This is a genomic window from Pseudooceanicola sp. DL12, from assembly GCF_056270665.1.
This window is the reverse complement of the sequence record NZ_CM149884.1, coordinates 3521082-3576358: the sequence shown is the minus strand read 5'-3', so window position 1 is coordinate 3576358 and position 55277 is coordinate 3521082. Positions and strand designations below refer to the sequence as shown.

The 55277-nt window shown below is 63.0% G+C and carries 61 protein-coding genes (1 of these 61 only partly in view); 55 read left to right on the top strand and 6 right to left on the bottom strand.

Features of this window, described 5'->3' with window-relative positions; genetic code table 11:
* Position 1: 1 nt before the first annotated feature.
* On the bottom strand, positions 2-676 hold the full coding sequence (locus tag AC0WR5_RS16645) for a YkgJ family cysteine cluster protein (RefSeq protein WP_475864799.1): 675 nt from the start codon (positions 674-676) through the stop codon (positions 2-4).
* 566 nt (positions 677-1242) lie between these two features.
* On the opposite strand from AC0WR5_RS16645, the gene rplJ reads away from it, so the two are divergent.
* From rplJ to AC0WR5_RS16475, 34 genes are all read left to right on the top strand, one after another.
* The gene (gene rplJ, locus AC0WR5_RS16640) at positions 1243-1755 is read left to right on the top strand and encodes a 50S ribosomal protein L10 (RefSeq protein WP_475864798.1); all 513 of its coding nucleotides are present in this window, start codon (positions 1243-1245) and stop codon (positions 1753-1755) included.
* A gap of 72 nt (positions 1756-1827) precedes the next feature.
* The gene (gene rplL / locus AC0WR5_RS16635; protein ID WP_475864796.1) at positions 1828-2208 is read left to right on the top strand and encodes a 50S ribosomal protein L7/L12; all 381 of its coding nucleotides are present in this window, start codon (positions 1828-1830) and stop codon (positions 2206-2208) included.
* A 242-nt stretch (positions 2209-2450) separates the two neighbouring features.
* Complete coding sequence (rpoB, locus tag AC0WR5_RS16630; RefSeq protein ID WP_475864795.1) at positions 2451-6587, top strand: DNA-directed RNA polymerase subunit beta; 4137 nt, start codon at positions 2451-2453, stop codon at positions 6585-6587.
* 83 nt (positions 6588-6670) lie between these two features.
* Complete coding sequence (gene rpoC / locus AC0WR5_RS16625) at positions 6671-10885, top strand: DNA-directed RNA polymerase subunit beta' (RefSeq protein ID WP_475864794.1); 4215 nt, start codon at positions 6671-6673, stop codon at positions 10883-10885.
* A gap of 127 nt (positions 10886-11012) precedes the next feature.
* Positions 11013-11918, top strand: coding sequence for a DMT family transporter (locus AC0WR5_RS16620; protein WP_475864793.1), 906 nt, complete (start codon positions 11013-11015; stop codon positions 11916-11918).
* Between the two features lie 562 nt (positions 11919-12480).
* Positions 12481-12852: a 30S ribosomal protein S12 gene (gene rpsL / locus AC0WR5_RS16615; RefSeq protein WP_097145475.1), complete on the top strand. Its 372-nt coding sequence runs from the start codon at positions 12481-12483 to the stop codon at positions 12850-12852.
* A 12-nt stretch (positions 12853-12864) separates the two neighbouring features.
* Positions 12865-13335 carry a 30S ribosomal protein S7 gene (gene rpsG, locus AC0WR5_RS16610; RefSeq protein ID WP_475864792.1) on the top strand — a complete coding sequence of 157 codons (471 nt, stop codon included), beginning with the start codon at positions 12865-12867 and terminating at the stop codon, positions 13333-13335.
* Positions 13336-13359: 24 nt separating this feature from the next.
* Positions 13360-15483 carry an elongation factor G gene (gene fusA, locus AC0WR5_RS16605; RefSeq protein WP_475864790.1) on the top strand — a complete coding sequence of 708 codons (2124 nt, stop codon included), beginning with the start codon at positions 13360-13362 and terminating at the stop codon, positions 15481-15483.
* 90 nt (positions 15484-15573) lie between these two features.
* The gene (tuf, locus tag AC0WR5_RS16600) at positions 15574-16749 is read left to right on the top strand and encodes an elongation factor Tu (RefSeq protein WP_475864789.1); all 1176 of its coding nucleotides are present in this window, start codon (positions 15574-15576) and stop codon (positions 16747-16749) included.
* Between the two features lie 253 nt (positions 16750-17002).
* The gene (gene rpsJ / locus AC0WR5_RS16595; protein WP_010137465.1) at positions 17003-17308 is read left to right on the top strand and encodes a 30S ribosomal protein S10; all 306 of its coding nucleotides are present in this window, start codon (positions 17003-17005) and stop codon (positions 17306-17308) included.
* Between the two features lie 15 nt (positions 17309-17323).
* Positions 17324-18166 (top strand): 50S ribosomal protein L3, encoded by an 843-nt coding sequence (rplC, locus tag AC0WR5_RS16590; protein ID WP_475864787.1) that lies wholly within the window; start codon positions 17324-17326, stop codon positions 18164-18166.
* A complete protein-coding gene (gene rplD / locus AC0WR5_RS16585) occupies positions 18163-18780 on the top strand; it encodes a 50S ribosomal protein L4 (protein WP_475864785.1) in 618 nt (205 codons plus the stop codon). Before rplC ends, rplD begins: the two co-directional genes overlap by 4 nt.
* Complete coding sequence (locus AC0WR5_RS16580) at positions 18777-19073, top strand: 50S ribosomal protein L23 (protein WP_475864784.1); 297 nt, start codon at positions 18777-18779, stop codon at positions 19071-19073. Before rplD ends, AC0WR5_RS16580 begins: the two co-directional genes overlap by 4 nt.
* A 121-nt stretch (positions 19074-19194) precedes the next feature.
* Positions 19195-19875: a spermidine synthase gene (locus AC0WR5_RS16575; RefSeq protein ID WP_475864783.1), complete on the top strand. Its 681-nt coding sequence runs from the start codon at positions 19195-19197 to the stop codon at positions 19873-19875.
* Between the two features lie 344 nt (positions 19876-20219).
* A complete protein-coding gene (gene rplB, locus AC0WR5_RS16570) occupies positions 20220-21059 on the top strand; it encodes a 50S ribosomal protein L2 (RefSeq protein WP_475864781.1) in 840 nt (279 codons plus the stop codon).
* 3 nt (positions 21060-21062) lie between these two features.
* Positions 21063-21341: a 30S ribosomal protein S19 gene (gene rpsS, locus AC0WR5_RS16565; RefSeq protein ID WP_475864779.1), complete on the top strand. Its 279-nt coding sequence runs from the start codon at positions 21063-21065 to the stop codon at positions 21339-21341.
* A gap of 3 nt (positions 21342-21344) precedes the next feature.
* Positions 21345-21725 (top strand): 50S ribosomal protein L22, encoded by a 381-nt coding sequence (gene rplV / locus AC0WR5_RS16560; protein ID WP_475864778.1) that lies wholly within the window; start codon positions 21345-21347, stop codon positions 21723-21725.
* Positions 21725-22447: a 30S ribosomal protein S3 gene (gene rpsC, locus AC0WR5_RS16555; protein ID WP_475864776.1), complete on the top strand. Its 723-nt coding sequence runs from the start codon at positions 21725-21727 to the stop codon at positions 22445-22447. The genes rplV and rpsC overlap by 1 nt, the downstream gene beginning before the upstream one ends.
* A 12-nt stretch (positions 22448-22459) precedes the next feature.
* Positions 22460-22873, top strand: a complete 414-nt coding sequence (rplP, locus tag AC0WR5_RS16550) for a 50S ribosomal protein L16 (RefSeq protein ID WP_475864774.1) — start codon at positions 22460-22462, stop codon at positions 22871-22873.
* Between the two features lie 299 nt (positions 22874-23172).
* The gene (locus AC0WR5_RS16545; RefSeq protein ID WP_475864772.1) at positions 23173-23793 is read left to right on the top strand and encodes a 2OG-Fe(II) oxygenase family protein; all 621 of its coding nucleotides are present in this window, start codon (positions 23173-23175) and stop codon (positions 23791-23793) included.
* Positions 23794-24175: 382 nt separating this feature from the next.
* The gene (rpmC, locus tag AC0WR5_RS16540) at positions 24176-24382 is read left to right on the top strand and encodes a 50S ribosomal protein L29 (protein WP_475864771.1); all 207 of its coding nucleotides are present in this window, start codon (positions 24176-24178) and stop codon (positions 24380-24382) included.
* Between the two features lie 12 nt (positions 24383-24394).
* Positions 24395-24625, top strand: a complete 231-nt coding sequence (gene rpsQ, locus AC0WR5_RS16535) for a 30S ribosomal protein S17 (protein ID WP_475864769.1) — start codon at positions 24395-24397, stop codon at positions 24623-24625.
* Positions 24626-24746: 121 nt separating this feature from the next.
* The gene (rplN, locus tag AC0WR5_RS16530) at positions 24747-25115 is read left to right on the top strand and encodes a 50S ribosomal protein L14 (RefSeq protein ID WP_005621870.1); all 369 of its coding nucleotides are present in this window, start codon (positions 24747-24749) and stop codon (positions 25113-25115) included.
* Positions 25115-25426 (top strand): 50S ribosomal protein L24, encoded by a 312-nt coding sequence (rplX, locus tag AC0WR5_RS16525; protein WP_475864767.1) that lies wholly within the window; start codon positions 25115-25117, stop codon positions 25424-25426. The genes rplN and rplX overlap by 1 nt, the downstream gene beginning before the upstream one ends.
* Positions 25419-25982 carry a 50S ribosomal protein L5 gene (gene rplE / locus AC0WR5_RS16520; protein WP_475864765.1) on the top strand — a complete coding sequence of 188 codons (564 nt, stop codon included), beginning with the start codon at positions 25419-25421 and terminating at the stop codon, positions 25980-25982. Before rplX ends, rplE begins: the two co-directional genes overlap by 8 nt.
* A 21-nt stretch (positions 25983-26003) precedes the next feature.
* A complete protein-coding gene (gene rpsN, locus AC0WR5_RS16515) occupies positions 26004-26309 on the top strand; it encodes a 30S ribosomal protein S14 (RefSeq protein WP_475864763.1) in 306 nt (101 codons plus the stop codon).
* A gap of 14 nt (positions 26310-26323) precedes the next feature.
* Complete coding sequence (gene rpsH / locus AC0WR5_RS16510) at positions 26324-26716, top strand: 30S ribosomal protein S8 (protein ID WP_475864761.1); 393 nt, start codon at positions 26324-26326, stop codon at positions 26714-26716.
* 11 nt (positions 26717-26727) lie between these two features.
* Positions 26728-27261 carry a 50S ribosomal protein L6 gene (rplF, locus tag AC0WR5_RS16505; protein WP_475864759.1) on the top strand — a complete coding sequence of 178 codons (534 nt, stop codon included), beginning with the start codon at positions 26728-26730 and terminating at the stop codon, positions 27259-27261.
* An 11-nt stretch (positions 27262-27272) separates the two neighbouring features.
* On the top strand, positions 27273-27632 hold the full coding sequence (gene rplR / locus AC0WR5_RS16500; protein WP_475864757.1) for a 50S ribosomal protein L18: 360 nt from the start codon (positions 27273-27275) through the stop codon (positions 27630-27632).
* Positions 27633-27815: 183 nt separating this feature from the next.
* Positions 27816-28388 (top strand): 30S ribosomal protein S5, encoded by a 573-nt coding sequence (rpsE, locus tag AC0WR5_RS16495; protein ID WP_475864755.1) that lies wholly within the window; start codon positions 27816-27818, stop codon positions 28386-28388.
* Between the two features lie 9 nt (positions 28389-28397).
* Positions 28398-28586, top strand: coding sequence for a 50S ribosomal protein L30 (rpmD, locus tag AC0WR5_RS16490; protein ID WP_475869045.1), 189 nt, complete (start codon positions 28398-28400; stop codon positions 28584-28586).
* Positions 28587-28818: 232 nt separating this feature from the next.
* On the top strand, positions 28819-29337 hold the full coding sequence (locus AC0WR5_RS16485; protein ID WP_475864753.1) for an SRPBCC family protein: 519 nt from the start codon (positions 28819-28821) through the stop codon (positions 29335-29337).
* Positions 29338-29438: 101 nt separating this feature from the next.
* Positions 29439-30167, top strand: coding sequence for a gamma-glutamylcyclotransferase (locus tag AC0WR5_RS16480; RefSeq protein WP_475864751.1), 729 nt, complete (start codon positions 29439-29441; stop codon positions 30165-30167).
* Between the two features lie 118 nt (positions 30168-30285).
* A complete protein-coding gene (locus tag AC0WR5_RS16475) occupies positions 30286-31356 on the top strand; it encodes a cytochrome-c peroxidase (protein ID WP_475864749.1) in 1071 nt (356 codons plus the stop codon).
* An 88-nt stretch (positions 31357-31444) separates the two neighbouring features.
* Here AC0WR5_RS16475 and AC0WR5_RS16470 read toward each other — a convergent pair whose 3' ends face one another.
* Positions 31445-32758 (bottom strand): DEAD/DEAH box helicase, encoded by a 1314-nt coding sequence (locus tag AC0WR5_RS16470; RefSeq protein WP_475864747.1) that lies wholly within the window; start codon positions 32756-32758, stop codon positions 31445-31447.
* 900 nt (positions 32759-33658) lie between these two features.
* Here AC0WR5_RS16470 and AC0WR5_RS16465 point away from each other — a divergent pair.
* From AC0WR5_RS16465 to AC0WR5_RS16380, 18 genes are all read left to right on the top strand, one after another.
* A complete protein-coding gene (locus AC0WR5_RS16465) occupies positions 33659-33892 on the top strand; it encodes a hypothetical protein (RefSeq protein WP_475864745.1) in 234 nt (77 codons plus the stop codon).
* A gap of 230 nt (positions 33893-34122) precedes the next feature.
* Positions 34123-34593, top strand: a complete 471-nt coding sequence (gene rplO, locus AC0WR5_RS16460; RefSeq protein WP_475864743.1) for a 50S ribosomal protein L15 — start codon at positions 34123-34125, stop codon at positions 34591-34593.
* Between the two features lie 104 nt (positions 34594-34697).
* On the top strand, positions 34698-36065 hold the full coding sequence (gene secY / locus AC0WR5_RS16455; RefSeq protein ID WP_475864742.1) for a preprotein translocase subunit SecY: 1368 nt from the start codon (positions 34698-34700) through the stop codon (positions 36063-36065).
* Positions 36062-36706 (top strand): adenylate kinase, encoded by a 645-nt coding sequence (locus AC0WR5_RS16450; protein WP_475864741.1) that lies wholly within the window; start codon positions 36062-36064, stop codon positions 36704-36706. Before secY ends, AC0WR5_RS16450 begins: the two co-directional genes overlap by 4 nt.
* 350 nt (positions 36707-37056) lie before the next feature.
* The gene (gene rpsM, locus AC0WR5_RS16445) at positions 37057-37425 is read left to right on the top strand and encodes a 30S ribosomal protein S13 (protein WP_160892424.1); all 369 of its coding nucleotides are present in this window, start codon (positions 37057-37059) and stop codon (positions 37423-37425) included.
* A 15-nt stretch (positions 37426-37440) separates the two neighbouring features.
* A complete protein-coding gene (gene rpsK, locus AC0WR5_RS16440; RefSeq protein WP_475864740.1) occupies positions 37441-37833 on the top strand; it encodes a 30S ribosomal protein S11 in 393 nt (130 codons plus the stop codon).
* A 114-nt stretch (positions 37834-37947) separates the two neighbouring features.
* On the top strand, positions 37948-38964 hold the full coding sequence (locus AC0WR5_RS16435) for a DNA-directed RNA polymerase subunit alpha (protein WP_475864738.1): 1017 nt from the start codon (positions 37948-37950) through the stop codon (positions 38962-38964).
* Positions 38965-39261: 297 nt separating this feature from the next.
* The gene (gene rplQ, locus AC0WR5_RS16430) at positions 39262-39684 is read left to right on the top strand and encodes a 50S ribosomal protein L17 (protein WP_475864736.1); all 423 of its coding nucleotides are present in this window, start codon (positions 39262-39264) and stop codon (positions 39682-39684) included.
* A gap of 149 nt (positions 39685-39833) precedes the next feature.
* Positions 39834-41246, top strand: coding sequence for a trypsin-like peptidase domain-containing protein (locus AC0WR5_RS16425; RefSeq protein ID WP_475864735.1), 1413 nt, complete (start codon positions 39834-39836; stop codon positions 41244-41246).
* A complete protein-coding gene (locus AC0WR5_RS16420; protein WP_475864734.1) occupies positions 41247-42608 on the top strand; it encodes a replication-associated recombination protein A in 1362 nt (453 codons plus the stop codon).
* Positions 42609-42650: 42 nt separating this feature from the next.
* A complete protein-coding gene (crcB, locus tag AC0WR5_RS16415; RefSeq protein WP_475864733.1) occupies positions 42651-43031 on the top strand; it encodes a fluoride efflux transporter CrcB in 381 nt (126 codons plus the stop codon).
* The gene (locus AC0WR5_RS16410) at positions 43028-44080 is read left to right on the top strand and encodes an RluA family pseudouridine synthase (protein WP_475864731.1); all 1053 of its coding nucleotides are present in this window, start codon (positions 43028-43030) and stop codon (positions 44078-44080) included. The genes crcB and AC0WR5_RS16410 overlap by 4 nt, the downstream gene beginning before the upstream one ends.
* The gene (locus AC0WR5_RS16405) at positions 44077-44760 is read left to right on the top strand and encodes an HAD-IA family hydrolase (RefSeq protein ID WP_475864729.1); all 684 of its coding nucleotides are present in this window, start codon (positions 44077-44079) and stop codon (positions 44758-44760) included. Before AC0WR5_RS16410 ends, AC0WR5_RS16405 begins: the two co-directional genes overlap by 4 nt.
* Positions 44757-45476 (top strand): ATP12 family chaperone protein, encoded by a 720-nt coding sequence (locus tag AC0WR5_RS16400; protein ID WP_475864727.1) that lies wholly within the window; start codon positions 44757-44759, stop codon positions 45474-45476. Before AC0WR5_RS16405 ends, AC0WR5_RS16400 begins: the two co-directional genes overlap by 4 nt.
* A 230-nt stretch (positions 45477-45706) precedes the next feature.
* Positions 45707-46726 carry an amino acid ABC transporter substrate-binding protein gene (locus AC0WR5_RS16395; protein ID WP_475864725.1) on the top strand — a complete coding sequence of 340 codons (1020 nt, stop codon included), beginning with the start codon at positions 45707-45709 and terminating at the stop codon, positions 46724-46726.
* Positions 46727-46857: 131 nt separating this feature from the next.
* On the top strand, positions 46858-48114 hold the full coding sequence (locus AC0WR5_RS16390; RefSeq protein WP_475864723.1) for an amino acid ABC transporter permease: 1257 nt from the start codon (positions 46858-46860) through the stop codon (positions 48112-48114).
* Position 48115: 1 nt separating this feature from the next.
* Positions 48116-49429, top strand: coding sequence for an amino acid ABC transporter permease (locus AC0WR5_RS16385; RefSeq protein WP_475864722.1), 1314 nt, complete (start codon positions 48116-48118; stop codon positions 49427-49429).
* A 60-nt stretch (positions 49430-49489) separates the two neighbouring features.
* The gene (locus AC0WR5_RS16380; RefSeq protein WP_475869044.1) at positions 49490-50239 is read left to right on the top strand and encodes an amino acid ABC transporter ATP-binding protein; all 750 of its coding nucleotides are present in this window, start codon (positions 49490-49492) and stop codon (positions 50237-50239) included.
* A gap of 86 nt (positions 50240-50325) precedes the next feature.
* Here the strand turns inward: AC0WR5_RS16380 and AC0WR5_RS16375 are convergent, their stop codons facing one another.
* The 4 genes from AC0WR5_RS16375 to argB form a co-directional block, all read right to left on the bottom strand.
* Positions 50326-50757 carry a DoxX family protein gene (locus AC0WR5_RS16375; RefSeq protein ID WP_475864721.1) on the bottom strand — a complete coding sequence of 144 codons (432 nt, stop codon included), beginning with the start codon at positions 50755-50757 and terminating at the stop codon, positions 50326-50328.
* 115 nt (positions 50758-50872) lie between these two features.
* A complete protein-coding gene (locus AC0WR5_RS16370) occupies positions 50873-51367 on the bottom strand; it encodes a SixA phosphatase family protein (protein ID WP_475864719.1) in 495 nt (164 codons plus the stop codon).
* Entirely contained in the window at positions 51367-51909 is a 543-nt protein-coding gene (locus AC0WR5_RS16365) for a ferredoxin (protein ID WP_475864717.1), read from the bottom strand. The genes AC0WR5_RS16370 and AC0WR5_RS16365 overlap by 1 nt, the downstream gene beginning before the upstream one ends.
* A gap of 127 nt (positions 51910-52036) precedes the next feature.
* Positions 52037-52903: an acetylglutamate kinase gene (gene argB, locus AC0WR5_RS16360; protein WP_475864715.1), complete on the bottom strand. Its 867-nt coding sequence runs from the start codon at positions 52901-52903 to the stop codon at positions 52037-52039.
* A gap of 323 nt (positions 52904-53226) precedes the next feature.
* Here argB and AC0WR5_RS16355 point away from each other — a divergent pair, with 323 nt between their 5' ends.
* The 3 genes from AC0WR5_RS16355 to AC0WR5_RS16345 form a co-directional block, all read left to right on the top strand.
* Positions 53227-53811 (top strand): outer membrane protein, encoded by a 585-nt coding sequence (locus AC0WR5_RS16355; RefSeq protein WP_475864713.1) that lies wholly within the window; start codon positions 53227-53229, stop codon positions 53809-53811.
* 261 nt (positions 53812-54072) lie between these two features.
* The gene (locus tag AC0WR5_RS16350) at positions 54073-54627 is read left to right on the top strand and encodes an outer membrane protein (protein WP_475864711.1); all 555 of its coding nucleotides are present in this window, start codon (positions 54073-54075) and stop codon (positions 54625-54627) included.
* A gap of 166 nt (positions 54628-54793) precedes the next feature.
* On the top strand, positions 54794-55277 hold the 5' portion of the coding sequence (locus AC0WR5_RS16345) for an outer membrane protein (RefSeq protein ID WP_475864709.1). Its footprint extends 38 nt past the window's final position; only the first 484 of its 522 coding nucleotides appear in the window; its start codon is at positions 54794-54796; the stop codon falls past the right edge of the window.

Here is a 55277-nt window from a genome sequence, read left to right as displayed (position 1 = left end):
GTCAGGACGGCGAGTTGCCGATGTCCCAGCAGCTGTCTTCCAGTTCGGAGGAGGGGTGTCGGGCTGTCTTAAGGGCCGTCTCGAGATTCTGCCCGTCGACAGCCGCACTGGCCAGGTCCTGCAGCGCATAGGTCGAGACCCGGGCAGTGCCTTTCATCAGGTCCCGGCTGAGGGCCAGGATGGTCAGGTAATCGAGGTGGTTTCCCAGCATGCCGGAACCGTCGGCATCGCCGCCTTCGGCGTTGTCCCGACAGGCCTCGACATCGACCGAAATGAAGGAGCGGCACACGGTGGGCCGAACCTCGTAGGCGCGGCAGTTTCGGGTTTGCGGATCGAGAGCCGCACAGGCGTTTGCGTTCCAGTCTCGCCCGTCCGGGGCGCCTGCGAGTGGGGCGAGGGCCCCATGCAGCTGTACCGCCTCCGCCTCGGTGATCAGGCCGCCGTCTCCTTCGAGAAGGATACAGCAGAAAGCACAGCCCTCGCTGCAGGCGGCATTCACCAGTTCTTCCGGTTGGCCGGCGCGGATCTGCTCACCGGTCATCGCCGCCAGTTTCCGCGCGACTTCGCCGGAGGCAATCTCGCCGGTCACCGTCGCCATCGTCTGCCCCTCGGTCTCCGCTGCGGCAAGGTAGGCATCCAGGATGCGCCGGCCGCGTTCTTCCAGGGGCTTCGGCATGCCCCGGGCTCGAGCGCGCTCCAGCTTAAGACGTAGTGCCTGGATCGTTGCCGGGCGTTTGCCCCTGGCGCCGGCCGCCTGGCGTCTCGCTTTCCTGTCACTCATGGGCTCTCAACTCGCTGATACTTGTGGCTTGTTTTCGTGGCGTTCCCCGGGCCGGGCAATCCGCCTCTGGCGCGCCTCGACGGAAAGGAGTATAAGGGGCGGACGGTCGCGTCCAGCCGCTTGCGGAGCCGTGTCGCACCGAAGTCACCGGGCCGGCGCAAACGCGTGCGGCTTCGTTACTTGTTTTTTACTCTTCACATTGCGGCCCAAAGGGCCTAGAAGCCCCGCTGTTGGGGTTGGCGGGATTCGTCTGCCCTGACGATTCGTCCGAGACGGTGGGTGAAGGTCCCGACCTTCATAAATCCTGCCTGAGACGGGAAAAGACCAGATTTCTTCGGGTATCTGCGCAAGCGGCGCCCGGGGCGAGATTGGACGGACCCGTAAAAGGACCCGAATGCCGGGACTTTACGTGCCGGCGGAAATGAGCCGGAGGGTCAAACCTCCCTACTTGGAGTGAAACTGTGGATAGAGCCCAGAAAGAGAAAGTGGTCGACGAGCTCGGCCAGATCTTCGAAAGCTCTGGCGTTGTGGTGGTTGCCCACTACACCGGCCTCACGGTTGCCGAGATGCAAACTCTGCGCGCCAAAGCCCGTGAGGCTGGCGGTAGCGTGCGCGTCGCCAAGAACAGGCTCGCCAAGATCGCCCTGGAAGGCAAGCCCTGCGCAAGCATTGCTGATCTTCTGACGGGCATGACCGTTCTGACCTACTCCGAGGACCCCGTGGCGGCAGCCAAGGTGGCCGAGGACTTTGCCAAGGAGAACAAAAAGTTCGAAATCCTTGGCGGTGCGATGGGTGAGAACGCTCTGGACCGGGCCGGTGTGGAAACCGTGTCGAAAATGCCGTCGCGCGAGGAGCTCATCGCTTCCATCGTCGGCTGCATCGGCGCACCCGCTTCCAACATCGCCGGTGCCATTGGCGCGCCTGCTTCGAACATCGCCTCCATCCTGTCCACGATCGAGGACAAGGCGGCGTAAGCAACCGAGAGACCGGCGTGGGGTTGCATACCTTAACGTTGGAACACATCTAGAGATACGGAAAGAGTCACAATGGCTGATCTGAAAAAACTGGCTGAAGAGATCGTTGGTCTGACGCTTCTCGAAGCACAAGAACTGAAAACCATCCTGAAAGACGAATACGGCATCGAGCCCGCTGCTGGCGGCGCCGTCATGATGGCTGGCCCGGCAGGCGGCGACGCTGCTGCTGCTGAAGAAGAAAAAACCGAGTTCGACGTCATCCTGAAGTCGGCCGGCGCTTCGAAAATCAACGTCATCAAAGAAGTCCGCGGCATCACCGGCCTGGGCCTCAAAGAAGCCAAAGAGCTGGTGGAAGCCGGCGGCAAGGCTGTCAAAGAAGGCGTTTCGAAAGAAGAAGCCGAAGAGATCAAAGGCAAGCTGGAAGCAGCTGGCGCCGAGATCGAAGTCAAGTAATCCCTTCCGGGGTAACCCGGATGCGAGGATTTACAGGCTGGACGCGGGGATGCCCGCGTTCAGCCGAACCTGTCTCAGAGAGGGCTTTCGAGAAAGCCCTGCCTAAGGCGCGGTTCGAGGATCGGGAGGCCACCATTGGGACGGTGGCCAGGCATGGATCCGAACCCCCTGTCTCGATAGGGCGCAATACCGGGGCCCGACGGTATTCGCACCCGTAAGAGAAACGAAAGGTGACATCCGTCATGGCTCAGACCTTCCTCGGTCAGAAACGTCTTCGCAAATACTACGGCAAGATTCGCGAAGTTCTCGAAATGCCGAACCTCATCGAGGTTCAGAAAAGCTCTTACGAACTCTTCCTGAAATCCGGCGACGCACCGCAGCCTACCGATGGCGAAGGTATCATGGGCGTCTTCCAGTCGGTCTTCCCGATCAAGGATTTCAACGAGACCGCAGTTCTCGAGTTCGTCAAGTACGAGCTGGAAAAGCCCAAGTACGACGTCGACGAATGCATGCAGCGCGACATGACTTATAGCGCGCCGCTTAAGGTCACCCTGCGCCTCATCGTGTTCGATATCGACGAGGATACCGGCGCCAAGTCGGTCAAGGACATCAAGGAACAGGACGTCTTCATGGGCGACATGCCCCTGATGACCCCCAACGGTACGTTCATCGTGAACGGCACCGAACGTGTCATCGTGTCCCAGATGCACCGTTCGCCGGGCGTGTTCTTTGACCACGACAAGGGCAAGACGCACTCCTCGGGCAAGCTGCTCTTCGCCTGCCGCATCATTCCTTATCGCGGCTCCTGGCTCGACTTCGAATTCGACGCCAAGGATATCGTTTTCGCGCGTATCGACCGTCGCCGCAAACTGCCGGTCACGACCCTGCTCTATGCTCTCGGGCTGGACCAGGAAGCGATCATGGACGCCTACTACGAGACGGTGAACTACACCTATCGCAAGGGCCAGGGCTGGGTGACGAAGTTCTTCCCGGAACGCGTCCGCGGGACCCGTCCGACCTACGACCTCGTGGATGCCGACAGCGGCGAGATCATTGCCGAAGCCGGCAAGAAGGTCACTCCGCGCGCAGTCAAGAAGCTGATCGATGAAGGCACGGTGAAGAACCTGCTGGTGCCCTTCGACCGTATCGTCGGCAAGTTCGTGGCCAAGGACATCATCAACGAGGACAACGGCGCCATCTATGTCGAGGCCGGCGATGAGCTGACCCTCGAGTACGACAAGGAAGGCGAGATCACTGGCGGTACCCTGCAGGAGCTGCTGGAAGCCGGCATCACCGAGATCCCCGTTCTGGACATCGACAACATCAATGTCGGTCCCTACATGCGCAACACCATGGCGATGGACAAGAACATGGGCCGCGATACCGCGCTCATGGACATCTATCGCGTGATGCGCCCCGGCGAGCCGCCGACCGTCGAAGCCGCGTCCTCGCTCTTCGACACCCTGTTCTTCGACAGCGAGCGCTACGACCTCTCGGCCGTTGGTCGCGTCAAGATGAACATGCGTCTGGCCCTCGAAAAGCCCGACACCCAGCGGACCCTCGATCGCGAAGACATCGTCCAGTGCATCAAGGCCCTGGTCGAACTGCGCGACGGCAAGGGTGAAATCGATGACATCGACCACCTCGGCAACCGTCGTGTGCGGTCGGTCGGCGAACTGATGGAAAACCAGTACCGTGTCGGGCTGCTCCGCATGGAGCGCGCGATCAAGGAGCGCATGTCTTCCGTCGAGATCGACACGGTCATGCCGCAGGACCTGATCAACGCCAAGCCGGCTGCAGCTGCCGTGCGTGAATTCTTCGGCTCCTCGCAGCTGTCGCAGTTCATGGACCAGACCAATCCGCTGTCCGAAGTGACGCACAAGCGTCGCCTGTCGGCCCTCGGGCCGGGCGGTCTGACCCGCGAACGCGCAGGCTTCGAAGTGCGCGACGTTCACGCTACGCACTACGGCCGGATGTGCCCGATTGAAACGCCGGAAGGTCCGAACATCGGTCTGATCAACTCGCTGGCCACCTTTGCCCGCGTGAACAAGTACGGCTTCATCGAGACCCCCTATCGCACGGTCAAGGACAAGCAGGTCACCGACGAGGTGCACTACATGTCCGCAACCGAGGAACAGCGTCACGTGGTGGCTCAGGCCAACGCATCGCTGGACGAGGAAGGCCGTTTCACCAACGAAATGGTCAACACCCGTCAGGCCGGTGAATATACGCTGACCCCGACCGAGGCAGTTGATCTGATCGACGTGTCGCCGAAACAGCTGGTTTCGGTGGGTGCCTCGCTCATTCCCTACCTGGAAAACGACGACGCCAACCGCGCCCTCATGGGTGCGAACATGCAACGTCAGGCCGTGCCGCTGCTTCGTGCAGAGGCGCCGCTGGTCGGTACCGGCATCGAGGGCAAGGTTGCCATCGACTCCGGCGCTGCCATTCAGGCGCGCCGCGCCGGGATCATCGACCAGGTCGATGCCCAGCGTATCGTGATCCGGGCCACCGAGGACCTCGAGCTGGGTGACGCGGGCGTCGATATCTACCGCCTGCGCAAGTTCCAGCGCTCGAACCAGAACACCACGATCAACCAGAAACCTCTGGTGAAGGTTGGCGACCTGGTCGAGAAGGGCGAAGTGATTGCCGACGGTCCGTCTACCGACATGGGCGAACTGGCCCTGGGCAAGAACATCATCGTCGCCTTCATGCCCTGGAATGGCTACAACTACGAAGACTCGATCCTGATCTCCGAGCGCATCGCGCGTGACGACGTCTATACCTCGATCCACATCGAGGAATTCGAAGTCGCTGCCCGTGATACCAAGCTCGGGCCGGAAGAGATCACCCGCGACATCCCGAACGTCGGCGAGGAAGCCCTGCGCAACCTCGACGAAGCGGGCATCGTCTACATCGGTGCAGACGTGGAGCCGGGCGACATCCTGGTTGGCAAGATCACTCCGAAGGGCGAAAGCCCGATGACGCCGGAAGAGAAGCTCCTCCGTGCCATCTTCGGTGAAAAGGCCTCCGACGTCCGTGACACCTCGCTGCGCGTCAAACCCGGCGACTACGGTACCGTCGTGGAAGTCCGCGTCTTCAACCGCCACGGCGTTGAAAAGGACGAGCGTGCCCTGCAGATCGAACGCGAGGAAGTCGAGCGCCTGTCGCGCGACCGCGACGACGAGCTGGCCATTCTCGACCGCAACATCTACGCCCGCCTGAAGGACATGATCCTGGGCAAGGTGGCGGTGAAGGGTCCCAAGGGCGTCAAGGCCGGGTCCGAGATCACCGAAGAACTGCTGGGCACCCTGTCCCGCGGTCAGTGGTGGCAGCTCGCCCTGGAAGACGACAAGGAAGCCCAGATCGTCGAGGCCCTGAACGAGCAGTACGAGGTGCAGAAGCGCGCCCTGGATGCCCGTTTCGAGGACAAGGTCGAGAAGGTCCGTCGTGGCGACGATCTGCCGCCGGGCGTGATGAAGATGGTCAAGGTCTTCATCGCCGTGAAGCGCAAGCTGCAGCCGGGCGACAAGATGGCCGGTCGTCACGGGAACAAGGGTGTCGTGTCGCGCGTCGTGCCGATGGAGGACATGCCGTTCCTCGCAGACGGTACGCCGGTCGACTTCTGCCTCAACCCGCTGGGTGTGCCGTCGCGTATGAACGTCGGTCAGATCCTCGAGACCCACACGGGCTGGGCCTGCCGTGGTCTCGGTCTTAAGATCGACGACGCCCTGCAGGACTACCGTCGTTCGGGTGACCTGACCCCGGTTCGCGAAGCGATGCGCCTGGCCTATGGCGACGATGTCTACGAAGAAGGCATCGAAGGCATGGACGAAGCGCACCTGATCGAAGCGGCCAGCAACGTCACCCGTGGCGTGCCGATCGCGACCCCGGTCTTCGATGGTGCCAAGGAGGAAGACATCAACGAGCGTCTGACGCGCGCTGGTTTCGACACCTCCGGTCAGTCGATCCTCTTCGACGGCCGCACCGGCGAACAGTTCAGCCGCCCTGTCACCGTCGGCATGAAGTACATGCTGAAACTGCACCACCTGGTCGACGACAAGATCCACGCGCGTTCGACCGGTCCGTACTCCCTTGTCACGCAGCAGCCGCTGGGTGGTAAGGCACAGTTCGGTGGTCAGCGCTTCGGTGAGATGGAAGTCTGGGCTCTGGAAGCTTACGGCGCCGCTTACACGCTGCAGGAAATGCTGACCGTGAAGTCGGATGACGTCGCCGGCCGGACCAAGGTCTACGAAAGCATCGTCAAGGGCGAGGACAACTTCGAGGCCGGTGTGCCCGAATCCTTCAACGTTCTGGTGAAGGAAGTCCGCGGCCTCGGCCTGAACATGGAACTCCTGGACGCCGAGGACGAGGAATAAGCGGATCCAGACAGGGTGCGTGACACCGCGCACCCTGTCCCCGCTTCTCCCTCTCCCAACGCTCCCTCATCGAGGAAAAAGACATGAACCAGGAACTGACGAACAACCCGTTCAACCCGCTGACGCCGCCCAAGGTCTTTGACGAGATCAAGGTTTCGCTGGCGTCGCCGGAACGGATCCTCTCGTGGTCCTACGGCGAGATCAAAAAGCCGGAAACCATCAACTACCGTACCTACAAGCCGGAGCGGGATGGCCTGTTCTGCGCGCGTATCTTTGGCCCGATCAAGGACTACGAGTGCCTCTGCGGCAAGTACAAGCGGATGAAATATCGCGGCGTCGTCTGCGAAAAGTGCGGCGTAGAAGTCACGCTGCAAAAGGTCCGTCGCGAGCGCATGGGCCACATCGAGCTGGCCGCACCCGTGGCGCACATCTGGTTCCTGAAATCGCTGCCGTCCCGCATCGGCCTGATGCTGGACATGACGCTGCGTGATCTGGAACGCGTTCTCTACTTCGAAAACTACGTCGTCATCGAGCCCGGTCTGACCGACCTGCAATACGGCCAGATGCTGACCGAAGAAGAGTTCATGGATGCGCAGGATACCTACGGCATGGACGCCTTCACGGCGAACATCGGTGCCGAAGCTATCCGCGACATGCTGGCCCAGATCGACCTGGAATCCGAAGCCGAGAACCTGCGTGCCGACCTGGCCGAGGCGACTGGTGAACTGAAGCCCAAGAAGATCATCAAGCGCCTGAAGGTCGTTGAATCCTTCCTCGAGTCGGGCAACCGCCCCGAGTGGATGATCATGACCGTGATCCCGGTCATTCCGCCCGAACTGCGCCCGCTGGTGCCGCTGGACGGTGGCCGCTTCGCGACCTCCGACCTCAACGACCTGTACCGCCGCGTGATCAACCGGAACAACCGTCTGAAGCGTCTGATCGACCTTCGTGCGCCCGACATCATCGTGCGCAACGAAAAGCGGATGCTGCAGGAATCCGTGGATGCCCTCTTCGACAACGGCCGTCGCGGCCGGGTCATCACCGGCGCCAACAAGCGTCCGCTGAAGTCGCTGTCCGACATGCTGAAGGGCAAGCACGGTCGTTTCCGTCAGAACCTTCTGGGCAAGCGCGTCGACTTCTCCGGCCGTTCGGTCATCGTGACCGGGCCGGAGCTGAAGCTGCACCAGTGCGGCCTGCCGAAGAAGATGGCGCTCGAACTCTTCAAGCCCTTCATCTACTCGCGCCTGGAGGCCAAGGGCCTGTCCAGCACCGTGAAGCAGGCGAAGAAGCTGGTCGAAAAAGAGCGTCCGGAAGTCTGGGACATCCTCGACGAGGTCATTCGCGAGCACCCGGTTCTGCTGAACCGCGCGCCCACGCTGCACCGTCTTGGCATCCAGGCGTTCGAACCCACGCTGATCGAAGGCAAGGCGATCCAGCTGCACCCGCTCGTCTGCTCGGCATTCAACGCTGACTTCGACGGTGACCAGATGGCCGTCCACGTTCCGCTGTCGCTGGAAGCCCAGCTGGAAGCCCGCGTCCTGATGATGTCGACGAACAACGTTCTGTCGCCCGCCAACGGCGCGCCGATCATCGTTCCGTCGCAGGATATGGTCCTGGGTCTCTACTACACCTCGATCGCCCGTGACGGCATGAAGGGCGAGGGCATGGTCTTCTCGAACATCGAGGAGGTCCAGTACGCGCTTGATACCGGCGCCGTGCACCTGCACGCCAAGGTCATCGCACGCGTTCCCCAGATCGACGAGGAAGGCAACGAGATCGTCACCCGGTTCGAGACGACCCCCGGTCGTGTCCGCCTCGGTGCGCTGCTGCCGCAGAACGCAAAGGCGCCCTTCGAACTGGTCAACCGTCTGCTGCGGAAACGCGACATCCAGCAGGTCATCGATACCGTCTACCGTTACTGCGGTCAGAAGGAATCGGTCATCTTCTGTGACCAGATCATGCGCATGGGCTTCCGCGAAGCCTTCAAGGCCGGCATTTCCTTCGGCAAGGACGACATGGTCATCCCCGACAACAAGTGGGAGATCGTCGAGGAAACGCGCGACCAGGTGAAGGATTTCGAACAGCAGTACATGGACGGCCTGATCACCCAGGGCGAAAAGTACAACAAGGTTGTCGATGCCTGGTCGAAGTGCAACGACAAGGTCACCGAAGCCATGATGTCGACCATCTCGGCCATCCCCCGCAACGAGGACGGCTCCGAGGGCGAGATCAACTCGGTCTACATGATGGCCCACTCCGGTGCCCGGGGCTCGGTCACCCAGATGAAGCAGCTCGGCGGGATGCGCGGCCTGATGGCCAAGCCGAACGGCGACATCATCGAGACGCCGATCATCTCGAACTTCAAGGAAGGCCTGACCGTTCTCGAGTACTTCAACTCGACCCACGGCGCCCGTAAGGGTCTGTCGGATACCGCCCTGAAGACGGCAAACTCGGGTTACCTGACCCGTCGTCTGGTGGACGTCGCCCAGGACTGCATCGTGCGCGAGCATGACTGCGGCACCGAGCGCGCCATCACCGTCGGCAACGCAGTCAACGACGGCGAGGTCGTGGCGACCATCGGCGAGCGTATCCTGGGCCGTGTGGCGGCCGACGACGTGCTGCGTCCGGGTACTGACGAGATCGTTGTCAAGAAGGGCCAGCTCATCGACGAGCGCCTGGCCGATGCGGTTCAGGACGCCGGCGTCCAGTCCATGCGCATCCGTTCGCCCCTCACCTGTGAGGCGGATGACGGTGTCTGCGCCATGTGCTACGGTCGCGACCTTGCACGCGGCACGATGGTCAACCAGGGCGAAGCCGTGGGTATCATCGCGGCCCAGTCGATCGGTGAACCCGGTACTCAGCTGACGATGCGGACCTTCCACATCGGCGGCGTTGCGCAGGGTGGTCAGCAGTCCTTCCTCGAGTCCTCGACCGACGGTATCGTCTCCTTCGAGAACGCGAGCCTGCTCGACAACGCCAACGGCGAAACGCTCATCATGGGCCGGAACATGAAGCTCCGGATCCTCGATGAGCACGGCGAGGAACGTGCCAGCCACAAGCTGGGCTACGGTACCAAGCTCTTCGTCAAGGATGGCGAGAAGATCACGCGCGGCACCAAGCTGTTCGAATGGGACCCCTACACCCTGCCGATCATCGCCGAGAAGGCCGGTACCGCCCGCTATGTCGACCTGGTGTCGGGTATCGCCGTTCGCGACGAGACCGACGATGCCACCGGCATGACGCAGAAGATCGTGATGGACTGGCGCGCTGCTCCCAAGGGCAACGAGCTCAAGCCCGAGATCATCATCGTCGACACCGATGGCGAGCCGGTCCGCAACGATGCGGGCAACCCGGTGACCTACCCGATGTCCGTGGATGCCATCCTCTCCGTCGAAGACGGTCAGGAGATCCAGGCCGGTGACGTCGTCGCGCGTATCCCGCGCGAAGGCGCGAAGACGAAGGACATTACCGGTGGTCTGCCGCGTGTGGCCGAACTCTTCGAGGCGCGTCGTCCCAAGGACCACGCCATCATCGCCGAGATCGACGGCTATGTCCGCTTCGGTCGCGACTACAAGAACAAGCGTCGCATCACGATCGAACCGTCGGACGAGAGCATGGAGCCCGTGGAATACATGGTGCCCAAGGGCAAGCACATCCCGGTCACCGAGGGCGACTACGTTCAGAAGGGCGACTACATCATGGACGGCAACCCGGCGCCGCATGACATCCTTGCCATCATGGGTGTCGAAGCGCTGGCGAACTACATGATCGACGAGGTTCAGGACGTCTATCGCCTGCAGGGCGTGAAGATCAACGACAAGCACGTCGAGGTCATCGTTCGCCAGATGCTGCAGAAGTGGGAGATCCTCGACAGCGGTCAGACGACCCTGCTCAAGGGCGAACACGTCGACAAGATCGAGTTCGATCAGGCCAACGAGAAGGCAGAAGCCAAGGGCCTGCGCCCTGCAACCGGCCAACCGATCCTGCTCGGGATCACGAAGGCCTCGCTGCAGACGCGTTCCTTCATCTCTGCCGCCTCGTTCCAGGAAACCACGCGGGTTCTCACCGAGGCATCGGTGCAGGGCAAGCGCGACAAGCTGGTCGGCCTGAAGGAAAACGTGATCGTGGGTCGTCTGATCCCCGCCGGTACCGGTGGCGCCACCCAGAAGGTGCGTCGCATCGCGACGGACCGCGACAATGTCGTGCTGGACGCCCGCCGCGACGAGGCCGCCCAGGCTGCTGCCCTGGCCGCGCCCTCGGCCGATACCATGGCAGAGACGCCCGAAGCCGGCGAATGATCGCCTGATCGCACCGCGAAACTTTCGGAAGGGCCCCCGCAAGGGGGCCTTTTCTTTTGGCCGCGGCAATGGCAAAGGCCGCAGGTCGGCACGGGGCCGGCCACGGTCTTGAAAAGGCTCCACAAGGATGAGCGACAATATCCGCGCCGCGGCGCTCATGGTCCTGGCGCTCGCGCTGCTGGCGCTCAACGACGGGCTGATCAAGATGGTGGCCCTTGGCCTGCCGCTTGCGCAGATCGTGGTGGTCCGCAACAGCGTCACAACCCTGGCACTCTTCTTCGCGCTGCTGCGCGGTGGACGGGCCTTGCGCCTGTCGCGGCGGGACCTCGGGTTGTCGGTCATCCGTGGCATCGGAGAGGTCGGGTCGGCCTACTTCTACCTCATGGGCCTGATCGCGCTCCCCTTCGCCAACGTGGTCGCCATCCTGCAATCGGCGCCGCTGGTGGTCACCCTCGCCGCGGCGCTCTTCATGGGCGAGAAGGTCGGCTGGCGCCGCCTGCTGGCCATTCTCGCGGGCTTCCTGGGGGTATTGCTGATCGTGCGACCCGGGACGGAGGGGTTCAACACCTTCACGCTCTACACGCTCACTGCGGTGATCTTCATCACCATCCGCGATCTCGCCACCCGCAAGCTCTCGCCGGAGGCGCCGGCGCTCACCGTCACGGCCTTCACCTCGGTCTTCGTGCTGGTCTTCTTCCTCATCCTCGCGCTACAGGAACCCTGGGTGCCCATGACGGGGCGCTCGATCGTGGCGATCCTCTTCTGCTCGGCCTTCGTGCTCGGTTCCTACATCACCACGATCCAGGCGATGCGCCTGGGTGAGGTCGCCTTCGTGTCGCCCTTCCGCTACTCCTCCCTGCTCTGGGCGCTTCTCCTGGGGCTGGTCTTCTTTGGCGAGTGGCCAAGCCTGATGACGCTCCTCGGCTCGGCCATTATCGTGGGATCGGGCCTCTTCATGCTCTACCGCGAGCACAGGGTGTCCCCCGTGATCGCCCGGCGTGCGGAAACGGGGATCCCCGAGGACCACATCTGACGCTGCGTCCTGACGTGGGTGCGTCGCGGGGCAGGGGGCGGCAGGGCGGGGCGCGGCAGGAGATTGCCACCTGATTGCCCGCCATGGCCTTGACCTCCGGTCGCGAAGCGGGCTAGGGCGTGCCATCGGCCACACAGGCAGAGGGCCCGCCGGAGTGCGGCGGAACCGGGCATGAGCCAGGGCGAGAGACGCCCGCTCCGTTCAGCTCTTGTTGACAACCTCTCCGACTCCCCCTATACGCGCCCCAATCAGGCGAGGGGGCCGCCCCTTTGCCTTCCAGGTTTGAAGTGGTCAAGATCCGGGCGAGAGCCCCGATCCTCTGGAAAACCCACCGCGTCGTTCTCCGTGTACGAGGGGACGGATGCGGTTTTTTACGTTGCGCGCATGTGACATGCCTCGCAGCGGAAAATGCGCGGGGCCGAGGCGCCGCAAAGGAATCGCGGTGCGAAAGTGCCGTAAGGAACCCGGTCCCGGCGGACGCGCCAGTGACCATTGGAAGGAAATCCGCATGGGGAGACGGCCCCTCATGCAGCACATGTGTTAGAGACGGGAAAGTAACCCTATGCCTACGATCCAGCAGCTGATCCGCAAGCCGCGGCAGCCCAAAGTAAAACGCTCGAAGTCGATGCACCTGGAGCAATGCCCGCAGAAGCGTGGCGTTTGCACCCGCGTGTACACCACGACCCCGAAAAAACCGAACTCCGCTATGCGGAAAGTTGCGAAGGTTCGCCTGACCAACGGCTACGAGGTCATCTCGTACATCCCCGGTGAATCCCACAACCTGCAAGAGCACTCCGTCGTGCTCATCCGCGGCGGCCGGGTGAAAGACCTTCCGGGTGTCCGTTACCACATCCTCCGCGGTGTGCTGGATACCCATGGCGTCAAAGATCGTAAGCAACGCCGTTCGAAATACGGCGCGAAGCGTCCGAAGTAAGAGGATCAACAGATGTCTCGTCGTCACGCCGCAGAGAAGCGCGAAATCCTGCCCGACGCCAAATATGGTGACCGGGTTCTGACCAAGTTCATGAACAACCTGATGATCGACGGCAAAAAGTCGGTCGCGGAAAAGATCGTCTACAACGCGCTCGACCGCGTTGAGTCGAAAGTCAAACGTGCCCCCGTGGAAATCTTCCACGAAGCGCTCGACAACATCAAACCCTCGGTCGAAGTCCGTTCGCGCCGTGTGGGTGGTGCCACCTACCAAGTGCCCGTCGAAGTGCGCCCCGAGCGCCGCGAAGCTCTGGCCATCCGCTGGCTGATCACAGCGTCGCGCGCCCGTAACGAAAACACCATGGAAGAGCGCCTGGCAGGCGAACTGCTCGACGCCGTCAACTCCCGTGGTGCAGCCGTTAAGAAACGCGAAGACACGCACAAGATGGCCGACGCGAACAAAGCGTTCAGCCACTACCGCTGGTAAACTCCGGAAAGGCAGAGGCCCAAAATGGCACGCGCATACCCGCTCACTCGTTACCGTAACTTCGGCATCATGGCTCACATCGATGCCGGCAAGACCACCACGACCGAGCGTATTCTCTACTACACCGGCCGCTCCCACAAAATTGGTGAGGTCCACGATGGCGCCGCCACCATGGACTGGATGGAGCAGGAACAGGAACGCGGGATCACGATCACCTCGGCTGCCACCACGACCTTCTGGCAGTGGCAGGAAGATCCGACCCCCGAGGGTACCGATGACACGAAGTTCCGCTTCAACATCATCGACACCCCCGGTCACGTCGACTTCACCATCGAAGTTGAACGTTCCCTGGCCGTGCTTGACGGTGCTGTCTGCCTTCTGGACGGTAACGCCGGCGTCGAACCCCAGACCGAAACCGTGTGGCGTCAGGCCGACCGCTACAAGGTTCCGCGGATCGTGTTCGTCAACAAGATGGACAAGATCGGCGCAGACTTCTTCAACTGCGTGAAGATGATCAAGGACCGCACCGGCGCAACCCCCGTTCCCGTCGGCATGCCGATCGGTGCAGAGGATCAGCTGGAAGGCACCATTGACCTGATCACCATGGAAGAGTGGGTCTGGAAGGGCGACGACCTCGGCGCAGGCTGGGTCCGTCAGCCGATCCGTGAAGAACTCAAGGATCTCGCCGAAGAATGGCGCGCCAACATGATCGAGAACGCCGTCGAAATGGACGACGCGGCCATGGAAGCGTACCTGGAAGGCGAAGAGCCTGACGTTCCCACGCTGCGCAGCCTGATCCGCAAGGGCACCCTGTCGCTGTCCTTCGTTCCGGTTCTCGGCGGCTCCGCGTTCAAGAACAAGGGCGTGCAGCCCCTGCTGAACGCCGTCATCGACTTCCTGCCCGGTCCGCTCGACGTGCCGCCCTACATGGGCTTCTCGCCGGACGACGAGACCGAAGAGCGTAACATCGCCCGTCACGCATCGGACGAAGAGCCGCTCTCCGGCCTGGCATTCAAGATCATGAACGACCCGTTCGTGGGTTCCCTGACCTTCACCCGCATCTACTCTGGTGTGATGAAGAAGGGAGACTCGATCCTGAACTCCACCAAGGGCAAGAAAGAGCGCGTCGGTCGTATGATGATGATGCACTCGAACGATCGCGAAGAGATCGACGAGGCATTCGCAGGTGACATCATCGCGCTGGCCGGTCTGAAAGAGACCACCACCGGTGATACCCTCTGCGCCCAGAACGCCCCCGTTGTTCTCGAAACGATGACCTTCCCCGATCCGGTGATCGAGATTGCCGTCGAGCCGAAGACCAAGAACGACCAGGAAAAGATGTCCGCCGGCCTGCAGCGCCTGGCGGCAGAAGACCCCTCCTTCCGCGTCGAGACCGACCTCGAGTCCGGTCAGACCATCATGAAGGGCATGGGCGAACTTCACCTGGACATCCTGGTCGACCGCCTGAAGCGCGAATTCAAGGTCGAAGCCAACATCGGCGCCCCGCAGGTTGCCTACCGCGAGACCATCGGTCACGAGGTCGAGCACTCCTACACCCACAAGAAGCAGTCGGGTGGTTCGGGTCAGTTCGCAGAGGTCAAGCTGGTCATCACTCCGACCGAGCCGGGCGAAGGCTATTCCTTCGAGTCCAAGATCGTTGGTGGTTCCGTTCCCAAGGAATACATCCCCGGCGTTGAAAAGGGCATCAAGTCGGTCATGGACTCCGGTCCGCTGGCAGGCTTCCCGGTCATCGACTTCAAGGTCGCGCTGATCGACGGTAAGTTCCACGACGTCGACTCCTCGGTCCTCGCCTTCGAAATCGCCGCACGTATGTGCATGCGTGAAGGGATGCGGAAGGCCGGCGCCAAGCTGCTGGAACCGATGATGAAGGTCGAAGTTGTCACCCCGGAAGAATACACCGGCGGCATCATCGGCGACCTGACCTCCCGTCGTGGGCAGGTCTCGGGTCAGGAGCCGCGCGGCAACGCTGTTGCCATCGCTGCCTTTGTCCCGCTGGCCAACATGTTCGGCTACATCAACACCCTGCGCTCCATGTCCTCGGGTCGCGCGCAGTTCACGATGCAGTTCGACCACTACGACCCGGTTCCGCAGAACATCTCGGAAGAGATCCAGGCGAAATACGCATAAGCAGCGGTGCGGGGACTTCCCCCGCACCCTACACCACCCCGTAGGGTGCGTGCACGGCACGCACCGCCAGAACGAACAAGGAGTCCTACCATGGGTAAGGAAAAGTTTGAGCGCGGCAAACCGCACTGCAACATCGGTACGATCGGTCACGTTGACCACGGCAAGACGACGCTGACGGCTGCGATCACGAAATACTTCGGTGATTTCAAGGCCTACGACCAGATCGACGGCGCGCCGGAAGAAAAGGCCCGCGGGATCACGATCTCGACCGCGCACGTTGAATACGAGACGGAAGCCCGTCACTACGCGCACGTCGACTGCCCTGGCCACGCCGACTACGTGAAGAACATGATCACCGGTGCTGCGCAGATGGACGGCGCGATCCTGGTTGTGAACGCAGCTGACGGCCCGATGCCGCAGACGCGCGAGCACATCCTGCTGGGCCGCCAGGTGGGTATTCCCGCCATGGTCGTGTTCATGAACAAGGTTGACCAGGTCGACGACGAAGAGCTGCTCGAGCTCGTCGAGATGGAAATCCGCGAACTGCTGTCGGCTTACGACTTCCCCGGCGACGACATCCCCGTCATCGCAGGTTCGGCCCTGGCCGCACTGGAAGGCCGTGACCCGGAAATCGGCGAAGAGAAGATCAAGGAACTGATGGCCGCCGTGGATGCCTACATCCCGCAGCCTGCACGTGCCGTTGACCAGCCCTTCCTGATGCCGATCGAAGACGTGTTCTCGATCTCGGGCCGTGGTACGGTTGTGACCGGCCGCGTGGAACGTGGTGTCGTGAACGTCGGCGACGAACTTGAAATCGTCGGCATCAAGGACACCAAGAAGACGACCTGCACGGGCGTTGAAATGTTCCGCAAGCTGCTGGACCGCGGTGAAGCCGGCGACAACATCGGCGCCCTGCTGCGCGGTATCGACCGTGAAGGCGTCGAGCGTGGCCAGGTTCTCTGCAAGCCGGGTTCGGTCAAGCCGCACACCAAGTTCGAAGCCGAAGCCTACATCCTGACCAAGGAAGAAGGTGGCCGTCACACGCCGTTCTTCGCGAACTACCGCCCGCAGTTCTACTTCCGCACGACGGACGTGACCGGCACGGTTCAGCTGCCCGACGGCACCGAGATGGTGATGCCCGGCGACAACCTGAAGTTCACCGTCGAGCTGATCGCTCCGATCGCCATGGAAGAGAAGCTGCGCTTCGCTATCCGTGAAGGCGGCCGGACCGTTGGTTCGGGCGTTGTCTCCAAGATCATCGAGTGATGATCGCGCAGGCTGAGGGACACCCCCGCAGCTGACGCAATCGATAGGAAACGGCGGGGGAAACCCCGCCGTATCTCTTATCGCCACCGAAAGGTGTAATTCCCTCTGGACAGCCTGTCCGGAAGTGATTATGCCGCGCCAATTCCAAACGGCGGGTTGCCCTGTTTTGCAGGGTCCGCCGCGTGGGTTCGACGAGGGGCAGGGCTGATCCCTGCTCGTCCTATCAACTCCAACGCCGCGAAAGGCTGACAAAATGAGCCAAACCATTCGCATTCGGCTGAAGGCATTCGATTACCGCGTCCTGGATTCCAGCACGCAGGAAATCCTGAACACGGCAAAGCGCACCGGCGCAACCGTCCGTGGCCCGATCCCGCTGCCCAACAAGATCGAGAAGTTCACGGTTCTCCGTGGCCCTCACGTCGACAAGAAATCCCGCGATCAGTTCGAGATCCGCACGCACAAGCGTCTGCTCGACATCGTGGATCCGACCCCGCAGACGGTGGACGCGCTGATGAAGCTCGACCTCGCCGCCGGCGTGGATGTCGAGATCAAGGTGTAAGGGAGGCAACTGAATATGCTGCGTTCCGGTATCATCGCAAAGAAAGTCGGCATGACCCGGCTTTTCATGGAAGACGGGAAGCAAATCCCCGTCACCGTCCTGCAACTCGACAAGCTGCAGGTCGTGGCTCAGCGCACCGCTGACGCCCACGGCTACACCGCAGTTCAGCTCGGCGCCGGCACGGCCAAGGCCAAGCGTACCTCGCAAGCCATGCGTGGTCACTTCGCTGCCGCCAACGTCGAACCCAAGCGCAAGGTTGCAGAATTCCGCGTCGACCCCGAAAACCTGATCGGTGTTGGCGAAGAAATCACCGCAGACCACTACTTCGAAGGCCAGTACGTCGACGTGTCCGGCACCTCGATCGGTAAGGGTTTCGCGGGTGGCATGAAGCGTCACAACTTCGGCGGTCTGCGTGCCTCGCACGGCGTCTCGATCTCTCACCGTTCGCATGGTTCGACCGGTCAGTGTCAGGATCCGGGCAAGGTCTTCAAGGGCAAGAAGATGGCCGGCCACATGGGTGCCGTCCGTGTGACCACCCAGAACCTCCAGGTCGTCAAAACCGACGCCGACCGTGGTCTGGTCTTCATCAAGGGCGCCGTTCCCGGCTCCAAGGGTGGCTGGGTAACCGTCAAGGATGCCGTCAAGAAGCCGTTCCCCGAGAACGCCATTCTGCCGGCTGCCCTGAAATCCGCCGCTGAAGAAGCTGCGAAAGCCGCTGCCGAAGCCGCTGCCGCTGCAGAAGCCGAAGCCAAGGCCGCCGAAGAGGCAGCCGCCGCAGAAGCCGCCGCCGCTGAAGAAGCCGCTCTGAAAGAAGCTGAAGCTTCGATCGAAGCTGACAAGAAGGAAGGCGAAGAATGAAACTCGACGTGATCAATCTGGACGGCTCCGCAGCCGGTTCCGTCGATCTCGGCGACGAGATCTTCGGCCTGGAGCCGCGTGCAGACATCCTGCACCGCGTTGTCCGCTGGCAGCGCAACAAGGCTCAGGCAGGTACCCACAAGGTCCTGACCAAGTCGGAAGTCAGCTACTCGACCAAGAAGATCTATCGCCAGAAGGGCACCGGCGGCGCACGCCACGGCTCCCGCAAGGCGCCGATCTTCCGCAAGGGTGGTATCTACAAGGGCCCGACGCCCCGCAGCCACGGGCATGACCTGCCCAAGAAGTTCCGCAAACTCGGCCTGAAGCATGCTCTGTCTGCCAAGGCAAAGGCCGGCTCGCTGGTCATCATCGAGAACGCGGAAGCCGAAGGCAAAACTTCGATCCTGGCCAAGCAGGTTGCAAACCTCGGCTGGAAACGCGCCCTGATCATCGACGGTGCCACCGTCAATGAAGGTTTCGCCCGCGCCGCCGCCAACATCGACGGCCTGGACGTTCTGCCCTCGATGGGTGCCAACGTTTATGACATCCTGAAGCGTGACACCCTGGTGCTCACGAAGGCGGGTGTCGAAGCTCTGGAGGCCCGTCTGAAATGAGCGCGAAAGCAGAACACTACGACGTGATCCGCAAGCCGGTCATCACCGAGAAGGCAACCATGGCATCGGAATCCGGTGCAGTGGTCTTCGAAGTGTCGATCGATGCCAACAAGCCGCAGATCAAGGAAGCCGTCGAGGCTCTCTTCAATGTCAAGGTGAAGTCGGTCAACACGACCATCACCAAGGGCAAGGTCAAGCGGTTCCGTGGCCAGCTCGGCAAGCGGAAAGACGTCAAGAAAGCCTACGTGACCCTCGAAGAGGGCAACACGATCGACGTCTCCACCGGCCTCTGATCCGTGTTGCGGGATTCGTCCCGGCACTGAAAGAACCTGGCCCCTCGCCGCAAGGCGGGGGGCCTTTCCCGTTCCAAGGGCCCGGTCGTGCCGGTCGCCCGCCACAGCAATGGATGCCTCAATGATCCCCTGGGAAGAACTGGCCCGCGCCGAGGCGCCCGAGGGCGACACCCTGCGTCTCTTCCGGCGCGGCACGGAATATTCCATCCGCCTGCAGGACGGCAACGAACTGATGAACAGCCGCCTTGGCGGGTCCGAAATTGCTCTGGCGACCCTGGCCCTCGACCGCATCGCTGGTCGTCCGGCGCCTCGTGTGCTCATCGGCGGCCTCGGCATGGGCTTCACCCTCCGTGCCGCTCAGGACCAGGCGCCTGCCGATGCCCGCCTTGTCATTTCCGAGCTGGTGCCCGAGCTGATCACCTGGGCCACAGCGCACATGGGAAGCGTCTTTGGCGACAGCCTCTCCGATCCCCGGGTCGAGATCCGCACCGGCGACGTGGTGGCCGAGATCGCGGCTAAGGCGGGCGTTTACGATGCCATTCTGCTCGATGTCGACAATGGCCCCGACGGCCTCACCCGGGGCGCCAACGATGCGCTCTACAGTGAGGCGGGCCTGGCGGCCACGCATCGGGCGTTGACGCCGCGCGGCGTGCTGGCGGTCTGGTCGGCTCATCCATCGGCGCCCTTCACCAAGCGCCTGGCGCGCGCCAACTTCGACGTCAAGGTCGAGAGCGTGCGAGCGGGGCGTAGCAAGCGCGGCGCCCGACACACGGTCTGGACGGCAGTGCGCAAGGGCCCCTAGGCCCCTCTGCGCGCCCGCACGGGGCCTTGCAGGCGGGGCCAACGGGTGAGGCCTGTGCGGCAGGGCAGGGCGCCGGCACGCGGGTCGGTCTGCGGGCTCCTCTCCCAATGAGGGCATGATCCGTCCCGGCCTCTTGCCACCCTCCGTCATCCCTGCTAAACGCCCCCAATCGCGAAGGCCCCGGATTCGTTCCGGGGCCTTCGGATATGTTCGCCGGGGACCTTCGGGGCCCTATACTACAGGGTAGTGTGTCAGCTGCAGGCAATTCCGACCTGCACGGCAAGTACCCAATACATAGCGGCCCTCGCTTTGGGGTCGCGCTTGCTAAACGGAAGACAGAAAGCATGGCACTTAAGTCGTACAAACCGACGACGCCGGGCCAGCGCGGGCTGGTGCTGATCGACCGTTCGGAGCTGTGGAAAGGACGCCCCGTCAAAGCCCTCACCGAGGGTCTGACGAAATCGGGCGGCCGGAACAACACCGGACGGATCACCTCGCGCCGTCGCGGCGGCGGGGCGAAACGCCTCTACCGGATCGTTGACTTCAAACGTAACAAATTCGACGTTGAAGGCGTCGTGATGCGGATCGAATATGACCCGAACCGCACCGCCTTCATCGCGCTGATCCAGTATGTCGATGGTGAACAGGCCTATATCCTGGCACCGCAGCGTCTGGCAGTGGGCGACAAGGTCGTCTCCTCCCAGAAGGCCGACATCAAGCCCGGCAACTCCATGCCCTTCTCGGGGATGCCGATCGGTACGATCGTCCACAACATCGAGCTGAAGCCCGGCAAGGGCGGCCAGATTGCACGCGCTGCAGGCACCTACGCCCAGTTCGTCGGTCGTGATGGCGGCTACGCACAGATCCGCCTGTCCTCGGGCGAGCTGCGCATGGTCCGTCAGGAATGCATGGCCACCGTCGGCGCCGTCTCGAACCCCGACAACTCGAACCAGAACTACGGTAAAGCCGGTCGTATGCGCCACAAGGGCATCCGTCCGTCGGTCCGTGGTGTGGTTATGAACCCGATCGACCACCCGCACGGCGGTGGTGAAGGCCGTACCTCTGGTGGCCGTCACCCGGTTACCCCCTGGGGTAAGCCCACCAAGGGTGCGAAAACCCGCAAGAACAAGGCAACGGACAAGTACATCATCCGTAGCCGTCACGCGAAGAAGAAGGGTCGCTAATCTATGGCACGTTCTGTTTGGAAAGGCCCCTTCGTTGACGCTTACGTCCTGAAAAAGGCGGAAGCGGCACGCGAGTCGGGTCGTAGTGAAGTCATCAAGATCTGGTCGCGTCGCTCGACGATCCTGCCCCAATTCGTGGGCCTGACGTTCGGCGTCTACAACGGTCAGAAACACATCCCTGTCAACGTCTCGGAAGACATGATCGGTCAGAAGTTCGGTGAATACTCCCCGACCCGGACCTATTACGGTCACGCCGCGGACAAAAAAGCGAAGCGGAAGTAAGTCATGGGCAAGGAAAAGAACCCCCGCCGCGTGGCTGACAACGAAGCTATGGCCAAGGTCCGCATGCTTCGCACCAGCCCGCAGAAACTCAACCTGGTGGCTGCGATGATCCGTGGCAAGAAGGTCGACAAGGCTCTGAACGATCTCACCTTCTCGAAGAAGCGGATCGCTCAGGACGTGAAGAAGTGCCTTCAGTCCGCTATCGCCAACGCCGAGAACAACCACCAGCTTGACGTCGACGAACTCGTCGTCGCCGAAGCATTCGTGGGCAAGAACCTCGTGATGAAGCGTGGCCGTCCCCGGGCACGTGGCCGTTACGGCCGCATCATGAAGCCGTTTTCGGAGCTCACCATCAAGGTGCGTCAGGTCGAGGAGCAAGCCTAATGGGTCAGAAAGTCAATCCGATCGGCATGCGCCTGCAGGTCAACCGCACCTGGGACAGCCGCTGGTACGCCGACACCAAGGACTTTGGTGATCTTCTCCTGGAAGACGTCAAGATCCGCGAGTTCATCAAGACCGAGTGCAAGCAGGCCGGCATCGCCCGCGTGATCATCGAGCGCCCCCACAAGAAGTGCCGTGTGACCATTCACACCGCACGTCCGGGCGTGATCATCGGCAAGAAGGGCGCCGACATCGAGGTTCTCCGCAAGAAACTGTCGAAAATGACCGACAGCGAACTGCACCTGAACATCGTCGAAGTCCGCAAGCCGGAACTCGACGCGATGCTGGTGGCCGAATCCATCGCTCAGCAGCTCGAGCGCCGTGTGTCCTTCCGTCGTGCCATGAAGCGCGGCGTGCAGAACGCAATGCGCATGGGCGCCCTGGGCATCCGTGTGAACGTCGCCGGTCGTCTGGGCGGTGCAGAAATCGCGCGTACCGAATGGTACCGTGAGGGCCGCGTGCCGCTGCACACCCTGCGTGCCGACATCGACTATGCTCACGCCGAAGCAATGACCCCCTATGGCATCATCGGGATCAAGGTCTGGATCTTCAAAGGCGAGATCATGGAGCACGATCCGCAAGCCCGCGACCGCAAGGCGCAGGAACTGCAGGACGGTCCGGCTCCGCGTGGCGCAGGTGGTAACCGCCGCGACCGCGACCGGTAAGGAGACAGAAAGATGCTTCAACCGAAACGCACGAAATTCCGCAAGCAGTTCAAGGGCCGGATCAAGGGCGAAGCCAAGGGCGGCTCCGATCTGAACTTCGGTACCTTCGGCCTGAAAGCGACCCAGCCCGAGCGTGTGACGGCACGTCAGATCGAAGCGGCCCGCCGCGCGATGACCCGTCACATGAAACGTCAGGGCCGTGTCTGGATCCGTATCTTCCCGGACGTGCCCGTCACCTCCAAGCCCACCGAAGTTCGTATGGGTAAAGGTAAGGGTTCCGTCGACTACTGGGCATGCAAGGTCAAACCCGGCCGTGTCATGTTCGAGATCGACGGCGTGTCGGAAGGCGTCGCACGCGAGGCCCTGCGCCTGGCGTCGATGAAACTGCCGATCAAGACCCGCATCGTGGTCCGCGAAGACTGGTAAGGGCCGGCGTGTCCGCACGCAGCCTGCAAGATCGAGAGCCCCCGTCGCGAAAGCGGCGGGGGCTTTACTTTGTGCCCCCCCCGTGGGGCACCCATGGCTGCCGGGGCAGGGGCCTGCGGCCCCGGGATATTTGGAACAGGGAAACCGGGGCGTGCCTGCCTCGTTTCCCTGTTTCAAGTATCCTCGCCGAAGGCATCGCCCGGCAGGGCGATTTACCGCAGGGGCGCCACGGGCCTTCCCTCGTGCCGCGCGGGGCGGTATGGCGGCGGCAGTGAATCCCCAGCGTCGCGAGGCCGCCCATGTCCGATATCCGTTCCCTCTTCGCCACCCGTCTCTATCAGGCGCGTCTCGCCGAGATGGGCGATACCGTCGATGCCGACGAGCTCGAAGCCTCGTGCTATTCCATTGCCGAGGATGACGAGGCCGGCCAGGAATGGTGCGAGAACAACGACTATCCCGGCTACACCTCCTATGCCTCGCTGACCGATCTGCCCTGGCGCTTCCCGATCTTCGGGGATCTGGTCAAGCTGCTCGACAAGCACGTGGCGGGCTTTGCCGAGGACCTGCAGTTCGATCTGGGTGACCGGTCGCTGGTTCTCGAGGATCTCTGGATCAACATCCTGCCCGAGGGCGGAACCCACAGCTCGCATATCCACCCGCACAGCGTGATCTCGGGCACCACCTACGTGGCGATGCCCGAGGGCGCCTCGGCGCTCAAGCTCGAGGATCCGCGGCTGCCGATGATGATGGCGGCGCCGACCCGGGTGAAGGGCGCGCGGGAAGAGCTGCGCAGCTTCATCTACGTGGCGCCGGCGGTGGGCGATGTCCTGCTCTGGGAGAGCTGGCTGCGCCACGAGGTGCCGATGAACATGTCGGAAGATGACCGCATCTCCGTCAGTTTCAACTACAAGTGGGAGTGAGCTCCGATCCGGGCCACATCGTGGCCCGGCAAAAGGTTCAGTGGACCTTTTGAGGAGCGAACGGGCGGAGCCCAGCCGGTCCGGGCCACATTGTGGCCCGGCAAAAGGTCCGGTAGACCTTTTGAGGTGCTGGCGGGCGGTCCCCGTGATCCTGGTCGGGGCGGCCCCGGGCCACGGGGTACGCGGTCCAGGATCCGGTGTCGGCGCCCGGCTCCCCCGTGCCTTCGAAGCGGCCTTGTTTTTCTGCGTCTCGCACTGCAACAGGGGTTGCGCCATGGGCGAGTCCCGCGTATAGGCAGCGCTCGTTGTTCTTACATAACCCACCGGATTCGCGGGTTACCCCTCTCGGGGCCCGCCGGTGCAAGGAAGGAAAGGTTCTGCGATGAGCATTCAAGAGCTCCGCGACAAGACGCCTGACCAGCTCCGCGAGGATCTGGCAGAGCTGAAGAAGGCACAGTTCAACCTGCGCTTTCAGCAAGCGACCGGCCAACTGGAAAACCCCGCACAGATGCGCATTGCTCGCCGCCAGGCTGCCCGCGTTCTCACCGTGCTGAATGAAAAAGCTGCTGCTGCAGCCGCTTCGGAATAAGGGAAGACCCAGATGCCCAAACGTATCCTTCAAGGCGTCGTCACCTCCGACGCAAACGCTCAGACCGTCACCGTGTCGGTGGAACGCCGCTTCACGCACCCGGTTCTGAAGAAGACCATTCGTAAGTCCAAGAAATACCGGGCGCACGATGAGCTGAACACCTTCAAGAAGGGTGACACGGTCCGCATTCAGGAATGCGCGCCGAAATCCAAGACGAAACGCTGGGAAGTGATCGCCAGCTGATCGGAGGGGCCTGCGCCTTGCGCGGGCCTTTCACCGTGAAAGCCGGGCACCATTTCCCGGATCAATCGAAACCGCGAGACCCCGCTGATCATCGGGCGTCTCACAGGTCGGGAGAAACCACATGATCCAGATGCAGACCAATCTGGATGTTGCTGACAACTCCGGCGCTCGCCGAGTTCAGTGCATCAAGGTTCTGGGTGGTTCCAAGCGTAAATACGCCTCCGTGGGCGACATCATTGTCGTCTCGGTGAAGGAAGCCATCCCGCGCGGTCGCGTTAAGAAAGGTGACGTCCGCAAGGCCGTCGTCGTGCGCACCGCCAAGGAAGTCCGTCGTGAAGATGGCACCGCGATCCGTTTCGATCGCAACGCAGCCGTCATCCTGAACAACAACAACGAGCCCGTCGGTACGCGTATCTTCGGCCCGGTTGTTCGCGAGCTGCGTGCCAAGAACTTCATGAAAATCATCTCGCTGGCTCCGGAGGTGCTGTAATGGCTGCTAAACTCCGCAAAGGTGACAAGGTCATCGTCCTTGCCGGCAAGGACAAGGGCCAGACCGGGACCATCGCGTCCGTCGATCCCAAGGCCGGCAAGGCCGTGGTCGAAGGCGTGAACATGGCCATCCGTCACACCCGCCAGTCCCAGACGTCGCAAGGTGGCCGCCTGCCCAAGGCAATGCCGATCGCCCTGTCGAACCTGGCCATCGTTGATGCAAACGGCAAGGCGACGCGCGTCGGCTTCAAGATCGAAGGCGACAAGAAAGTCCGCTTTGCGAAGACCACGGGGGACGTGATCGATGCTTGATGCAGAAACCTACACCCCGCGTCTGAAGGCGCAGTACGCAGAGTCGATCAAGGCCGCTCTCAAAGAAGAGTTCGGCTACAAGAACGACATGCAGATCCCGCGTCTGGACAAGATCGTGCTGAACATCGGCTGCGGCGCAGAGGCTGTGAAGGATTCCAAGAAGGCCAAGTCGGCCCAGGAAGACCTGACCACCATCGCCGGCCAGAAGGCTCTCGTCACCACCGCCAAGAAGTCCATCGCTGGCTTCCGCGTTCGTGAAGACATGCCCCTCGGCGCCAAGGTCACCCTCCGCGGCGACCGCATGTACGAATTCCTTGATCGTCTGATCACGATCGCAATGCCCCGTATCCGCGACTTCCGCGGCGTCTCGGGCAAGTCGTTCGACGGCCGTGGCAACTATGCCATGGGCATCAAGGAACATATCGTTTTCCCCGAGATCAACTTCGACAAGGTCGATGAAGTCTGGGGCCTCGATATCGTCATCGGCACCACCGCGAAAACCGACGCAGAAGCGAAGGCACTGTTGAAAGCATTCAACATGCCGTTCAACAGCTGATCGCGCGAGGGAGATTTAGATATGGCTAAAAAATCCATGATCGAGCGCGAGAAGAAGCGGGAGCGCCTGGTCGCTCAATACGCTGCTAAGCGCGCTGCACTGAAAGAGGTCATCTACGACCAGGACAAGCCGATGGAAGAGCGTTTCCGCGCCACCCTGAAGCTTGCCGAACTGCCGCGCAACTCGTCCGCGACGCGTCTGCACAACCGCTGTCAGCTCACCGGCCGTCCCCATGCTTACTACCGTAAGCTCAAGGTCAGCCGTATCATGCTGCGCCAGCTGGGCTCCAATGGTCAGGTTCCTGGCCTCGTGAAATCGAGCTGGTAAGGAGGGCATAGAGAATGAACGATCCTATCGGCGATATGCTCACCCGTATCCGTAACTCTCAGATGCGTGGCAAATCCACGGTCTCCACGCCGGCTTCCAAGCTGCGCGCATGGGTCCTGGACGTGCTGGCTGACGAAGGCTACATCCGCGGCTACGAGAAGGGCACTGATGTCAACGGTCACCCGACCCTCGAGATCAGCCTCAAGTACTACGAAGGCACTCCTGTCATTCGCGAAGTGAAGCGGGTTTCGACCCCCGGCCGTCGCGTTTACATGAGCGTCAAGGACATCCCGCAGGTCCGTCAGGGCCTCGGCGTGTCGATTGTCTCCACGTCCAAGGGCGTGATGTCGGATGCAGCAGCTCGCGCCCAGAACGTTGGTGGCGAAGTTCTCTGCACCGTCTTCTAAGGAGGTCTGTAATGTCTCGTATTGGTAAGAAACCGGTCGAGCTGCCCTCTGGCGTCACCGCCAGCATCTCGGGTCAGACCGTAGAAGTGAAGGGCCCGAAAGGGACCCACAGCTTCACCGCCACCGACGATGTGACGATCGTTGTCGAAGACAACGCCGTCACCGTCACGCCGCGCGGTACGTCCAAGCGTGCGCGTCAGCAGTGGGGCATGTCCCGCACTGTCGTCGCGAACATGGTTCAGGGCGTCACCAACGGCTTCAAGAAAGAGCTGGAAATCACTGGTGTGGGTTATCGCGCTCAGGCTCAGGGCAACGTCCTGAAACTGAACCTCGGCCTGTCCCACGAAGTGAACTTCAACGTGCCGGACGGGGTCACCGTGACCACGCCCAAGCCGACCGAAGTTATCATCGAAGGCACCGACCCCCAGCTTGTGGGCCAGGTCGCGGCGAACATCCGCGAATGGCGCAAGCCCGAGCCCTACAAGGGCAAGGGCATCAAGTACAAGGGCGAGTTCATCTTCCGTAAGGAAGGCAAGAAGAAGTAAGGAACGCAAAAATGGCAAAAAGCAAAAGGGAACTGTTCCTGAAGCGCCGTCTGCGCGTTCGGAACAAGCTTCGCGCAGTGAACGCAGGCCGCGTGCGCCTGTCGGTCCATCGCTCGAACAAGAACATCAGCGTCCAGCTGATCGACGATGTCGCCGGTGTGACCCTGGCCTCCGCCTCCTCGCTGGAGAAGGACCTGGGTGTTGTCGGCAAGAACAACATCGAAGCAGCCGCCAAGGTGGGTGCTGCAATCGCGGAGCGCGCCAAGAAGGCGGGCGTCGAAGAAGCATACTTCGACCGCGGTGGCTTCCTGTACCACGGCAAGGTGAAGGCTCTGGCCGACGCCGCGCGTGAAGGCGGCCTGAAGATCTGATCGTGGCGGCGGGCTCCGGCCCGCCCCGCATCACCGGCAGCAGGCGGGAGAGATCCCGCCTTTGTCGCACTTTTGCGGGCCTCCGGGCCCCGATGATCCGGGAGCGTCCCCCGATACGTTCGAAGGGCCTCACCTGGATTGGACAACCGGGCGCGTCGCGCCCATGAGTGAAGGAAGCCAAATATGGCAAGAGATGACAACCGGGGCCGCCGCGATCGCGACGAAGCACCGGAATTCGCAGATCGCCTCGTCGCGATCAACCGCGTTTCCAAGACCGTCAAGGGTGGTAAGCGTTTCGGCTTCGCCGCGCTCGTGGTCGTGGGTGACCAGAAGGGCCGCGTCGGCTTCGGCAAGGGCAAGGCCAAGGAGGTCCCCGAGGCCATCCGCAAGGCCACCGAGCAAGCCAAGCGCCAGATGATCCGCGTGCCGCTGCGCGAAGGTCGCACCCTGCACCACGATATCGAAGGCCGTCACGGCGCCGGCAAGGTGGTCATGCGCACCGCCCCGACCGGTACCGGGATCATCGCAGGTGGTCCGATGCGTGCCGTCTTCGAAATGCTGGGCGTTCAGGACGTGGTCGCAAAGTCGATCGGTTCGCAGAACCCCTACAACATGATCCGCGCCACGCTGGAAGGCCTGCAAAAGGTATCTTCGCCGCGTTCCGTCGCACAGCGTCGTGGCAAGAAAGTGGCCGACATTCTGCCCAAGCGCGACGAGGCACCCGCCGAGTCGAGCCAAGTGGCAGAAGAGGCGTAAGGAGGCTTACTGATGGCAACCATCGTCGTAAAACAGATCGGTTCCCCGATCCGTCGCCCCGCCAAGCAGCGTGAAACGCTGATCGGCCTGGGTCTGAACAAGATGCACAAAGAGCGCGAGCTCGAAGACACCCCCTCCGTTCGCGGCATGGTGAACTCGATCCCGCACCTGGTGAAGATCATCGAGGAAAAGGCCTGAGGCCTCTCTCCCGATCCTGAAATCTCGAAACACCCCGGTCCTCTGGCCGGGGTGTTTTGGTTTTGGCACCCCGGTCTGTGTGTGTCGCGGCGCGTCGGCGCGTGGGGTGCTCCGGCGGTACTGCTCCCACCTGTGAACTCTATTTCCTTGCCCTGCGGGGCAGGCAGCCTAGCGTGGAAGCGCGATATCGCCCGTGGGCGGTGATCGACGCAACGGCGGAAGGGGCAGCGGAATGGACATGTTCTATACCCTCGATGCCGAGGACCGGATCCTTCGGGTCAGTACCGGCTGGAACCAGTTCAGCCTCGAGAACGGCGGCCCCCCGGACCTTGCCGAAAGGGTTGTCGGCGCGCCGCTGGAGAGCTTCATCTCGGGTGACGAGACCCGGGCCTTCTTCCATGGCTTCTTCCTGCGCGTGCGAGAGATGGGCCGGCTCGTCTGGGCCGACTACCGCTGTGATTCCCCCGAGCTGAAGCGCCTGCATCGCATGATGCTGACGCCACGGCCGAACGGCACGCTCACCGTCACTCACGTGACCGTCTGGGCCCAGCCGCAAAGTCGGGGCAAGTTCCTTCCGGTGCTGCAGGGGGCCGTGCCGGTCTGCAGCCTCTGTGGCCGGCTCTTCATCGGCGAGAGCTGGGTCGAGGTCGCCATGCCGCCTGCCGAGGCCGAGACGCGCCCCCTCTCGGTGCACTATGTCATCTGCGACAGCTGCCGCTCGGCAAGCACGCGGCACCTGCGTCAGGCCTGAAGGGGTCTGGGCCCGATCGGGAGGCGAGAGCGGTTTCCGCTTTCTTCCCGTCCGGCGTCCCGGCACACTGCCCGGGTTGTTCCTTCAGCCCAAAGGCCCTCATGCCCATCCCGGACTCCGCCTTTCGTCATCATCCTGCACTTGCCGGCCGCATCCGCCCGCCAGAGGACTCGGTCTTCCGCGAGATGGATTATGCCGCGCTCGATGCGCAGATGGCCGAGGCCGGTTTCGGCCCGGACTGGCGCCGCAGCGATGCCGACCGCGAGGCCACGCGCCATGCGGCCTTGGCAGGCCATCAGGGGCCGCTCTGGGTCTTCGGCTATGGCTCGCTCATGTGGGATCCCGCGATCGACTGTGACGAGATCCGCCATGCGACCCTGCGGGGCTTCCACCGCTCCATGTGCCTTGTCGATACCCGTGGCGCGCGGGGCTCTGCCGAGGTGCCGGGCCTGATGGCGGGTCTTGCGCGGGGCGGGCAATGCGAGGGGCTGGCGTTCCGCATCCCCGAGCCGCTGGTCGATCGCGAGACCGCCCGCCTGTGGCGGCGTGAGATGATCGCCCATGCCTACGAGCCTGTTCTGGCCACCGCCGACACGCCGCAGGGGCCCGTCACCGTGGTGGCCTTTGCCGCCGACCCCGAGGCACCCAACATCTGCACCGATCTCCCCCGCGCGCTCCAGGTGCGCTACATCGCGACGGGGCAGGGGCGGCTGGGCACCAGCCGCGAATACCTCGAGGGGATGCTGCGGCAATTCGCGACCATGGGCGTCTCCGATCCCGAGCTCGAGGGGCTGCACGCCGATGTCGAGGCCTATCCCGCCGCTCGGTAAAGCTGACTCACCCGTTCCAGTTTAGAATAATTCCAGACTTTGATCCGGATCAAGGTAACCGTGCACGGGCCGGGCGATACTTCCGTAACGCGCGAACGCCAGCCAGACGGAGTCTGCCATGCGTTCACCTCTTGCCAGTTTCATAGCCAGCACGGCGCTTGTTGCCGCGCCACTGGTCCTCGCCCCGCTCGCCGCCGGCGCCCAGGAGGATGATCTCCGCGCCTACGCGCTCGAGACCTTCCGGCCGCTGCCCTCGACCGTCCCGGCGGTGGCCGACAACCCCGTGACCGATGAAAAGATCGAGTTGGGCAAGATGCTCTTCTTCGATCCGCGCGTCTCTCTTTCCGGGGTGTTCTCCTGCTATTCCTGTCACAACCTGACCACCGGCGGCGACGACAACCTCGAAACCTCCGTCGGTCACGGCTGGCAGAAGGGGCCGCGCAACGCCCCCACGGTGCTGAACTCGGTGCTGAACGAGGCCCAGTTCTGGGACGGCCGCGCCGCCGACCTCAAGGCCCAGGCCAAGGGCCCGGTGCAGGCCGGCGTCGAGATGGCCAACACCCCCGACAACGTCGAGGTGATGATGAATTCCATGCCGGGTTACGTGACGGCCTTCTCCGCCGCCTTCCCGGACGAGCCCCAGCCCGCCACCTTCGACAACATGGCCCGCGCCATCGAGGCCTTCGAGGCCACGCTGATCACCCCTGCGCCCTTCGATGCCTGGCTCAACGGCAATGATGCCGCCCTCTCCGAAGAGGCCAAGGCAGGCCTCGGGCTCTTCATGGACATGGGCTGTTCGGCCTGCCACTCCGGCGTCAACGTCGGCGGGCATGGCTATTATCCCTTCGGCCTGATCGAGAAGCCGGGCGCCGAGATCCTGCCCGAGGGCGACAAGGGCCGCTTTGCCGTGACCGAGACGGTGGACGACGAATATGTCTTCCGCGCCGCGCCCCTGCGCAACGTCGCGATGACGGCGCCCTATTTCCACTCCGGCAAGGTCTGGGATCTCAAGACCGCTGTGCAGATCATGGCCGAGAGCCAGCTCGGCGCCGAGCTCTCCGACGAGGAGGCAACCCAGATCGTGGCCTTCCTCGACAGTCTCACCGGCGAGATGCCCGCGGTGACCCTGCCGGTGCTCCCGGCCGAGACGGAGGCCACGCCGCGCCCGCAACAGGACGCCCTGCCATAAGCTAACCTCCGGTTCCGGCGTGGCAGAACGAAGACGGCCCGACGCGAGAGCGCCGGGCCGATTTCATGTTTCCTGCTGGGTGCGGGGATCAGGCCGCGCAGGCGCTGGCCCCCTGGGCCCGGCCGCCGCGGCTGCGCCGGCGACGTCCGCCGTTGCCGCTCTTGGCCTGGCCGCCGCCGTTGCCGCCGCCCTGGCCGCGTCCGCCGCCCTGGCCACGGCCCCGGCCGCCGCCCTTGCCGCGTCCGCCCTTGCCGCCGGCAGGGGCATCCATCGGCTCCCAGGGGGTGCCGCCGGCCACGGGGATCGACCGCCCCATGACCTTCTGGATGTCCTTCAGCTCGCCCATCTCGGCGGGCGCGCAATAGGCGATGGCGGTGCCGTCACGACCGGCACGGGCCGTCCGGCCGATGCGGTGCACATAGTTGTCGGGCACGTTCGGCAGGTCATAGTTGTAGACATAGCGCACCTCGGGGATGTCGATGCCGCGCGCCGCCACATCCGTGGCCACCAGCACCGTCAGCTCGCCGTCGCGGAACCCCTTCAGGGCGCGGTCGCGCTGGCCCTGGCTCTTGTTGCCGTGCACCGAGCTTGCCGCGAAACCGGCGCGCTCCAGGTGCTTCTTCAGCCGTTCCGCGCCGTGCTTGGTGCGGGCAAAGACCAGCGCCGCCTCGTCGCGGTGGCGGTCCAGGTGTTCGATCAGCAGGTTGGTCTTCTCGCTCTGGGCGACAAAATGCACCGATTGCTCGATCTTCTCGGCCGGTTTGCCCGGAGGGGCGGTTTCCACCCGCTCGGGATCGGTCAGGTAGGTCTTGGCGATCTCGTTCATGTGCTTCGGCATCGTGGCCGAGAACAGCATGGTCTGGCGTTCTGCGGGCAGCAGCGTCGCGATGCGGCGCAGCGCGTGGATAAAGCCCAGGTCCAGCATCTGGTCGGCTTCGTCCAGCACCAGGTACTGGGTCAGGTCCAGGCGCACGGCCTTGCGGTCCAGCAGGTCGATCAGCCGGCCCGGCGTCGCGACCAGAAGGTCGGTGCCGCGTTCCAGCCGCTTGATCTGGGCGTTGATCGACACGCCGCCGACCACCACGCCGACGCGCACCTGGGTGCCCTTGGCATAGGCCTGCAGGTTGTCGACGATCTGTTTTGCCAGTTCACGGGTCGGGGCCAGGATCAGCCCGCGCACCGATTTCGGCGCCGGGCGCCCTTCCAGCCGCAGCAGCGCGCTCAGCAGCGGCAGGCCAAAGGCGGCGGTCTTGCCGGTGCCGGTCTGGGCCAGGCCCAGCACGTCGCGGCCTTCCATGGCCAGCGGAATGGCCTTTTGCTGGATGGGGGTGGGCTCGGTCAGGCCAAGCTCTTCGAGGTTCTTGAGGAGGCGGGACGGCAGTCCCAGCGATTCAAAGGTCAAGTCGTGTCCTTACTGCGCGGGGGTGCGGCCATTGCGGCACGCAGGCAACCCCGGCGTTCAAGCGGGCCTCCGCCCTGTGCAGGGCGGTGCGTCACTCGTGGGTTCCGCCCGAAAACCGCCGGCCACCGAATTGCAGCAGGCCCTGTCAGGCGTTGGACCCCCGCGTGAAATGGGAACCATATTTGGGAAATCTGCCGGCGGGCGTCAGGATCATCTGTCATCTCGGGCCCGGCGACCTGCTCACGCGGCAGGAACGGCAGTCCACCGCATATGGGGCATGGCCGCGCGAAAGTCAATGCGCCGTGATCGCGCCGCAGGAGAGGTGCTATCGTTCCCGCATCTCGGGACCGCCCTGCGGCAGGCCAGAGGGGCGCAGGGGGGCAGGGGGGAGCAGGGAGGGCGGTATCCGCGCCACACTAGCGGGCGCAGCGCCGCAGATCGGGCCGCCGTGCCTTGACAGGTTCCGGCCCGCGGGCCCTACAGGTTGCAGTCCCCGTCGGGGCCCACGCTGCACGCCTTGTATAGCGCGACGGTCCGACAGGGGCGGGTATTGGTTAAATGGTACGTATTCAACTCAATATAGGAAGACACCACATGAAGCGCCCTCTCGCGTTGACCGCTGCCCTTTGTGCCGCACTCATGGTCCTCTCCGGTTGCGCCGAGCCGCAGCAGGGGTTCAACACCCCGCCGGGCCCGCAGCCCGACGCCCAGCCGACCTGGAACACCCCTCCGGGTCAACAATTCAACGCCCCGCCGCAAAGCTGAGCGTGACGGGCGCCCCGGGTCCCGGGGCGCCTCCGCTGCGTCAGGCCTTGCGGCGTGCGGGACGTCCCCGATGTCCTTGACCCGCCCTGCGATCCGCCGCACCCTTGCCGGGCCGTTCCAGGGGGGGAGCATGCCATGAAAGCCACAGGTTTCGCTCTTGCCATCACGCTGCTGCTCGCCGGCTGCGCCCCGCAGCCGAAGCCGCAGCCGAACCCGCAGGGCCGACAGGTCTCTGGCGCGGCCACGGTGGGGGTGTCCTCCTCGGGCGTGCGTGGCGGTGTCGGCGTGAATGTCTGCAATCCCAACAATCGCTCCCGGGTTTCCCTCGGGATAGGGGCCGGGCCGGTCTCCGTCAGCACCGGCTGCTAGACCGGCCGGGGGCAGGCCCCGCGCCCCTTTGTCGCAAGGGCCACAGCGTCATTGCCGCGCCTTGCCCCGCTGGCCCGTTTCGCCGCAGGGCGGGGGCTGAAACCCGCTTGATCCGCGTGACCTCACGGTCTATACGCCCCGGGTGGTCCTTCGGGGCCCGGAATCACAATCAAGAAATGCCGTGTCTGCCCAATCCGCTTCGGGGGCAGTTCCGGCCTAGGAGAAGCGATATGAAACTCAACGAACTGCGCGACAATCCCGGCGCCGCACCGAAACGCACCCGTGTTGGCCGTGGCCCCGGCTCCGGCAAGGGCAAGATGGGCGGCCGTGGTATCAAGGGTCAGAAATCCCGTTCGGGCGTGGCCATTGCCGGCTACGAAGGCGGCCAGATGCCGCTCTACCAGCGTCTGCCCAAGCGCGGCTTCAACAAGCCGAACCGCAAGAAATTCGCCGTCGTGAACCTTGGCCTGATCGCCAAGTTCATCGAGACCGGCGCGATCGACGCTTCCGCTCCCGTGACCGAAGACGTTCTGTTGGCTTCGGGCCTCGTGCGTCGCAAGCTCGACGGTGTCCGCGTTCTGGCCAAGGGTGAAATCACCACGGCCGTGAACCTGGAAGTCACCGGCGCCTCCAAAGCTGCTGTCGAAGCAGTCGAGAAGGCCGGCGGCTCGCTCAAGGTTGCTGCTGCTGCGGCGGAATAAGGTTGTAGGCGGCGCTTGCGCCGCTTAACAAACCGATAGTTTTCCTGAAACGCCGCCGAGCCGGGAATACGGCCCCGGCGGCGTTCATGCATAAGAGAGAGCCTATGGTATCTGCAGCAGAACAGATGGCGGCCAACACTTCCTGGGCCGCGCTCAGCAAGGCGACGGATCTGCGCAAGCGGATTTTCTACACGATCGGTCTGCTGATCATCTGCCGGCTGGGCACCTACATTCCCGTTCCCGGGATCGACGGCGCCGCACTGCGCAACTTCATGGAAGGCGCAGGGCAGGGGATCGGGGGCATGCTCTCGATGTTCACCGGTGGCGCCCTCGGCCGGATGGGGATCTTCGCCCTCGGCATCATGCCCTACATTTCCGCCTCGATCATCGTTCAGCTGATGGCCTCGCTCGTGCCGTCGCTCGAACAGCTGAAAAAGGAAGGCGAACAGGGCCGCAAGAAGATCAACCAGTACACCCGCTACGGCACCGTGCTTCTGGGCGCGCTGCAGGCCTATGGCCTCGCGCTGTCGCTGGAAGGCGGCGACATGGTCTCCGACCCGGGCCTCTTCTTCCGCGCCGAATGCGTGATCACGCTGGTCGGCGGCACGATGTTCATGATGTGGCTGGGTGAGCAGATCACCGCACGCGGCATCGGCAACGGCATCTCGCTCATCATCTTCGTCGGCATCATCGCCGAGGTTCCCGCTGCCCTGGCGCAGTTCCTCGCCTCCGGCCGCTCCGGCGCGATCTCTCCGGTCGTCATCGTCGGCGCCCTGATCATGGTCGTCGCGGTGATCGCCTTCGTCGTGTTCATGGAGCGCGCGCTGCGCAAGATCCATATCCAGTATCCCCGCCGTCAGGTGGGCATGAAGGTCTATGACGGCGGCTCCTCGCACCTGCCGATCAAGGTCAACCCGGCCGGCGTGATCCCCGCGATCTTCGCCTCCTCGCTGCTGCTGCTGCCGGTGACCATCTCGACCTTCCGCGGCGCGGGCACCGGCGCCGTCATGTCGACGATCCTGGCCTACTTCGGCCCCGGACAGATCCTCTACTCCCTGTTCTTCGTGGTGATGATCGTCTTCTTCGCCTACTTCTACACCCACAACGTCGCCTTCAAGACCGATGACGTTGCCGACAACCTCAAGAACCAGAACGGCTTCATCCCGGGCATCCGCCCCGGTGCGAAGACCGCCGAATACCTCAGCTACGTGGTCAACCGCGTGCTCGTCCTCGGCTCGGCCTACCTGGCTGGTGTCTGTCTGCTGCCTGAAATCCTGCGCGGTCAGTTCAACATCCCGTTCTACTTCGGGGGCACGTCGGTGCTGATTGTCGTCTCGGTCGTGATGGACACGATCCAACAGGTTCAGTCACACCTGCTGGCACACCAGTACGAAGGTCTGATCGAAAAATCTCAGCTTCGTGGCAAAGGCAAAGGCAAGCGTCGCACGCGGAAAGGGCCGGCACGCAAATGAATATCATTCTTCTCGGACCGCCGGGCGCAGGCAAGGGCACCCAGGCACGGATCCTCGTCGAAGAGAGAAACATGATCCAGCTCTCGACCGGAGACATGCTGCGCGAAGCACGCACCTCCGGCACGGAGATGGGCAACAAGGTGGCCGCTGTCATGGATGCGGGCGAGCTTGTCACCGACGAGATCGTCATCGGTCTGATCCGCGAAAAGCTCAAGGGCGACAAGCAGGGCGGCTTCATCTTCGACGGCTTCCCGCGCACCCTGGCGCAGGCCGACGCGCTCGAGGAGCTGCTGGCCGAAGAGGGCGAGAGCCTCGACGCCGTGATCGAACTGCGCGTCCGTGACGAGGCCCTGGTGGCCCGGATCACCGGTCGCTCGACCTGTGCCAGCTGCGGCGAGGTCTATCACGACGTGACCAAGCCGATCCCGGACGATGGCAAGTGCACCGTCTGCGGCGGCACCGAGTTCAAGCGCCGGGCCGACGATACCGAGGACGCGCTCAAGACGCGGCTGATGGAATACTACAAGAAGACCTCGCCGCTGCTTGGCTACTACCATGCCAAGGGCGCGCTCAAGCGGGTCGACGGCCTGGCAGAGCCGAAGGTCGTCAGGGCCGCCATCGGGGCGATTCTCGGCGACTGAGCCGGGGTCTTCGACCATGACGGAAACGGGGCGCCGCAGCATGCCGGCGCCCCTTTTCATTCCGCCCCGGCGGCATATATTCCCCTCATGGCCCGTGAACCGTGGCCTTTGCACCGCACCGGATCGCCGAATCCGGCGCTATGACGGGCGTCATGCCCGAAACAGGTGTAAAAGGGGTTGACCCTCCGTCCTTTCCCAAATACCCAGCCCTATCTCGGGGTGCAGGCGATTCTTTGCCTCTTCCCGGTCCCGCCGAATGTGACCACGGCCTGCAGGCTCCATGCCTCGGGCCGCGAGTTGTGAAAAAAGGTTCTGGTGCTACGGAACCGCAACAAAAGGAAGACAGAGAATTGGCACGTATTGCCGGCGTTAACATCCCGACTGCAAAGCGGGTTCCGATCGCCCTCACCTACATCACCGGTATCGGCCCCGCATCGGCCAAGGCCATTTGCGAAGCCGTTTCCATCGACGCAACCCGTCGCGTGAACGAACTCTCCGATGCCGAAGTGCTCGCCATCCGTGAGCATATCGACGCCAACTACACCGTCGAAGGCGACCTGCGTCGCGAGACGCAAATGAACATCAAGCGCCTCATGGACCTGGGCTGCTACCGTGGCCTGCGTCACCGTCGCAACCTGCCCGTCCGTGGTCAGCGTACCCATACGAACGCCCGTACCCGCAAGGGCCCGGCCAAGCCGATCGCCGGCAAGAAGAAGTAAGGGAGCGCACTGGATATGGCACGCGATACTCGCCGCACCGCAAAGAAGAAGGTTTCCAAGAACATCGCCGCTGGCGTTGCTCATGTGAACTCCTCGTTCAACAACACCAAGATCCTGATCTCCGACGTTCAGGGCAATGCCATCGCATGGTCCTCCGCAGGGACCATGGGCTTCAAGGGCTCGCGCAAGTCGACCCCCTACGCTGCTCAGATGGCTGCCGAAGACGCCGGCAAGAAGGCACAGGACCATGGCGTCAAGACGCTGGAAGTCGAAGTTCAGGGCCCCGGCTCTGGCCGCGAATCCGCGCTCCGCGCCCTGGCTGCCATCGGCTTCAACATCACGTCCATCCGCGACGTGACGCCGATCGCCCACAACGGCTGCCGCCCGCCGAAGCGTCGCCGGGTCTGATCAGGACCGGACTTTTGAGGGGCTGCGCCAGCGCGCGGCCCCCTTTCGTCATTTTTAACCTCGGGCGTTCCGACCTTTGGACATGGGGATGGGACAGGAATTGAGGAGACACGCATGATCCACAAGAACTGGGCCGAACTGATCAAGCCGACGCAGCTCGACGTCAAACCGGGCAATGACCCGGCGCGTCAGGCCACCGTCGTTGCAGAGCCGCTGGAGCGGGGCTTTGGCCTCACCCTGGGCAACGCCCTGCGCCGTATCCTGATGTCGTCGCTTCAGGGCGCCGCCATCACCTCGGTGCAGATCGACAACGTTCTGCATGAATTCTCCTCGGTTGCAGGCGTCCGCGAGGACGTGACCGATGTGGTTCTGAACCTCAAGGGCGTTGCCCTGCGCATGGAAGTCGAAGGGCCGAAGCGCCTCTCGATCAATGCCAAGGGTCCGGGCGTCGTCACCGCCGGTGACATCTCGGAAAGTGCCGGCATCGAGGTCCTGAACAAGGACCACGTGATCTGCCACCTCGACGAGGGTGCCGACCTGTTCATGGAACTCACCGTGAACACCGGCAAGGGCTATGTGTCCGCCGACAAGAACAAGCCGGAAGATGCGCCCATCGGCCTGATCCCGATCGACGCGATCTACTCGCCGATCAAGAAGGTCTCCTACGACGTGCAGCCGACCCGCGAGGGCCAGGTGCTCGACTATGACAAGCTGACGCTGAAGGTGGAAACCGACGGCTCCGTCACGCCCGATGACGCCGTGGCCTATGCCGCGCGCATCCTGCAGGACCAGCTGTCGATCTTCGTGAACTTCGAAGAGCCCGAATCCGCCGGCCGCCAGGACGAGGACGATGGTCTCGAGTTCAACCCGCTGCTGCTGAAGAAGGTCGACGAGCTCGAGCTCTCCGTCCGTTCGGCAAACTGCCTGAAGAACGACAACATCGTCTACATCGGCGACCTGATCCAGAAGACCGAAGCCGAGATGCTCCGCACCCCGAACTTCGGCCGCAAGTCGCTGAACGAGATCAAGGAAGTGCTCTCGGGCATGGGTCTGCACCTCGGCATGGATGTCGAGGACTGGCCGCCGGACAACATCGAAGATCTGGCCAAGAAGTTCGAAGACCACTTCTGAGGCATTCGCGGAGAGATCCGCTTTTGAAATCGGTCCGGGCGGCATATGGTCCGCCCGACCGAATCGCCCCGACCGACGGCACCGAGCGCTGCGTTAAGCATTTCGGGCCGGCAGGGCAGGGGCAAAACGGCACCGACGCAATACCGATGCGATACCGACGTAATACCGACGTGCCGTTCCGGCCCCCAATGGGCCGTTAACCAGACTGGGCATTCCGCCCCAAGGAGAGCGATCCGCCACGCATGGATCGCCGGACAAAGCAAAACCGCCCGTAGAGGGCAACACTGGAGAAATGACATGCGTCACGCACGTGGCTACCGCCGCCTGAACCGTACTCACGAACACCGTAAGGCCCTGTTTTCCAACATGGCCGGCTCGCTGATCGAGCACGAACAGATCAAGACCACCCTGCCCAAGGCCAAGGAACTTCGCCCGATCATCGAAAAGATGATCACCCTGGCAAAGCGCGGCCCCGATGACCTGCACGCTCGCCGTCAGGCCGCTTCCAAGCTGAAGCAGGACGAGCTGGTCACCAAGCTGTTCGACGTTCTCGGCCCGCGCTACAAGGACCGTCAGGGCGGCTATGTCCGTATTATGAAAGCGGGATTCCGCTACGGTGACATGGCGCCCATGGCCATCATCGAGTTCGTCGACCGCGATGTCGACGCCAAGGGCGCAGCCGACAAGGCCCGCGTCGCAGCCGAAGAAGCTGCCGAATAATATTTAGTTGAACTCACAAGAGTTTGACGGCACCCCCGGTCCAAAAGGCCGGGGGTTTTTCTATGTTGCAGGGGCAAGGCCCCGATGACTTGCCTTCGTCCCGGGGCTGCGCATATCTTCCGCACAGCCTGCCACAGGAAAGGCCTCCCATGAAATTCACGTCCTATCGTCCGCTCCTCGCCTCCGCCGCTCTCGCCGTACTCGTGCTCGGGCCGGGCGGGCCTGCTGCGGCCGAGACGCGGATACCGACGTCCCAGGCCGAGATCTCGATGGGCTTTGCGCCTCTCGTCAAACAGGCCACCCCCGCCGTGGTAAACATCTATGCCAAGCGGGTGGTCGAGACGCGGCAGTCGCCCTTTGCCAATGATCCGTTCTTTTCCCAGTTCTTTCATGGCCTTGGCCAAACCCAGCCGCAGGTACAGAACTCTCTCGGTTCCGGGGTGATCCTGTCCTCCGACGGCTACGTGGTGACCAATTACCACGTTGTTGGTCAGGCCGATGACATCCGGGTTGTCCTCTCCGACGGGCGCGAGTTCGAGGGCAACGTGCTGATGTCCGATCAGCAGGCGGACCTTGCGATCCTCAAGCTCGACGGCGTCGATGACCTGCCCTATCTCAAGCTCCGCGATAGCGAGAACGTCGATGTGGGCGAGCTCGTGCTGGCCATCGGCAACCCCTTCGGCGTGGGGCAGACGGTCAGTTCCGGGATCGTGTCCGGACTCGCGCGCTCGGGCGCCGCGGCCGGGGGCTCTGGCCGGGGCTACTTCATTCAGACCGATGCGCCAATCAACCCGGGCAACTCCGGCGGCGCGCTGATCGACGTCAACGGCAACCTGATCGGCGTGAACACCTCGATCCTCAGCCGCTCGGGCGGCTCGAACGGCATCGGGTTCGCGATCCCCGCCTCGCTGGTGGCACAATTCCTCGGCCAGGCCGAGGATGGCGCCGATCATTTCAGCCGCCCCTGGGCGGGCATGACGGGGCATCCGGTTGATCTCGATATGGCGTCCGCGGTAGGCCTCGACAGCCCTCAGGGCATGGTGATTGACGCGATGCACGACGAAAGTCCGTTCAAGGCCAAGGGCTTCGTGCCGGGAGACGTGATACTGGCGGTGGACGGTCTGCCGGTCTCCAGCCCCGCCGAAATGGTCTATCGCATGACTGTGCGTGGCATCGGCGGTAGCGCCGAGATCACGCGCCTGCATGATGGCAAGAAGAGCGAGGTGACCGTTCCCATGGTCGCTGCCCCCGAAGATCCCGCCCGTGCACCGGTCGAGACCGACGACAGCACCGTGATCCCCGGCATGAAGTTGGTCACGGTCAACCCGGGGGTCATCGCCGAGTTCCAGCTGCCGCTGACCGCAGCCGGCGTCCTGGTCGAGGATCCCGGTCAGATCGGCGCCCGTGCCGGCCTGCGCCAGGGCGACATGATCACCGCGGTCAACGATACCGCGACGGCGACGTCCCACGATGCCGCAGAAGCGCTCAGCGAAACGGGCCGTTACCTGCAGCTCAGCGTGCTGCGCAACGGTCAGCCGCTTACCATGCGCTTCCGCCTCTGAATGGCGGATCTCTTCGGACCCGGGCCGGGCGACGACGATCAGCCGTCGCCCCAGGCCGCGACTGAGGCTCAGTCCGACGGGGGCGCACCGCGTCCGCTGGCCGATCGTCTGCGCCCCCGCACCCTTTCCGAGGTCATCGGTCAGCGTCAGGTTCTCGGGCCGGAGGCGCCACTGACGGTGATGCTCGAGGCCGGCAGCCTCGGGTCGATCATCTTCTGGGGCCCGCCTGGCACAGGCAAGACCACCATCGCCCGGCTCCTCGCGGATCAGACCGACCTGCATTTCGTGCAGATTTCGGCGATTTTCTCGGGGGTTGCTGATCTCAAGAAGGTCTTCGAGACTGCCAAGCAGCGGCGCCGTACCGGAAAGGGCACACTGCTCTTCGTCGACGAAATCCACCGTTTCAACAAGGCCCAGCAGGACGGCTTTCTGCCGCATATGGAGGATGGCACGATCCTCCTCGTCGGGGCCACCACCGAGAACCCAAGCTTCGAGCTGAATGCGGCACTGCTGTCCCGGGCGCAGGTCCTGGTGCTGGAACGGCTCTCGCTCGAGGATCTGGAACAGATCGCCCGTCGGGCAGAGGAGGCCATCGGCCACCCGCTGCCCCTGACGCCCGAGGCTCGAGAGGCCCTTCTCGGCATGGCTGACGGCGACGGCCGGGCCTTTCTGAACCTGGTGGAGCAGGTCGCTGCCTGGCGCACGGCAGCGCCTCTCGACCGAGAGGCGCTCGCCAGCCGCCTGATGCGCCGTGCCGCCAGATACGACAAGAACGGCGACGAGCACTACAACCTGATTTCGGCGCTGCACAAATCGGTGCGGGGCAGTGATCCGGATGCGGCGCTCTACTGGTTCTCACGCATGCTCGAGGGCGGCGAGGATCCGCGCTATATCGCGCGGAGGGTCACACGGATGTCGGTCGAGGACATCGGCCTCGCCGATCCCCAGGCCCAGACGATCTGCCTCGATGCCTGGCAGGTCTACGAGCGGCTCGGGTCGCCGGAGGGCGAACAGGCGCTTGCCAACGCCGTGATCTACCTGGCGCTTGCACCGAAATCGAACGCAACCGAGATGGCCTATATCGCGGCTCGCGCCGCAGCTCGCAAGACCGGCTCGGCCATGCCGCCAAAACATATCCTGAATGCGCCCACCAGGTTCATGTCGGAACAGGGCTATGGCAAGGGCTATGCCTATGACCACGACGCCGAAGACGCCTTCTCGGGGCAGAACTACTTTCCCGAGGGGATGCGGCGTCCGGATTTCTATCAGCCGGTGGAGCGTGGCTTCGAGCGGGATCTGCGCAAGCGCCTGGACTATTTCGCCCGGTTGCGGGCCAAGCGCAACGATACCTCGGAGGATTAGCATCGCCTTGACAACAAGGGCTGTCCGCGCGACAGACGCCAGATGTTCCTGACCGTTCTCCAAGTGGCCCTTGGTGGCGCCATCGGCGCTTCCCTGAGGTATCTGTCCGGCGTTGCCATCGTGCGCGTCCTGGGCACCCATGCTTTCCCGCTGGGTGTCATCACCGTCAACATTCTCGGTTCCTTTATCATGGGGGCGCTGATCGTTCTCTTGGGGCACAAGGGGCTGACGCACTGGAATGCCTTCCTGGCAACCGGAATTCTCGGTGGTTTCACCACCTTCTCTTCCTTCTCGCTGGAAACCTTCACGCTCTTCGAAAGGGGCGAGGCAGGGCTGGCGGCAATCTACGTGATCCTCTCCGTGTCGCTGGCGCTGGCCGGCATCGTGGCGGGCACGTACCTGATGCGGGCGATGCTGACATGAGTGGCGTACAGACTGTGACCATCCCGGCGGACGACGCCGACATGCGCCTCGACCGCTGGCTGCGGCGCGCCTTTCCCCATGTCACCCAGGGGCGCATCGAAAAGATGTGCCGCAAGGGCGAACTGCGGGTCGATGGCGGCCGGGTAAAGAGCAATTTCCGCCTGCAGACGGGCCAGCAGCTGCGCATTCCGCCGCTGCCGGAACCGGGCGAGGAGCCGGCTCGGCCGGCACAGCCGCAGGTGTCGGACGACGACGCGCGGATGATCCAGTCCTGTGTCGTCTACCGCGATGATCACATCATCGCGCTGAACAAACCGGCGGGCTTGCCGGTGCAGGGTGGCTCGAAACAGACGCGCCATGTGGATGGTCTCGCCGAGGCGCTGAAGTTCGGCTACGAGGACAAGCCGCGGCTGGTGCACCGTCTCGACAAGGATACATCGGGCCTGCTCCTGCTGGCCCGCACCCGCTCTGCTGCGCAGAAGCTGACAGCGGCCTTCCGGTCCCGTGAAACCCGGAAGATCTATTGGGCCCTGGTTGCCGGCGTGCCGCATCCCTACATGGGCACGATCAAGTTCGGCCTCGTCAAGGCACCCGGCCACGGCAGTGGGGGGGAGGGCGAGAAGATGCTCTGTGTCCATCCGCGCGACATCGACAACACGCCCGGTGCCAAGCGCGCAGTGTCGGATTACTCTGTGCTCTGGCGTCTGGGGCAGCGGGCCGCCTGGGTCGGCCTTGTGCCCGTCACAGGCCGGACACACCAGCTTCGGGCTCACATGGCCGAGATCGGCCACCCGATCATCGGCGACGGCAAGTACGGCGGCTCTGGGCAGGAGAACCTGGGCGACGGCTGGGGCGCGCAGCTTGGTGGCGACATCAGCCGCAAGCTTCATCTGCACGCGCGACTGCTTCGCCTGACCCATCCCTTCACGGGCAAGCCGCTGGAACTTGAGGCGCCGATGCCCGATCACATGAAGCGCAGCTGGGACCATTTCGGCTGGTCCGAAGATGACGTGCGCAAGGATCCCTTCGACCTGGACGAGCCCCTATGACTGCACATCCCCGGCTGGTGATCTTCGATGTCGACGGTACGCTCGTCGACAGCCAGGCCGATATCGTCGGCTCCATGACCGAGGGCTTTGCGGCCGCGGGCCATGCGGCCCCCGAGCCGCAGGCGATCATGGGGATCGTCGGCCTTTCGCTCGATATCGCGGTGCCGCAACTGGCGCCCGATCTGTCGGCGCAGAGTCACGCCGAGATCGTTGCCGCCTACAAGCAGGCCTACATGCAGCGCCGCCTCAGGGCCGGGCGCGCGCATTCGCCCTTCTATCCTGGCATGCGCGAGCTGGTCGAGGCGCTGGCCGCCGAACCGGCCACCGTCCTGGCCATCGCCACGGGCAAATCCCGCCGCGGTCTCGATGCACTGCTGGAGAACCACGGCATGACGCGGACGTTCTTCACCACCCAGTGCGCCGATGAGCACCCGTCCAAGCCGAACCCCTCAATGATCCTGGCGGCCCTGTCGGAAACCGGCATCGCCGCCGAACACGCCTTGATGATCGGCGACGCCAGCTTTGATATCGACATGGCCCATGCCGCCGGCGTGCGTGCCATCGCCGTCGGATGGGGGTTTCAACCCGCCGCGGCACTGTCCCATGCGGATGCCTTTGCCTCCACCCCAGCGCAGTTGCGCGCCGCCATCGATGCCCTCGCAGGAGAGACCCTGTCATGAGTGAATGGAAAGCCCGTCGGTTCTGGAAAGAGGCACAGGTGGCCGAGCATGAGGAAGGCTTTGCGGTCCTTCTCGACGGACGCACGGTCAAGACCCCGGCCAAGACCGTTCTCGTTGTGCCGACCAGGGCACTGGCGGAGGCGATCGCCGCCGAATGGAACGCCCAGGAAAATGAAATAGACCCGACGGAAATGCCATTTACCAGAACGGCGAATTCCGCATTGGACAAGGTTCGCCCACAGCATGCGGAAGTGGCGGATATGATTGGGGCCTACGGCGATAGCGATCTGCTCTGCTATCGCGCGGATCATCCGGTTGAATTGGTCCGGCGGCAGCAGGCGGAATGGGATCCTATGCTGGATTGGGCCGCCAATACGCTCGGGGCACGGTTGGAGCCGCGCAACGGGGTGATTCATTCGCCCCAGGATACTGCCGCGCTGGAGGCCCTTTCGGCACGTGTTGCGGCCCTCACGCCCTTCGAGCTGGCCGCCTTCCACGACCTCGTCAGCCTCAGCGGTTCCCTGGTGCTCGGATTTGCCACATTCATGGGCGCTGCAAGCGCGGAAAAGGCATGGGCAACTTCACGCATTGACGAGCTCTGGCAAGAGGAACAATGGGGCGCCGACGAAGAGGCGGCAGAGATCGCCGAACTCAAGCGTACCGCATTTCTCCACGCACGGAATTTCCTTGAATTGCTACGTTCCGAGAGCGCCTAAAAGGCCGCGACCTGAGGTCGAATATTGGAATGCCGTTCTAGCCGTCACTGGCAAGGTCACGGCAGGTCGTTCGTTTACTTTTTGTTATGACGTACTTGACCCGTAGCGATGAATCCGCTCAACCTTTGGGCACTGTTGGGGGGAGCACCCTTGACCAGTTTCGCCCCTGGCCCCGCTAGGGACAAAAACCGCCGACCACTCAAAAGGCGGATAATCAGGAAGAGGTAAACATGAAAAAAACCGTATTTCTTGGCGCGTTGACCGTTGCCGGTCTGGCCGCCGGCGCAGCCGGTGCAGCCACTCTGGATGACGTGAAATCTCGCGGCAAACTGAACTGCGGCGTCTCCACCGGCCTCCCGGGCTTCTCGGCCCCCGATGCGAACGGTGACTGGCAGGGCTTTGACGTGGCCGTTTGCCGCGCCGTTGCCGCCGCCGTGCTCGGCGACCCGAAAGCTGTTGAATTCGTGCCGACCACCGGCAAGACCCGCTTCACCGCGCTGTCCTCCGGCGAGATCGACATGCTGGCCCGAAACACCACCTGGACCTTTTCGCGTGACAACGACCTGAAGTTCACCTTCACCGGCGTGAACTACTACGACGGTCAGGGCTTCATGATCCCGAAGGGCCTGGGCGTCAGCTCGGCCAAGGAACTTGATGGCGCCACCGTCTGCATCCAGACCGGCACCACCACCGAGCTCAACTTGGCCGACTTCTTCCGCGCCAACAACATGAGCTACGAGCCTGTTCCGATCGAGACCAATGCCGAAGCCCAGCAGCAGTTCTTGGCCGGCGCCTGCGACGTCTACACCACGGACGCCTCCGGCCTGGCTGCCACCCGCGCCACCTTCGAGAACCCCTCCGATTATGTCATCCTGCCCGAGATCATCTCGAAAGAGCCGCTCGGCCCGCTCGTGCGCCATGGCGACGACGAATGGGGTGACATCGTTCGTTGGTCGCTCAACGCGCTGATCGCGGCAGAAGAGCTGGGCGTGACCTCGACCAACGTCGCAGACATGGCCTCGGCACCGACCGACAACCCCGAGATCAACCGCCTGCTGGGCACCGAAGGTGACCTTGGCGCAATGATCGGCCTGTCGTCTGACTGGGCGGTCAACGCCATCAAGGCCGGCGGCAACTACGGCGAAGTCTTCGAGAAGAACATCGGTGAAGCCACGCCGATCGGTCTGTCGCGCGGTCTGAACGCGCAGTGGACCAACGGCGGCCTGATGTACGCACCGCCGTTCCGCTAAGGAACGAAACGCCGAGGGGCGCGGCACTGCCGCGCCCCTTTGCTTAATGCCTCCAGAAGAGAGGCTAAAAACGGACCGGCGCGGGCGCAAAATCGACACCGCGGAATTCCGGATCACGGGGAACATTTACGATGACAACGCTTACAGATCCGCCGGCGGAATCGTTTAAGCTATCCATGCTTATTTACGATACCCGGTATCGTTCCATAACCTTCCAGATCCTGGCCCTCATTGCCGTGCTGACGCTGTTCGGCTGGCTGGCCATGAACACGGCGCAGAACCTCGCCGACCTCGGCAAGGAGCCCTCCTTCGGGTTCATGCTCGATCCGGCCGGTTACGACATTAACCAGCGCCTGATCGAATACAATTCCCAATCCTCTCACATGCGCGCCGCCTTTGTCGGCCTGCTGAACACGCTGCTCGTTGCAGCGATGGGTTGTGCCACGGCCACCATCCTGGGGGTCTTCGTGGGCGTCATGCGCCTCAGCGGCAACTGGATGATCGCACGCCTGATGACGGTCTACGTCGAGATGTTCCGCAACGTGCCCGTCCTGATGTGGATCGTGCTCTGCATGGCCATCCTGATCGAGGCGATGCCCGCCCCGAGTGCCTTCCGCGGCGATGACCCGGAAGCCTCGATGCTGCTCTTCGACAGCATCGCCATCACCAACCGAGGTATCTACATTCCCGAACCGCTGTTCTCGAACGGCCTCGGAAATATCCACATCGGCAGTGCCTTCGACGTCAGCTTGGACCTGATTGCGGTGCTGGTGGTCTTCATCGGCTCGCTCTTTGTCGTCAAATGGCTGGGCAAGCGCGCCGATGCCACGCAGGAGGCCACCGGCATTCGCCCGACCACCTGGTGGAAGAGCGCGCTGATCGCCATTGTGCCGGTCTCGCTGTTGCTGCTCTTCCTCGGCTTCCACCTCGGGATGCCGGCGCTGAAAGGGTTCAACTTTGCCGGCGGCACGCACATGCGAAACTCGCTGATCGCGCTCTGGCTGGCCCTATCGCTCTACACGGCGGCCTTCATCGCAGAGATCGTCCGCTCCGGCATCATGGCCATCTCAAAGGGCCAGACCGAAGCTGCCGCAGCCCTGGGCCTCCGGCCCAACCGGGTCATGAGTCTTGTGATCCTGCCGCAGGCGATGCGCGTCATCATCCCGCCGCTGATCTCTCAGTACCTCAACCTGACCAAGAACTCCTCGCTGGCGATTGCCGTCGGCTACATGGACATCACGGGCACCCTGATGGGCATCACGCTGAACCAGACTGGGCGCGAGCTCGAGACCGTTCTGCTCGGCATGCTCGTCTACCTTACGATCAGCCTGATCATCTCGGGCGTGATGAACTGGTACAACAACCGCGTCAAACTGGTGGAGCGCTGATATGAGCAACGTTCATGCTGATACCGTCGCCTATGTGCGCGACACCATGCTGCCCCAACAGGAGCCTCCGGCATCCGAAGTGGGATACGTCGGCTGGGCCAAGGACAATCTCTTCGGAGGCTGGGTCAACACCGTTCTGACTGTCGTGTCCGTCGTTCTGGTCGCATCGATCCTGCTGCACATCGTGCCGTGGTTCCTCTCGCCGACCTGGGATGCCACCTCGCTGTCGCAATGCCGCGACATCTTGGCCGAGGCCGGGCGTTCCGATGGCGCGTGCTGGGGCGTGATCCACGAACGCTGGCCCCAGCTGCTTTTCGGCTTCTACCCGCCCGAGATCTACTGGCGGCCTGTGTTGGCGCTGGTGCTGCTCTTCGTGGCCCTCGCTCCGGTCCTCTTCAGTGATTACGTTCCCGCCAGGCTGCTTGGCTTTTCGGCGATCTATCCCTTCCTGGCGGCATGGATGCTCTGGGGCGGCACCATCTGGAACCCGGTTGTTGCCATGCTCGGCTTCGTGGTCGGCTACGTCGCCTTCAAGTTGCTGCTGAAGGTCTTTGCAGGCGGCTTCGCGATCTTCTTTGCCGCAGTCGCTTCAGTCCTGTGGTGGGTCGTTCTTGCCGGTCCGGTGTCCGACGGCTTGTCTGCGGTCGCGCCCTTGGCCATTCACTCGGTGCAAAGCCGCGAGTTCGGAGGCTTCCTGCTCTCGATCACGATCGGTGTCACGGCCATCCTCTGTTCGCTGCCCCTCGGCATCGTGCTGGCCCTCGGCCGTCGTTCCGACCTGCCGCTGATCAAGTGGCTCTGCGTTGGCTTCATCGAGTTCATCCGCGGCGTGCCGCTGATCACGTTGCTCTTCGTGGCTTCGACCCTGCTGAACATCTTCCTGCCGCCCGGCACCAACTTCGACATCATCCTGAGGGTGATGATCATGGTCACCCTCTTCGCCGCCGCCTACATGGCCGAGGTGATCCGGGGTGGTCTGGCTGCCCTGCCCAAGGGCCAGTACGAGGGCGCCGACTCGCTCGGCCTCAACTACTGGCAGGCGCAGAGGCTGATCATCATGCCCCAGGCGCTCAAGATCTCGATCCCCGGTATCGTTTCCACCTTCATCGGCGTCTTCAAGGACACGACCCTCGTCTCGATCATCTCGATGTTCGACCCGCTCGGCCTCGCAAATGCGATCCGCGCCGACCAGAACTGGAACGGTATCTACTGGGAGCTGTTCATCTTCATCGGTGCCATCTTCTTCATCTTCTGTTTTTCCATGTCCCGCTACTCGATGTATCTGGAGCGCAAGCTTCAGACCGGGCATCGCTAAGAGGTAGGTAACATCATGACCAACACTGCTTTCGACACGCCCGGAATTGATCCCACCGCGATGAAGGTCTCGGACGAGGTCGCTATCGAGATCGTCAACATGAACAAGTGGTACGGCCAGTTCCACGTTCTGCGTGACATCAACCTGACGGTGAACCGGGGAGAGCGCATCGTCATCGCCGGCCCGTCCGGCTCGGGCAAGTCCACGATGATCCGCTGCATCAACCGTCTCGAGGAACACCAGGCGGGCAAGATCATCGTCGACGGGACCGAGCTCACCTCGGACCTGAAGAACATCGACAAGATCCGCTCCGAGGTCGGCATGTGCTTCCAGCACTTCAACCTCTTCCCGCACCTGACGATCCTGGAGAACTGCACGCTGGCCCCGATCTGGGTCCGCAAGACACCCAAGAAGGAAGCCATCGAGACCGCGATGCATTTCCTGGAAAAGGTGAAGATCCCGGATCAGGCATTGAAGTATCCCGGTCAGCTCTCGGGGGGGCAGCAGCAGCGTGTCGCCATCGCGCGCTCTCTGTGCATGAAGCCGCGGATCATGCTCTTCGACGAACCCACCTCGGCGCTCGATCCCGAGATGATCAAGGAAGTGCTCGATACCATGATCGAGCTGGCGCAGGAGGGCATGACCATGCTCTGCGTCACGCACGAGATGGGTTTTGCCCGCCAGGTTGCCAACCGCGTGATCTTCATGGACCAGGGCCAGATCGTCGAACAGAACGAGCCGGAAGAGTTCTTCAACAATCCCAAGAGCGAACGAACCAAGCTGTTCCTCAGCCAGATCCTGGGCCACTGACCGACGAGCTCGCGCCTTGTCACAGCTAAATGCCCCGCGCAGATTTCTGCGCGGGGCATTTTCTCATTAGGAGCTGGCGAGCGGGACTAGTGGGTCAGGGAAAGTGCGCCGCCGCCCAGCAGGGCTTGCACCACGAGAGTCACGGCCCAGAAGGCGGGATATTCCCAGCCGCCGTTCTCGTTGTTGAACCAGAAGCCGTTCTTGCCGTGTGCCAAGATGGCTGCACCCAGCAGTGTCGGGATCAGAAGGATTGCCACGAGGCTGGTCTGGAAGCCCAGGATCAGAGCGATACCGCCCAGGGTTTCGGCGGCGATGGTGAGATAGGCGAACCAGCCGGGCACACCCAGCGAGGCAAAGAAGCCGGCAGCGCCCTTCGGCGTGAACACGAAGTATTTCAGGTAGGCGTGGGCCAGGAACAATCCGCCCAGGCTGACCCGCAGCAACAGTGCGGCAAGGGCGATTGCGGTTATGGAGCCGAAACCGGCAAAACTCAGGATATTCGATGAAAGGTCGATCATTGTCTTGTCCTCAATCGGAGCCGCGTCTGCGCGGCGTTTCGTTGAGGCGAGAGATAGACCTGCCTGTCACTCCATGGAATGTTCCATGTGTGGAATGACTGTCCCTAAAATATTCCTAATCGGTCAACCTGCGCGGTACCGCGAAATCAACCAGCTGGCCACACGCGGGTTCAAGCGCGGCCCATTCATCAATCGGCAGAACCGCCACCAGCGTAGCTCCGGTAGGATAGTTCCTAAAGTCCTCTGTCTCCGGCCGGTCGACAATGATCTGCTGTGCGAAACTTCCGATGCCCGGATTGTGCGCGATCAGCAGAACGGTGTCGCCTGTCGCCGCCTGCAGGCATCTCAGGATCTCTTCGGGAGCAGCGAGGTAGAGCTGGGGCCGCAGGTCTGCCTCAAACCCGAGGGCCAGGCCGTCGAATGTCTGTCGGGTCCGCAGCGACGTCGAGACAAGTGCCTGATCCGGCAGCGTGCCATGGACCCGTAGCCAGTTTCCGAGCGCCGTGGCGCTGCGCCGGCCGCGTCTGTTCAGGGGTCTTTCATGATCGTCCAGCAGGGGCGAGCCCCAGTCCGACTTGGCATGGCGCATCAAGATCAGACGCTTTGGCATCAGTCCCCCAGGAATTGGGCCATGTGATAGGCGGAATGTTCGGGCAGCCTGCCATGGCCGAGGCCGGCGGGGCAAGCGCGCCGTGCCAGGCAGCCCTGGTCCAGGCAGGTCCGACCCTCCGGTCTCCCCAGCCAGGACTTGCAGGCGGCCACGTCATAGCCGCTCTGGCCGCCAAGAGCACCTACGGGACAGGCGCTGTGGCAGGGGGCTGCGCAGGCCGCACAGGGCGAGGGCAGGGCAGCCGGGGCAATGACGGGCCAGGTCAGGGCCAAGGCGCCCCTGAAGGACACGTAGAGGCCCGCGCCGTTCTGCACGAGCATACCGACCGGCGAGGCATGAACCGAGCCGCTTGCCAGGGCCCAGGAGAGGAATGGTTGGAAGGGCGGGCCGCCAAAGGGAAACAGCGCAGTCGCGCCCAGCTCGGTTGCCCAGTCACCGATCACCCGCGACGACCACCTGTCCATCGGATCTGAGCCGGCGTCGCGGGCCTCCGGGCTCTCGCAATAGGCAGGCCAGAAGCCCGGTTCGTCCGGGGCCAGCATCAGCAGACTGCGGGTTCCCGGTGGCAGATCGTCTCGTCCCTGGCAGACGATCTCAGGCAGGGTACAAAGGATGCTCAGGTGCCGGGCCTGGGCGGCCCGGCACAGTGTCTCGAAATCCGGTTCCGCCTCAGCTGGCACGAATCATCGAACCGGCGCCATGCTCGGTGAACAGCTCGAGCAGCACGGCGTTCGGCGCACGACCATCCAGGATGACGACGGCGCGCACACCCCGCTCGATGGCATCAAGAGCGGTTTCGGTCTTGGGAATCATGCCGCCGGCAATCGTGCCGTCCTCTGTCATGTCCCGAATCTGCTGGGCGGTCAGGGCGGTCACCACCTCGCCATCCTTGTTCTTGACGCCGGCGACGTCCGTCAGCAGCAGCAGACGATCGGCCCGCAGGGCGCCGGCAATGGCCCCCGCCGCGGTATCACCGTTGATATTGAAGGTTTCGCCGTTGCGTCCCATGCCGATGGGGGCGATCACCGGAATGATGTCACTGCGGAACATCGAATGCAGGATCGTGGTGTCGATCTCGTCCGGCGTGCCGACGAGACCCAGATCGGGATCGGTCTGTGCACAGATCATCAGGTTGGCGTCCTTGCCGGACAGGCCAACGCCCTTGCCGCCCTGTTCGTTGATCGCCTGGACGATTCGCTTGTTCACCTGGCCCGAGAGGACCATCTCAACCACCTCCATCGTGGCCTCGTCGGTGACGCGCTTTCCTTTCACGAACTCGCTCTTCACCTGTAGCTTGTCGAGCATTTCGTTGATCATCGGGCCGCCGCCGTGAACGATGACGGGGTTCACGCCGACCTGCCGCATCAGCACGATGTCCCGGGCAAAGGTCTCCATGGCCTCGGAATCACCCATGGCGTGGCCGCCGAACTTGACCACGACAATCGCGCCTTCGTAGCGCTGAAGATAGGGCAGGGCCTCCGACAGGGTGCGGGCGGTGGCGATCCAGTCTCTGTTCATGGCTGTTTGCTTCTTCATTTTTCGCGGTCCTTGTTGTCCCCGCTTGATACGCGCTGGCTGCGACTCTGCCAAGGCCGGCCTTCAGAGCGGAATTTCGCCATTTCAAGGGGGGCTCACCGGAAGTGAACTGTTTGTTTCAGTTTTGGGCAGAACCCCGCCGGACTGTACCAGTCCGTTCAGCGCAAACTGGCCGATCGCTCCCCCGCTTACCGGAGTCTCTGGAACTTCTTCGATTTTCGCGTGGTTTATGCGTCGGAACGCGCCTACTTACGCGTTTGCACTATGACGGGGACAGGCCCGTTGCTGGGGCAATGACCCCGAACCCTACGAAGGAGACAACAATGCTTCGCTATAAAGCTATCGCAGCAGTCGCCACCGCAGCTGTGGCAGGCCCGGCTTTCGCCGGCTCTTATGCACCCGCCCCGGCTGAGCCGGTTATCGCAACCCCGGCTCCCGCACCGGTCGTTTACAACGGTTCCGACTGGACCGGCGGCTTCGGTGGTATCGACCTGGGCTACGGCGACTTTGACGCTGGCCCGGCTTCGAGCGATGGCCTCGTCTACGGCATCCACGGCGGCTACGACTACGATTTCGGTTCGTTCGTGCTGGGTGGTGAAGCTCAGTACCAAGCCAACGACTTCGACGCCAACTCCGGCTTCGACCTCGATTCGCAAACCCGCCTGAAAGCACGCTTCGGCTATGATGCCGGCCCCGCCCTGATCTACGCAGTGGCTGGTGGTGTCTGGGCGAACGCCAACGTCGGCGACGACAACGGCTATACCTTGGGTGTGGGTGCTGAATACAAGGTCGGCGAGAATGTCACCGTCGGTGCAGAATACCTGTACGACGACATCTCCGACTACGCTGACAGCGGCAACGACTTCACCGCGAACACCGTCGCGGCACGCGTCAACTACCGCTTCTGATCTTCTGATCAGGACGAAACACGGGGGTCCGTTCCGCGGGCCTCCGACTGAACAAATCGGCCAGATGACGGCCGTCCGTTCCCGCTGCCCGCCAAGAGACATCTTTGTCCTGGCGGGCAGTTATCGTTCAAATGCACAAACTTGAACTTGTTTCCGGGAAACCGGGAACCGGAGCGTTCGGCGAACGTTGACACTCCAGAGCCGCGCACGGTGTTCCCCGTCCGGCGCATTGACCGACTTTATGAAACAAAGGAGATACCCATGTTTCGCGCAACTGTTCTTTCCCTTTCCGCTGTTGGCCTTCTGGCAACGCCTGCGTTTGCCGGCAGCTATGCTCCGGCACCGGCAGAGCCCGAAGTGATTGCTCCGGTCGTTGTGTCCGAGCCGGGCTTTGACTGGACTGGCGCCTACGTCGGCGGCAGCCTCGGTGGAACGAATCTTGATCCAACTGCGGATGACAACGTTCTCGCCTACGGTATCCACGGCGGTTACGACTATGACTTCGGCACTTTCGTTCTGGGTGGCGAAGGCGAATATCAACACCGCGACATGTGGCACAACAACGCGGCGGATTCTGCCCGGCTCAAGGTGCGCGCCGGCTATGACATGGGGCGGACGCTTCTTTACGGCGTGGGTGGTCTTTCGCAGATCGACGGCGAAAACGGCTACAATCTTGGCGTCGGTGGTGAGTACATGGTCACGGACACTGTCAGCCTCGGTGCGGAATATCTCTATGAGAACATCTCCGGCTACACTCGGTCGGGTGGTGATCTCACCGGCAACACCGTCGCGGCCCGTGTGAACTATCGCTTCTGATCGTATCGCATCTGTGAGTTTCCATCGAAAGGAGGTCGGTTTTCCGGCCTCCTTTTCTATTGTGGGGGGCTGCCGGGACGAAGCTCTGAGATTTCCTTTTCCGGTAGTGATCCTGGAATCACTCACGCATAAATGAACTTTTCGCAATTTTGTGCGTTTGTGAGGCATGGACAAATGTCTCGCCTCCCGCGCCGGCCTCCTGGCCCTGACAGCCGCAGCGATCTGCGGCGCGGCGCACGTGGCTTCGGCAGGGACCAAGGATTGGTCGGGGACCTACCTCGGTGCGAACCTTGGCTTGGCCACCGAGAACAGCGATACCAAGTCACGCAGCCTCCATCTCGGTGTCGACCGGCATGTCGGCGACGGCCTTGTCGGGGCAGAGATAGAATATACCCGAAGCCCCATTGCCACCCAGGTCCAGCCGATAGACAACATTGCACGCCTCAAGTTGAAGGCGGGCTATGGGCTGCGGAATACTTACCTCTACGGTGTGGCTGGGCTTGCACGGGCGCGAGGCGGGTTCGGCGCCAGCAACGGATACCTCTTCGGTATCGGGGCAGAACACCCGCTGTCCGAGAAGATATCGATCGGTGGAGAGATCCTGCATCACCAGTTCGACAATTTCGCGCGTACCGGCAGCGATCTGGATG

Excerpts from the sequence above, each read along its gene's own strand:
- AC0WR5_RS16395 (WP_475864725.1), top strand. The coding sequence starts at position 45,707 with ATGAAAAAAACCGTATTTCTTGGCGCGTTGACCGTTGCCGGTCTGGCC.
- AC0WR5_RS16435 (WP_475864738.1), top strand. The coding sequence starts at position 37,948 with ATGATCCACAAGAACTGGGCCGAACTGATCAAGCCGACGCAGCTCGAC.
- AC0WR5_RS16545 (WP_475864772.1), top strand. The coding sequence starts at position 23,173 with ATGTCCGATATCCGTTCCCTCTTCGCCACCCGTCTCTATCAGGCGCGT.
- rplF (WP_475864759.1), top strand. The coding sequence starts at position 26,728 with ATGTCTCGTATTGGTAAGAAACCGGTCGAGCTGCCCTCTGGCGTCACC.
- rpsK (WP_475864740.1), top strand. The coding sequence starts at position 37,441 with ATGGCACGCGATACTCGCCGCACCGCAAAGAAGAAGGTTTCCAAGAAC.
- AC0WR5_RS16580 (WP_475864784.1), top strand. The coding sequence starts at position 18,777 with ATGAGCGCGAAAGCAGAACACTACGACGTGATCCGCAAGCCGGTCATC.
- rplQ (WP_475864736.1), top strand. The coding sequence starts at position 39,262 with ATGCGTCACGCACGTGGCTACCGCCGCCTGAACCGTACTCACGAACAC.
- AC0WR5_RS16410 (WP_475864731.1), top strand. The coding sequence starts at position 43,028 with ATGAGTGGCGTACAGACTGTGACCATCCCGGCGGACGACGCCGACATG.
- rpoC (WP_475864794.1), top strand. The coding sequence starts at position 6,671 with ATGAACCAGGAACTGACGAACAACCCGTTCAACCCGCTGACGCCGCCC.
- AC0WR5_RS16365 (WP_475864717.1), bottom strand. The coding sequence starts at position 51,909 with ATGCTGGCCCCGGACGAACCGGGCTTCTGGCCTGCCTATTGCGAGAGC.
- rpsN (WP_475864763.1), top strand. The coding sequence starts at position 26,004 with ATGGCTAAAAAATCCATGATCGAGCGCGAGAAGAAGCGGGAGCGCCTG.
- rplV (WP_475864778.1), top strand. The coding sequence starts at position 21,345 with ATGGGCAAGGAAAAGAACCCCCGCCGCGTGGCTGACAACGAAGCTATG.
- AC0WR5_RS16405 (WP_475864729.1), top strand. The coding sequence starts at position 44,077 with ATGACTGCACATCCCCGGCTGGTGATCTTCGATGTCGACGGTACGCTC.
- secY (WP_475864742.1), top strand. The coding sequence starts at position 34,698 with ATGGTATCTGCAGCAGAACAGATGGCGGCCAACACTTCCTGGGCCGCG.
- AC0WR5_RS16370 (WP_475864719.1), bottom strand. The coding sequence starts at position 51,367 with ATGCCAAAGCGTCTGATCTTGATGCGCCATGCCAAGTCGGACTGGGGC.
- rplN (WP_005621870.1), top strand. The coding sequence starts at position 24,747 with ATGATCCAGATGCAGACCAATCTGGATGTTGCTGACAACTCCGGCGCT.
- AC0WR5_RS16400 (WP_475864727.1), top strand. The coding sequence starts at position 44,757 with ATGAGTGAATGGAAAGCCCGTCGGTTCTGGAAAGAGGCACAGGTGGCC.
- AC0WR5_RS16390 (WP_475864723.1), top strand. The coding sequence starts at position 46,858 with ATGACAACGCTTACAGATCCGCCGGCGGAATCGTTTAAGCTATCCATG.
- tuf (WP_475864789.1), top strand. The coding sequence starts at position 15,574 with ATGGGTAAGGAAAAGTTTGAGCGCGGCAAACCGCACTGCAACATCGGT.
- rpmC (WP_475864771.1), top strand. The coding sequence starts at position 24,176 with ATGAGCATTCAAGAGCTCCGCGACAAGACGCCTGACCAGCTCCGCGAG.
- AC0WR5_RS16350 (WP_475864711.1), top strand. The coding sequence starts at position 54,073 with ATGTTTCGCGCAACTGTTCTTTCCCTTTCCGCTGTTGGCCTTCTGGCA.
- rpsL (WP_097145475.1), top strand. The coding sequence starts at position 12,481 with ATGCCTACGATCCAGCAGCTGATCCGCAAGCCGCGGCAGCCCAAAGTA.
- rpsC (WP_475864776.1), top strand. The coding sequence starts at position 21,725 with ATGGGTCAGAAAGTCAATCCGATCGGCATGCGCCTGCAGGTCAACCGC.
- rplL (WP_475864796.1), top strand. The coding sequence starts at position 1,828 with ATGGCTGATCTGAAAAAACTGGCTGAAGAGATCGTTGGTCTGACGCTT.
- rplB (WP_475864781.1), top strand. The coding sequence starts at position 20,220 with ATGGCACTTAAGTCGTACAAACCGACGACGCCGGGCCAGCGCGGGCTG.
- AC0WR5_RS16645 (WP_475864799.1), bottom strand. The coding sequence starts at position 676 with ATGCCGAAGCCCCTGGAAGAACGCGGCCGGCGCATCCTGGATGCCTAC.
- AC0WR5_RS16375 (WP_475864721.1), bottom strand. The coding sequence starts at position 50,757 with ATGATCGACCTTTCATCGAATATCCTGAGTTTTGCCGGTTTCGGCTCC.
- AC0WR5_RS16425 (WP_475864735.1), top strand. The coding sequence starts at position 39,834 with ATGAAATTCACGTCCTATCGTCCGCTCCTCGCCTCCGCCGCTCTCGCC.
- rpsJ (WP_010137465.1), top strand. The coding sequence starts at position 17,003 with ATGAGCCAAACCATTCGCATTCGGCTGAAGGCATTCGATTACCGCGTC.
- rplP (WP_475864774.1), top strand. The coding sequence starts at position 22,460 with ATGCTTCAACCGAAACGCACGAAATTCCGCAAGCAGTTCAAGGGCCGG.
- rplR (WP_475864757.1), top strand. The coding sequence starts at position 27,273 with ATGGCAAAAAGCAAAAGGGAACTGTTCCTGAAGCGCCGTCTGCGCGTT.
- rplD (WP_475864785.1), top strand. The coding sequence starts at position 18,163 with ATGAAACTCGACGTGATCAATCTGGACGGCTCCGCAGCCGGTTCCGTC.
- AC0WR5_RS16420 (WP_475864734.1), top strand. The coding sequence starts at position 41,247 with ATGGCGGATCTCTTCGGACCCGGGCCGGGCGACGACGATCAGCCGTCG.
- rplO (WP_475864743.1), top strand. The coding sequence starts at position 34,123 with ATGAAACTCAACGAACTGCGCGACAATCCCGGCGCCGCACCGAAACGC.
- AC0WR5_RS16620 (WP_475864793.1), top strand. The coding sequence starts at position 11,013 with ATGAGCGACAATATCCGCGCCGCGGCGCTCATGGTCCTGGCGCTCGCG.
- crcB (WP_475864733.1), top strand. The coding sequence starts at position 42,651 with ATGTTCCTGACCGTTCTCCAAGTGGCCCTTGGTGGCGCCATCGGCGCT.
- AC0WR5_RS16475 (WP_475864749.1), top strand. The coding sequence starts at position 30,286 with ATGCGTTCACCTCTTGCCAGTTTCATAGCCAGCACGGCGCTTGTTGCC.
- rpsG (WP_475864792.1), top strand. The coding sequence starts at position 12,865 with ATGTCTCGTCGTCACGCCGCAGAGAAGCGCGAAATCCTGCCCGACGCC.
- rpsH (WP_475864761.1), top strand. The coding sequence starts at position 26,324 with ATGAACGATCCTATCGGCGATATGCTCACCCGTATCCGTAACTCTCAG.
- rpoB (WP_475864795.1), top strand. The coding sequence starts at position 2,451 with ATGGCTCAGACCTTCCTCGGTCAGAAACGTCTTCGCAAATACTACGGC.
- AC0WR5_RS16385 (WP_475864722.1), top strand. The coding sequence starts at position 48,116 with ATGAGCAACGTTCATGCTGATACCGTCGCCTATGTGCGCGACACCATG.
- rplX (WP_475864767.1), top strand. The coding sequence starts at position 25,115 with ATGGCTGCTAAACTCCGCAAAGGTGACAAGGTCATCGTCCTTGCCGGC.
- rplE (WP_475864765.1), top strand. The coding sequence starts at position 25,419 with ATGCTTGATGCAGAAACCTACACCCCGCGTCTGAAGGCGCAGTACGCA.
- argB (WP_475864715.1), bottom strand. The coding sequence starts at position 52,903 with ATGAAGAAGCAAACAGCCATGAACAGAGACTGGATCGCCACCGCCCGC.
- AC0WR5_RS16575 (WP_475864783.1), top strand. The coding sequence starts at position 19,195 with ATGATCCCCTGGGAAGAACTGGCCCGCGCCGAGGCGCCCGAGGGCGAC.
- fusA (WP_475864790.1), top strand. The coding sequence starts at position 13,360 with ATGGCACGCGCATACCCGCTCACTCGTTACCGTAACTTCGGCATCATG.
- AC0WR5_RS16485 (WP_475864753.1), top strand. The coding sequence starts at position 28,819 with ATGGACATGTTCTATACCCTCGATGCCGAGGACCGGATCCTTCGGGTC.
- AC0WR5_RS16480 (WP_475864751.1), top strand. The coding sequence starts at position 29,439 with ATGCCCATCCCGGACTCCGCCTTTCGTCATCATCCTGCACTTGCCGGC.
- rplC (WP_475864787.1), top strand. The coding sequence starts at position 17,324 with ATGCTGCGTTCCGGTATCATCGCAAAGAAAGTCGGCATGACCCGGCTT.
- AC0WR5_RS16355 (WP_475864713.1), top strand. The coding sequence starts at position 53,227 with ATGCTTCGCTATAAAGCTATCGCAGCAGTCGCCACCGCAGCTGTGGCA.
- AC0WR5_RS16380 (WP_475869044.1), top strand. The coding sequence starts at position 49,490 with ATGAAGGTCTCGGACGAGGTCGCTATCGAGATCGTCAACATGAACAAG.
- rpsS (WP_475864779.1), top strand. The coding sequence starts at position 21,063 with ATGGCACGTTCTGTTTGGAAAGGCCCCTTCGTTGACGCTTACGTCCTG.
- rpsQ (WP_475864769.1), top strand. The coding sequence starts at position 24,395 with ATGCCCAAACGTATCCTTCAAGGCGTCGTCACCTCCGACGCAAACGCT.
- AC0WR5_RS16450 (WP_475864741.1), top strand. The coding sequence starts at position 36,062 with ATGAATATCATTCTTCTCGGACCGCCGGGCGCAGGCAAGGGCACCCAG.
- AC0WR5_RS16465 (WP_475864745.1), top strand. The coding sequence starts at position 33,659 with ATGAAAGCCACAGGTTTCGCTCTTGCCATCACGCTGCTGCTCGCCGGC.
- rpsE (WP_475864755.1), top strand. The coding sequence starts at position 27,816 with ATGGCAAGAGATGACAACCGGGGCCGCCGCGATCGCGACGAAGCACCG.